The following is a 46,005-nucleotide window of genomic DNA, read 5'->3' on the forward strand; positions in this document are numbered from 1 at the left end:
CGAGCCGACGCCGATATAGCCGCGCGACAATTCCTCGGTGACGAGGCACATGGCCTCCTTGGGCAGGCCGAGGCCGCCGTATTCCTCAGGGAATGGTCAGGCCGAACACGCCCATATCCGCCAGCCCCTGGATGATCTCCATGGGGATATAGGCGTTCTTCAGATGCCATTCGTGGGCATGGGTGCCACTTCCGCCTCGACGGAAGCGGCGCATTTCGGAGCGCATGGCCTCCATGGTCTCATCCAGCCCGGCATCGCCCACCGTGGTGCTGTGCCCCTGGCGGATGATGGCGGCGAGCGCGGCCCGCGCGGCGCTGGTGTTGCCGCCCTTCAGCAGGGCCGCGACGGCGGGGTCGGCCCGCAGCTCGGCGCTGGTCTCGGGGGCGACGTACATATCCTCCAGGCGCACCAGTTCGCCCTGGCTCATGGGAATGCCGCCGAGGATCTGCGCCAGATATTCGCCGATGCCGATCTGCACCAGCAGCTTCTCGGTCTCGCCGAAGCGGCCCATCTCGCCGAGGCGGTCGGCGTAATGCACCAGTTCGCGCACGCCGAACACGTAGGTCGCAAGCCAGGCGAGGCCGTGGGTGGCGCGCTGTTCGGCATCCAGCAGCTTGGACGAGAGGCGCCCCCCTTCGACGACGCGCGCGCGAACGGCGGAGGTCGCTTCCGCCAGCAGCTTCTCCAGCAAGGCGCTTGCGGTGCGCCCCAGCGCCACCGCGTCGATACTCTCTTCCTCGACGGCGCGAAGCGCGGCGCTGCTGGACATGACGACAAACCCCCAGGTTGTGCGATGCGGAATTTTTCCAATCCTGACGCCGCGCGCGCACGGGCGCAACGCCTGAATCGCTTCAGGCGGCAAACTGCGTGCATTGCGAAGACGCGGGTGCACCACGATCCTCAGGGCGTCATGGAACCCAGGAGAGGATGACCTCCGAAAGCGTCGGCTTGACCGCGCGCATGGCAGAGGAAGACGAGGAAAAGGACCGGTCGCCTGCAGCGTCATTTCCGGCCTTCTCACTGGCGTCGGGGTCGCGCTCGAACCGGGCGCCGAAGAGGCAGCCGGCCGGGAGCCGGGCCAGTGCGCCGCCCCGCCAATCGACGGCGGTGCCGCCATAGTCCCAGTCGAAACCGGACAGACGAAACGGCCTGCCGTTTAGCGTCTCGATTTCAGCCATCGGCATGCCGATGCCGATCGGCTTTCCACCTGGCCCGGGAACGCGCCAGGTCGAGCCCTCGCCGATCCTGATCACCGACGGCCGGCGGTGGGTCTTCGTGTCGTGCCAGATGATTTCGATGCGCCGCTTGGGATCGTTCGGAAACACCAGCGTGCCGGGCTCGGACGTGCCCTCGCCGACGTAGATATCCCCCGCGCCGCACATTGGCGGCGCCGAACGCGGCCTTAAGCTCGGCCTCTCCCGCGCCCTTGGCGAACGGGCCGGTGCAGTCGAGAAGCACGGGAGGAGGGGCGGCAGGCCCCTGGGCACGGCTCCCCTGCGGGAGGCCGGCCAATGCAAGGCCGAGCGCCGCCCCAAGGAGGACGGCGCCGGCGCGGGTCACGCCTGTCCGGCGGTGCCGAGGCGCTGGGCCTCAGCGGCCATGCGCTGCTGGTAGAGGGCGGCGAAGTCCACCGGATCGATCATCAGCGGCGGGAAGCCGCCGCCGCGCACCGCTTCGGCCACCACCTGGCGGGCGAACGGGAACAGCAGGCGCGGGCACTCGATGAGCACCACCGGCTGCATGCTCTGCTCGGGAATGTTGCGGACCTTGAAGATGCCGCCATAAACCAGGTCGAACGCGAACAGGGTCGAGCCCGCCACCGTGGCGCCGCCCTCGATCTTCAGTTCGACCTCGAACTCCTCGTTCGCGAGCGGACGGGCGTTGACGTTGATCTGGATGTTCACGTCGGGCTGGGTGCCGCTATTCTGAAGCGAGCGCGGTGCATTGGGATTTTCGAAGGACAGATCTTTGATATATTGCGCGAGCACGTTGAGCGCGGGCGCCTTATTGTCTGTCGGGCTGCCATTCTGCGTCGCCATACTCGTCTCCTGCGGATCGTTCGGGTTGTCGCCCCCTAGCGAGGTCGCGGGTCGCTAGCATGCCTAAGGGCCTGGGGCAATACGAAGCCCCCTGGAGAGGACCGTCGATGAGTGTTGAAAAGACAGCCTTCGCGCCGGCAACGCTGGTACCGGAGGAACGCCCCCTGAGCGAAGCCGCCAAGCGCGCCCTTGCGGAAGCCGCCGAGCGGCGCGCCGCCATCGATGCCCTCGCGCAGGCCATGCCGAAGGAGCTGAACGGACGCGGCGGCAAGGAGCCGGTGCGTTACGGCGATTGGGAAGTCGGCGGCATCGCCAGCGATTTCTAAAGGGCGTTGGTTGCTTGTCCCGGACAAGCGACGGCGCAGCCGGAGCGCAGATCCGGGATCCAGCGCAAGAGACCGCCGAAGGCGCTTCACCCTATCTCCGACGCCGCGCGGCGAAGATGTTTTTTACGCTGGCTGCGAATTGACGGCTCCGCCGACTTCTGCGCTGGCCCCCGGATCTGCGCTCAAGCTTCGCTTTCGCTTGTCCGGGGAAAGACATCACTTCCAGATCAGCAGCCCCACCAGGCCGGCGATGCCGACGCCGATGCGCCACCAGCCGAACGGCGCGTAGCCGTGGCGGGAGACGAAATCCAGCAGCGAGCGGATCACCAGCACCGCCGAGCAGAACGCCGCCACGAAGCCGATGGCGATCAGCAGCCCGTCATCCAATGAGAGCGCGTTGCGGTTCTTGAAGAGATCGTAGGCGAACGCCCCGGTCATGGTGGGAAGCGCCAGGAAGAATGAGAATTCCGCAGCAGCCCGCTTGTCCACGCCCATCAGCATGGCGCCGACGATGGTGGAGCCCGAGCGCGACATGCCGGGGATCATGGCGATGCACTGGCAGAGGCCGATCTTGAAGGCCAAAGGCAGCGGCAGGCCCATGGCGTTGTTGTAGCGCGGCTCCGGCGCCACATGGTCGATGAACAGCAGGACGATGCCGCCGAAGATCAGGGTGAAGCAGATCAGCATGGGCGATTCGAACAGCACCGCCTTGATGAAGCCGTGCGCCGCCGCGCCGATGATCGCAGCCGGAAGGAAGGCGACGAGGATGCCGATAACGAAGCGCCGGGCGCCGGCATTGGAGGGCAGCAGCAGCGCCACCTTGAGGAACCGCTGGAAATAGACCGTCAGCAGCGCCAGCACGGCGCCGAGCTGAACCAGCACCTCAAAGGTCTTGCCGGTGCTCTCGAAGCCGAGGAAATGGCCGACCAGCAGAAGATGCGCCGTGGAGGAGACCGGTATGAACTCGGTAAGCCCCTCGAGGATGCCGAGGAACAAGGCGTCGAGCATGTTGCCGAGGGTCATGGGTCCGTCCAAATGAAGGAATCAGCCACGGCGGCGGCGCGGCGCGCGCACTCTGCGGCCTCCTCTGACAAGGTGCAATCGAGCGCTTTGAACCGGGTTGAATTGTCCCAAGGTGAGGTGTTGGCTTTGGTTCACCATGTGGCCGCATTGCCACAGACCCATGCGGCTTTGCGTCTTGCGGCACCGCAAGAAGACATCTAGACCGGGAGCAGCCGGAGCGGCCAAATCCCCAATATGCATCTGCACCATCATCCCTTCTGTCCCCATTCGCGTTTCGTGCGCCTCGTGCTTGCCGAGTACGGCATCGAGCCCGAGCTGGTGGAGGAGCGCGTGTGGGACCGCCGCGCAGACTTCCTTGCGCTGAACCCGGCGGGCGAAACCCCGGTCATGGTCGAGCAGCAGGCCCCCTCGGTGCCCGGCGCCTCGATCATCGCGGAATATCTCGACGAGACGCGCGGCCTTGCCCTCGGGGATCGCCGCCTGCTGCCGGAGGGGCCGCTGGACCGCGTGGAAGTGCGCCGCCTGGTTGCCTGGTTCAACGAGAAGATGTTCCTCGACGTCACCGATCATCTGGTGCGCGAGCGGATCTACAAACGCTACATGAAGGCGGACCAGGGCGGCGGACCGCCCGATGCCACCATGCTGCGCGCGGCGCGCGCCAATATCCGCTATCATCTGAAATATATCGGATGGCTCGCCAAGGGACGGAACTGGCTGGCCGGCAACCGCATGAGCCATGCGGACCTCGCCGCCGCCGCCCATCTCTCCGTGGCCGATTATTTGGGCGACGTGCCGTGGGACGAGGACGAGGATGCGAAGGAATGGTACGCGCGGCTGAAGTCGCGCCCGACCTTTCGCGGCCTGCTGTCCGACAGCATCCCGGGGATGCCAGCCTCCAAGACCTATACGGACCTGGACTTCTGAGCGAAGCGCCAGCCGCTGGTCTCGTGACTCCCTGCATGTCCCCCTCTCCCCTTTCCATACCTTCCCTTTCGGTGCCTTCCCTCCCCCTTCCGGTACCCCCCTCCCCCCTTGAGGGGGAGGGTCGGGGTGGGGGGTATGGCACCGCCAGGACCACCACCTCCGGCCCAAGCCGAGAGATACCCCCCACCCTGCCCTCCCCCTCAAGGGGGGAGGGTTCCTCCGAGGGGATGGGCGGGTACGCGCCGCAATGCTCCAACGCGGATAGCGCGGCCCAAACGCCGCCCACCGCCGCTACTATCTCCCCCACTTCCGTGCCCTCCTCCCCCCTTGAGGGGGAGGGTCGGGGTGGGGGGTATGGCGCCGCCGCCAGGACGACCACTTCCGAACCAAGTGGGGAGATACCCCCCACCCTGCCCTCCCCCCTAAGGGGGGAGGATCGCCCGATCGACCTCCCCACCCTCAAGGACAAGCTGCGCGACCTCGCCCTCGCCGAGGGGTTCGAGGCGTTCGGGGTTGCCGATCCAGAGGCCATCCCGCAGGCGGGAGAGCGGCTTGCCCAATGGGTGGAGGATGAACGCCACGGCGACATGGGCTGGATGGCCGAGACGCTGGAGCGCCGCGCCCATCCGCGCGCGCTGTGGCCGCAGATCCGCGCAGTCGTCATGCTCGGCCTCAATTATGGGCCTGACGAAGACCCCCGCACCGCCCTCGCCGAGCGCACCAACGGCGTCATATCGGTCTATGCGCGGGGTGAGGATTATCACGAGCTGATCAAGGGGAAGCTCAAGCGCCTTGCCCGTGCCCTGCTCCATGCGGCCGGCGAGGGCGATGTGAAAGTGTTCGTCGACACCGCCCCGCTGATGGAGAAGCCGCTCGCCATGGCGGCCGGGCTCGGCTGGCAGGGCAAGCACACCAATCTGGTGTCGCGGGCGCGCGGCTCCTGGCTGTTCCTCGGCGCGATCGCCACCACGCTGGACCTGCCCCACGACGCCCCATCCTCGGACCATTGCGGCGCGTGCCGGGCGTGCCTCGACGCCTGCCCGACGGCGGCGTTTCCCGCGCCCTACCAGATCGATGCGCGGCGCTGCGTCTCCTATCTCACCATTGAGCACCGGGGGCCGATCCCGCGCGATCTGCGCCCGTTGATGGGCAATCGCATCTACGGCTGCGACGATTGCCTCGCCGCCTGCCCCTGGAACAAGTTCGCCATCGCCGGGCGCGAGATGAAGCTGGCCGCCCGCGCGGAGAACAAGGCGCCGGAACTGGCCGAACTGGCGGGCCTCGACGATGCGGCGTTCCGCGCCCGCTTCGCCAAAAGCCCGATCAAACGCACCGGACGCACCCGCATGATGCGCAATGTGCTGGTGGCCATGGGCAATTCCGGCGATGCCGGCTTCGCGCCACAGGTTGAAGGGCTGCTTTCCGACCCCGAGCCTCTGGTGCGCGGCGCGGCGGTCTGGGCGCTTTCCCGCCTGCTAACGCCCCCAGCCTTCGCCGGACTTGCTGCGCAATATGGATGCAGCGAAGCGGACCTTGAGGTTGCCGAGGAATGGCGCAACGCCCTGGCGGACATCGCCGCATGACCACACTTCTCGCCGTTGGTTTGGGCTATTGCGGCCGCCATGTGCTGGCCACCCGGCCGGGACTGTTCACCCGCGCCTGCGGCACCAGCCGCACCAGCGAGGGCGCTGAAGGGCTCGCGCAGCTCTCCCAGCCGCATTGTGCCGTCACCGGCATCCCGTTCGAGGGCACCGGGGTTTCGCTCGCCCTTGACGCCGCTATCGCCCAGGCGGACGTGCTGCTGCTCTCCGCCCCGCCCGGCGCCATGGGCGATCCGCTGCTCGCGGCGGCGCGGGAGATGCTGCTGGCCAGCCCGCGCCTGTCGCAGGTGGTCTATCTCACCACGCTCGGGGTCTATGGCGACCATGACGGCGCGTGGGTCGACGAGGCCACCCCGCCGCGCCCTGGCTCGCAGCGTTTGGAGCGCCGGCTGGCGGCGGAAGCCGATTGGCAGGCGTTCGGCCGCACGAAGGGCGTGCCCGTCGCCATCCTGCGGCTCGCCGGCATCTATGGTCCGGGACGCAACGCGCTGGTTCAGGTGCGGGCCGGGCAGGCGCGCCGCATCGACAAGCCCGGCCAGGTGTTCAACCGCATCCATGTGGATGACATATCCGCCAGCATAGACGCCGTGGTGGCGCGGGGCTTCGATGGCGTCGTCAACGTCACCGACGATCTGCCGGCCCCGCCGGGCGATCCCGTGGTCTACGCCGCCGGCCTGCTGGGGCTGGAGCCGCCGCCGGCCGTGCCGTTCGACATCGCGGCGCGCGAGATGAGCCCCATGGCGCTCACCTTCTGGGCGGGCAACAAGCGGGTGCGCAATCGGGTGATGAAGGACGCGCTCGGTGTCACCCTGCGCTACCCGACCTATCGCGAAGGCCTGCGCGCGCTGCACGAAGGCGGATAGGGTGGCCTTGAAGATCCGGCTGCAAGACGCGCTCTGACGGGACAAGATGCGCGAGCCGTCGCTCCAGCACATCTAGCCCAAGGATCAAAGGCGCGGCTGAAGCCTCAGGAAAAGTTCGGCCCGTCCGGCCCGGTGGTCGGGGTCGAGAGCGTCACGGCGGCGACGTCAAGTTCGCGGCAGACCGGTTCGGACCACACGCGACGGACGCAATCTTCTGAAGCGGAAGGCGCGAGATCGGCCTGGGGGAGATGTGTAGAATTCACGGTTTCAATCCTTGATTGGTCCCGAGGACCAGCAGCAAGCCATTCCAAGATAAGCGTTTATAACGGCGAAACGTCAAACTCAAGTCAAGCTTCGCCGGCCGGGGGAGACTTATCCAGCCACGCCTTGAACGCCTCCAGCTCCGGCTTTCCGAGCGGCACCACCTGGGCGGCAAGTGACAGGCGCACCGCCGGGTCCGGCTCGTGCTCCACCTGCCGCGCAAGGGCCGCCGCGCCGGCGAGCCCGAACTGGCCGAGCACCCCGGCGAAGGCGTGAGCGGTGGCGATCAGGGCCTCGGCATCCGCGCGTGTCACCAATTCCTCCCACTCCACGAAGCGGCGTTCGGAATTCTCGATGAACCGCACCGCCAGCCTGCGGAAGCCGTCCTCCCCCACCGCCTTGCGCAAGGCCCCGACGCCGGAAAGATCGAGCGTCGTATCCTCGGCCAGCGGCGGCGCGATTTCCACCGGAACCGTTACGGGGACAGGAGCAGGCCGCACCGGCGGCAAGGCCGGCTCGGGCGGCGCCGGCATCGACATGGCGGGAAGCGCACCGGCTTTTTTCGCCGAAGAGGCGCCCTCGATCAGCAGCAGGGTCCAGTCGTCCTCAGGGTTGGGCCCGAGGCGCGCGGCAGCGCGCTCGCCGGTCCCCGCCACCACCTTGGACAAGGGCTGGCGGGCGCGGGCGTGCATTTCATCGACCAGCCAGTCCGGGCACGGCCCGCCGCTCGCCAGTTCCGCCGGATCGATACCGTCGGTGGTGAGAACCAGCCGCTCGCCCCAGGCGAGGCGAAGCTGCACGCTCTCGTAACGGGCATCCTTGGTGAAGCCGAGCAGCGGCCCGTCCACCTGCACGTTGCGGGTTCCCCCACGGGTGACGATCAGGGGATGGGGATGCCCGGCGGAGGCGATCTCGATCGCGCCGTCCTGCCAGAGATCCACCACCAGAGCGGTCGCCAGCGCCGCGTCAAAGCCCGGCTCGGAATAGATCAGGTTCGACCAGCGGGTGAGATATTGCGAGGGACCGAGCTGTTCGCCCACATCCAGCGCGCGGATCATGGCCGCCTGCGCCACCGCGCCGGCCTTGGCGTTGATGCCGTGGCCCATCACATCAGCCAGCACGATCCGATCGGCCCCCGAACGGGGCAAGTGGATCACGAGATCTCCACCGCCGATATCGGCTGTGCCATTGCGCAAGGCCAGATTGAACGGCCCCAGGTGGTCCGGCAGCGAGGGCCGCACCAGGCTTTCCAAAGCCGAACCGAAATAGCGCAGCAGCCGCGCGCGCTGGCGGGTGGCCCGCAGCAGAGCGAGGTTTACCGTCTCCAGCAGCGCCGCCGGCCGCACCGGCTTGGTCAGGAACGTGTCGACCCCGAGTTCCAGCGCCCGCACCCGCACCGTGGGGTCGCCGGTGATCATGACGATGGGGATGGGCGAGCGGTCGCTGTCGTCCTCCAGCGCCTGCACCAAAGCGGTACCGGGGTCTGATCCCAAATGGAAATCGGTGACGATGAGATCCACCGTGGTGGTGCCGGCCTGCTCCAGCGCGTCTTTGAGATTGCTCGCCGCCAGCACGCGGTAATGGGGTTCGAGAATGCCGAGATAGGTCTCCAGCAAGACCTCCTCGTCCTCCACCACCAAAATCAGCGGGCGGCGGCGCGAGAAACGGCGGCGGGCCGTCATGCGGTTGGGCGGCCCCTGGACATAAGTCACCCGGTCGAAGGCGCTGCGCACTAGGGCGAGCCCGCGCCCCGAGGTGCCATCCTCCGCGCCGGCCAGGGAGGCGCGCGCCCAGCGTGCCTCGAACTCCCTAAACGGGCCGCCATCGTCCTCAATGGTCACGGTGAGGACGATGCCGTCCAGAACCGCCTCCAGCGCCAGTTCGCGCGGCGGGGGATTGGCGTGGCGCACCAGATTGAAGGCAAGTTCCGCGACCGCGAGCACGATCTCGTCGGCCACATCGCTGGCGAGGCGCAGTTCGGACAATTTCCGGCGCAGCGCCTTTCGCAGCCAGGACACTTCGTCCAACGTCGCCGGCCGGCGCGCCTCGAACAGCTTCACCGCGTCCCCCTTCTGCCATCCCCGTCTTATGTTGGCAGAAAACTGGCGACTGGGGCTAGAGCTTCAGTGCCGCGCGGTCACGCCAGCGCGTCGAGTTCCTCGTCCGAGAGCGCACCGGGCACGACGGTGACGGGGATCGGGAAACGACCCGAGGCAGGGCCTGCGAGAAGCCCGACCAGCGGACCGGGGCCTTCGCTGCCGACACCTGCCGCCAGAACCAGAACGGCGATGTCGCGGTCTTCCACGATCAGCGCGTGCAGCGCCTCAGCCTTGGTGCCCTCGCGGATCACGCCTTCCGCCACGACGCCGGCGATCTGCCGGGCGCGGGCGGAGAAATGCTCGATGCGCTCCTGCATGGCTTCGATCGCCTCGGCCCGCATCAGGTCGGCAACGCCGAGCCATTGCTGGTGCACATCCTCCAATTCCAGGATGCCGAGCATCACCACGCCCGATCCGGTGCGCGCGGCGCGCCGGCTGGCGTAATAGAGCGCGCGGTCGCATTCCGGCGTCTCATCGAGGATCACCAGAAATTTGCGCTGATGGCCGGGCTCGTAAATCTGCCGCTTCTGGCTCATGCGCGGACCCTCATCGATACGTCCGGCTCAGGCTGGGCTTAAAACGGCTTGACCACAACCAATATGACGATGCCGACCATGAGGATGGCGGGCACCTCATTGACCATGCGGAAGAAACGTTCGGTGTGCGGGCGCTGATCGGCGGCGAATTGCTTCATCCAGCGCGCCTGGAAACCGTGGAAGCCCGAGAGGCAGATCACCAGGAGCAGCTTGGCGTGCATCCAGCCCGCCACCATCCAGCCGCCGGCATAGAGCAGGTAGAGCCCTGCCGCCCAGGTCACGATCATCGCCGGATTGGCGATCAACCGCAGCAGGCGCTTTTCCATGATCTTGAACGTCTCGGACTGCTGCGAGCCCACCGGCGCGCCGCAATGATAGACGAACAGGCGCGGCAGATAGAGCAGCGTCGCCATCCAGGAGATGACGGCGATGACGTGCAGCGCCTTGATCCAGAGATAAAGCATGGGGCCGTCCTTGGGATAATTCTAATCGCGCTTGTGCCACGGCCAGAGAACCAGGGCAAAGGCGCTCGAGAACAGCCCAGGGAAGGCGGCGCAGCTACAGCGCCGCGCGCACCCGCTCCACCATGCGCTCAACGTGTTCGATCGGGGTTTCTGGCCGGATGCCGTGACCCAGATTGAAGATATGGCGCACGCCGTCGAAATCGCTGCGGATGCGGGTGATCTCCTCGTCGAGCTGCGCCCCGCCGGCGATCAGACGTAACGGATCGAGATTGCCCTGAAGCGCGGTCTTCTCGCCCAGCTTGCGCAGGGTGGCGCGCTCTGCGGTCCAATCGAGGCCGATGGCATTCACGCCCAGCGCCGCGATGCGCGCCAAAGCTTCGGCCGATGCACCCTTGGGAAAAGCGATGATGCGCGCCTCGGGATGACGCGCCCAGATCCCGGCGGCGATCCGCCCCAAGGGCTCAAGGCACCAGCGCTCGAACGACACCGGGTCGAGGACGCCCGCCCAGGTGTCGAAAATCTGCACCGCGTCCGCCCCAGCCTCGATCTGCCCCACGAGATGGGCGATGGAGACCTCGACCAGCAGATCGATCAACTTCTGGAACAGCTCGGGCTGGCGCAGCGCCAGCAGCCGCGCCGGACCCTGGTCGTCAGTGCCGCGCCCGGCGACCATATAGGTCGCCACAGTCCAAGGCGCACCGCAGAAGCCGATTAGCGCCGTATCCGGCCGCAAGGCGGCGCGGGTCCGCGAGATCGCCTCATAGACCGGACCGACGCGCGCCGCGTCGAGCGTTTCGGGCAGCGCGGCGACCCCGGCGGCGTCCGTCACCGGGTCGAGGCGCGGGCCTTCCCCGGTCTCGAACCGCAGGCCAACGCCCAGCGCGTGCGGCACCACCAAGATATCGGAAAAGATGATGGCCGCATCGAAGCCGAACCTGCGGATCGGCTGAAGCGTCACTTCGGCGGCAAGTTCCGGCGTGTAGCAGAGCGTGAGGAAGTCGCCGGCCTGTGCCCGAAGCTCGCGATACTCGGGGAGATAGCGGCCCGCCTGACGCATCATCCAGAGTGGCGGCGGATTGAGAGCGGCGCCGTCGAGTACGGCAAGGAACGACGATTGGCGGGTAGAGCTACGGGTCATCCCCATCCCATAAAATAAGAAAGAAAGATTCTTTAAAGAGGAGTCTTTAGAGTCTTAGCAGTTGATTAACCATTCGCACGGCCAACGACAACCGGTCCACAGGCTGACCCTCTAACGGTACGTGAATCGGGTCGGTCTGTGCGCCGGCAAACAAAGGTTAATCAAAGGTTAACGATATCGCCCGGAGCATGATTCACATTCACCCACAGGCAGGCCCTTAAACCTGTCCCCACGGGTTGAAATGTGGATGGATATGCCCGCTATCCCCTCCGGTGCCTTGCATGGCCCCTCACGGCATGCGTTTCTGCACACGCCGTCCACAGGGCGGTGGATAAGACGCAAGCATGGACAAAAAGGACGAACGCGTGACCGAGACTAAGGTTGCAACGCCCGCCTATTTTCACATGCACCTGGTCTCCGATGCGACCGGGGAGACGCTGATCAATGTAGGCCGTGCGGCCTGCGCGCAATATTCCAACGTCCTGCCGATCGAGCATGTCTATCCCCTCGTGCGCTCCATGAAGCAGCTCGACCGGGTTCTGATCGACATCGAGAGCAACCCCGGCATCGTCCTCTACACCCTGGTGGACAAGGACATCCGCGAGCGCCTGAAGGGCCGCTGCCGCGAACTCGGCGTGCCCTTCCTCTCGGTTCTGGCGCCGGTGGTGCAATTGTTCCAGGCCTATCTCGGCGGCGAGCCGCAGCCGCGTATCGGCGGCCAGCACGCGCTGGATGCCACCTATTTCAAGCGCATCGATGCGCTGAACTTCACCGTCATGCACGACGACGGGCACATGACCGACGATCTCGAACAGGCGGACGTGGTGCTGATCGGGGTCTCGCGCACCTCGAAGACGCCCACTTCTATCTATCTCGCCAATCGCGGGGTGAAGACGGCGAATATCCCGCTGGTGCCCAATGTGCCGCTGCCGCCCAATATAGAGAAGCTGAAGAAGCCGCTCGTGGTGGGGCTGATCGCCAGCCCCGAGCGCATCGTCGAAATCCGCCAGAACCGGCTGCTCGGCCTCAATGCCGTGAGCACCAGTGAATCCTATGTGGACCGTGAATCCGTGTCCGAGGAACTGGCCTATTCCCGCCGCCTGTGCGCGCGCAACAACTGGCCGCAGATCGACGTGACGCGCCGATCCATCGAGGAAACCGCCGCCGCCATCATCGGCCATCTCTCGGAGCGCCGTCGCCGGAGCATCGCCGAGACATGAGCTTGTGGCGCGCCGCACATCCTTTGGTTCTGGCCTCCAAAAGCCGCGCCCGCCGGGCGGTGCTGGAAGCCGCCGGAATTCCGCTGGAGATCGTTTCCGCCGACGTGGATGAGCGCAAGGTGGAGGCGCAGGCCCCCGCCGCCGAGGCCGCGCCCGACGATATCGCCCGGATCCTCGCCAGGGCGAAGGCGTTGGCGGGGGCCGCCACTGTCGATGCCGCGCGCTATGTGTTGGGGGCCGACCAGACCCTGGCCCTGGGCGGTGTCTGCTTCCACAAGGCGGCGGACCTGGACAGCGCGCGGCTGCAACTCGCCCGGCTTGCCGGCCGCACCCATGTGCTGCACTCGGCCATCGCCGTGGTGCAGGACGAAGAGGTGCTGTTCGAGACCGTGGAAAGCGCCTGCCTCACCATGCGGGCGCTGAGTGCGGACGAGATCGAGGATTATCTCGATGCCGCCGGGCCGGCTGCGTTCGGCTCGGTGGGGTGCTACCAGCTGGAATCGCTCGGCGTCCATCTCTTCGAGAAGATCGAGGGCGACCATTTCACCATTCTGGGACTGCCGCTGCTGCCTTTGCTCGGCTTCCTGCGCGGCGAGGGGCTTGTTTCGTGACCATCCGCCTTTGCGTCGTCGGCCATCCCATCGCCTATTCCCGCTCGCCCATGCTGCACGGCTATTGGATCGAGAAGTATAAGCTCGACGGCACTTATGGCCGTGAGGACGTGCCCCCCGAGGTGGCGGCGGATTTCTTCGCGCGTTTCGGTACGCAGTTTGCCGGCGGCAATGTCACCGCGCCCAACAAGGAGATCGCCTTCCGGGCGGTGGCCGAGGCGGATGTCACCGCGCGGCGCCTTGAGGCGGTGAACACCCTGTGGTTTGAGGACGGCCGCATGATGGGTGGCAACACCGACGTCTACGGCTTCATGGCGAACCTCGATGCCGGCGCGCCCGGCTGGCATGCGGATCGCCCGGCCTTGGTGCTGGGTGCCGGCGGTGCCTCGCGCGCCATCGTTTACGGGCTGCTGGAACGTGGCGTCGAGACCCTCTGGCTCGCCAACCGCACGCTGGAACGGGCGCAGGCGCTGGCCGATCTGTTCGGGCCGCGCGTACGTCCCATCGGCCTCGGCGACACCGCCGGGGCGATGCGTGAGGCCGGCTTGATCGTGAATGTCACGTCGCTCGGCATGAAGGGGCACCCGCCGCTCGATATCGACCTCTCCCCTGCCCGTACCGACGCCGTGGTGACGGATGCGGTCTATGTGCCGTTGGAGACCCCGTTCCTGAAGGCGGCCAAGGCGCGCGGGCTGGTCACCGTGGACGGGCTCGGCATGTTCCTGCACCAGGCGGTGCCTGGATTCGAACGGTGGTTCGGGGTTCGGCCGGTGGTCGACGATGGACTGCGCACGCTGATCCTCGAAGATCTGCGCGCCAAGGGCCAGTTGGAAGCTTAAGGCCATGTGGATCCTCGGCCTCACCGGCTCCATCGGCATGGGCAAGTCGGCCACCGCCGCCATGTTCGCCGCCGAGGGCGTGCCGGTGCACGATGCTGACGCGGCGGTGCATGACCTTTATCGCAAGGAAGCGGTCGCGCCGGTGGAAGCGGCCTTTCCCGGTGTGACCCGCGATGGCGCCATTGACCGGCCGACGCTGTCGCAGCGCGTATTGGGTGATGCCGAGGCGATGAAGCGGCTGGAAGCCATCGTCCATCCCTTGGTTCGGGCGCGGGAAAAGGCGTTTCTTGCCCAGGCGCGGGCGGCGGGCGCGCGCCTCGCGGTGCTGGATATCCCGCTGCTGCTGGAATTTTCCGGCGACCGGCGGGTGGATGCGGTGGCGGTGGTGAGCGCACCGGAAACTGTGCAGGCCGCGCGGGTTCTCGCCCGGCCGGGCATGACGCAAGAGCGATTCGCGCTCATTCTCGCCAAGCAGATGCCCGATTCGCAAAAGCGGCGCCGGGCGCATTTCATCATCGACACGGGCCGCGGCTTCGCGGCGGCACAGCATCAGGTGCGCGGCATCGTGCGCGCCCTGAGCGGGCCGGGCCGGCGGCGGGACTAGTCAGGAGCCACCATGCGCGAGATCGTTCTCGACACTGAAACCACAGGCCTCGACCCCAACAATGGCGACCGGCTGGTGGAAATCGGTTGTGTAGAGATGGTCAACCGCATCCTCACGGGCAACGTATTCCACGTCTATCTCAACCCGCAGCGCGACATGCCGGTGGAGGCGTTCAACGTCCATGGGCTTTCGGCGGAATTCCTCTCCGACAAGCCGCTGTTCGCCGCCGAGGCGGACAGGTTCTTGGACTTCATCGCCAACGACACGTTGGTGATCCACAACGCCGCCTTTGACATCGGCTTCCTGAACGCCGAGCTGGAAAAGGTCGGGCGTCCCCTTATCGCCCGCGACCGTGTGGTGGACACGCTGGCCCTGGCGCGGCGCAAGCATCCCGGCGCGCCGGCCAGTCTCGACGTGCTGATGCGGCGCTACGGCATCGACAGTTCGCGGCGGGTCAAGCATGGCGCGCTGCTAGACAGCGAACTGCTTGCCGAGGTCTACAGCGAACTGCTCGGCGGCCGTCAGGCTATGCTGGTCGGCATGGTGGAGGAGACCTCCGCCGCGCCCCGCCTGGTATCTGTGGAGGTTGCGGCGGCACGCCAGAGGCCCCAGCCGCTCGCCTCGCGGCTCACTCCGCAGGATACCGACGCTCATGTCGCCTTCGTTGCGGGCCTGGGCGACAAGGCCTTGTGGAACACGTATTCGCCGCCGCCCACCGGCGCGGTTTAGCCTTAAGGCGGGCGCAGTTATTCCCCTGCGCCATCTGCCACCTCGCGACGCAGGGGCCGTTTGGCTTATGATGGGCCGGCGGAGCAAAAGCGGCATGTTGGTGCGCGGTTATAACGTCGTCATGGACGCCTTATGGAGCTTCGTCGCGGACGATGGCTGGGCGATCGCCAGCCATATCGCCCTGTCGATCCTCATGTCCCTGTTCCCGTTCCTGATCTTCGTGACGTCCCTGGCGGCGTTCCTGGACCTGCGGCCGCTCGCCAACGAGACCATCCAGCTCATCCTCGACACCTGGCCGGACGCGGTGGCCGAGCCGATCGCCCGCGAAATCTACAATGTGGTCAACCATGTCCGCACCGACCTCCTGACCTTCGGCGTGGCGCTGGCGATCTACTTCTCCTCCAACGGCGTCGAGAGCCTGCGCATCGGCCTCAATCGCGCCTACCAGACCAAGGAGGGCCGGGCCTGGTACCGGCTGCGGTTCGAATCCATCCTTTATGTGCTGATCGGCGCCGCCGGCATGCTGGCGCTGTCATTTCTGGTGGTGCTCGGCCCGCTGATCTGGCGCATCGTCGAGCACAATCTCCCCGCCGTGCGGCACCTGAGCCCGGCGGTGACGCTGGCACGCTATCTCGCGACCTCGGTGGTTCTCGTCATCGGCCTCGTGGTGGCCCACAAATGGCTGCCGGCCGGGCATCGCACGCTGCGCGAGATCGCGCCGGGCATCGGCGTGACGCTGGCGTTGTGGCTGATCGCGGCGGCATCTTTCGGCTTCTATCTCAACGAATTTCCCGCCAATTACGTCACGACCTATGCCGGCCTCGCCTCGGTGATGATCGCGCTGGTCTTCCTCTATCTCACCGCCACGATTTTCCTGTTCGGCGGGGAATTTAACGCTGCCATGGCGCGGGCGCGTACTGCCCGGCTGGAACGACGCGCCCGCGCGTTGGCAGTGGAGACGCGGCCGTGATCGGCGAGCCGGCGCTGCGCAGCGATGGCCGCCAGTCGCCCACCGCGCTGGCGCTCCAACGCGGCGTGCTGCGCCATCTCGCGGCTTTGGGGCTCTTGGGCATCCCCGAATTCTGCCTCGCTTCGGGTCGCCGCGCCGACATCGCCGCGCTGGACGTGAAGGGGGAGATCACCATCATCGAGATCAAATCCTCGATCGCCGATTTCCGCACCGATCAGAAATGGCCGGAATACCGCCTCTATTGCGACCGCCTGTGCTTCGCCGTGAAACCGGATTTCCCCTTGGAAATCCTGCCGGATGACGTCGGCATCCTGGTGGGCGATGCGTTCGGCGCGGAACTGATCCGCCCGCCACCCCTCCACGCCCTCCCCGCCGCGACCCGAAAAGCCCTCCTCATCCGCCTCGCCCGCGCCGGCGCCGGGCGCCTCGCGCTGCTCTACGATCCGGAGCTGCGGGGGCTTGGGGAACTGTAGCTGACCCGCACGGCGCGCAGGCCTCGCGCCAATCGAGAGCTCTACCGCGCGCGCCGCATTTCGTCCCGGCGCATGGGCATGCGATCGATCCGCGCGAATACGGCGGTCATCGTCACGGGGGAGGACCATCGCTCGGCGATGTGCCCATCCTTTCCAACCAGGACCACTTGGAAAGCGCCGCTCCGCAGACCAAGTGTCGCGCGCAGCGGGTCGTCGGCGGCGACGGAGGTCAGGACCACCATGTCGCGTTCCGCGAGACCGGCCTTGTGCGCCTCGATCTCGGCCATCTGCTGCCGGAATTCCGGTTGGTCCGTTGATTGCGCTACCACCACCAGCGGGCGCGCCTTTCCGCGATAGCCTTGCAGGCCGGTTGAGGCGGCATGTGCGGCGGTGGCGCTTAAGAGGGTCATGGCGAGGGTCAAAATTGGCATCATGGGAACAGGAAGCACATCAAGGGCGCTCCGGTTCCTTAGCGTCACCGAGGCGCGCGCTTGGAGAGGATACGCTGAAGCGTCCTGCGGTAAACAGCCGACGGGGTTGAAGACGCTCTACCGTGGCGCTGTCAGAACCGCATCCAGCAGCGCGTGCCGTGGCGAAGCGAACGGGTTCACCACGCTCACACCGCCCCAGGTGAAGCCGTCCTGGAGATCCTCCGACAGCAGAAGCCGGCACCCCGCGTGGGAGGACGCGACGAGGATGACGGCATCCCAGATGCTGAAATGGTGGTCCGTGGCGAGATCGGAAGCGGCCATCATGATGTCCGGGGAGGTCTCCATCACCGAGAATGTGTCGCGCCACCCGAGGAGCGCGGTTCTGGCATCGGATCGGGACCGGCCACCCTTTAGGACCAGGACATGGAACAGTTCGCCGAGCGCCTGGACCGGGAGAACGGTGCGCTCCTGAGGCAGGCGTCGGACCAGATCGATCGCCATCGCGCGTTTCTCCGCGCCGTTCACGCCTTCCGCATAGACCAGGATGTTGGTGTCGAGAGCGATCCTCACGGTTCGTCCTCGTAAAGCTCCTCACGGCTCCAACGGCCGGCATCGGAGACCGGCTGTCGTTCCAGGCGATCAAGCAGGGTCGTCTTGGCTGATAGCTCCGCTGCGTCACGCTGGTCGGCGGGAATGATTCGGGCCACGGGGCGACCATGGCTCGTCACCATGTAGCTGCGCCCTTCGCGCACGGCGCGCATGATCAGGGAAAAGTTGCGGTTGGCATCCGCCGCGGAGATCGCTTCGTCCATGCCTTTTCGCCCATTAGTAGTGATATTGCCTACTATAGCGGCGAAGCCATTTCCCGACAAGGCATCCGCGCCTAGCGCGGCGCCCGCTTGGCGAGGATGCGCTGGAGCGTCCTGCGGTGCATGGAGAGCCGGCGGGCGGTCTCGGAGACGTTGCGGCCGCACAGTTCGTAGACCCGCTGGATATGCTCCCACCGCACCCGGTCGGCAGACATTGGGTTTTCTGGCGGCGAGGGCTTGTGGTCGCCGTTGGCCATCAGGGCCGCCACCACGTCGTCGGCATCCGCGGGCTTGGCGAGATAGTCCACCGCGCCCAGCTTTACGGCGGTGACGGCGGTGGCGATGTTGCCATAGCCGGTGAGCACCACGGCGCGGGCGCCGGGACGGCTGCGCTTCAGCGCCGAGATCACGTCGAGGCCGGTGCCGTCGCCGAGCCGCATGTCCACCACCGCATAGGCCGGCGCCGCGCTCTCCACCTGGGCGAGGCCGTCGGCCACCGTCTCGGCGGTGGAAACCGCGAAGCCCCGGCTCTCCAGGGCGCGGGCGAGGCGCTGGAGGAAGGAGCGGTCGTCGTCCACAAGCAGGACGGAGCGTTCGCCTTCAATCTCGGACAGTGGGATCTCGGCCATAGTTTTGTTCTTCCTTAAGACGCGGCTGGAGCGGCCGTTCCGGCTGTGTGGGACCGCTTGTAGGCAGGCCCGTCTCCATAAACGAGGGAGGGCAATTTCGCTGCTGTTGAACCTCGGCGGCTTTTACCCCCGTTTGGGGGCAGAATAGGATACATGGTGGCGTTTTGTCGCACTTTTATGCATCGATAGCCAGCGCGCTGCGCATCCAGGAGATCTTTACCTCGGCCCCGGAGGCGGGGACCGGGCGGTTTTCCACCCACAGGGTGGCGCCGGTGCGCTCCAGCAGGGTTTTAGCGATGAAGAAGCCGAGCCCAAGCCCGCTTTCCTCTTCCGCCGGGCTCTGCCGGTCGCGGGCGCGGCTGGTCACATAGGGCTGGCCGATGCGGTCGCTGACCTCGGGCGAGAAGCCGGGGCCATCGTCGCGCACCACGATCTCCATGCGCGAGGTGGTCCAGCGCGCTTCCAGCTCCACCCGCGTCTTGGCGAAGTCCACGGCATTTTCCACCAGATTGCCCAGGCCGTAGATCAGGCCGGGATTGCGCGCCAGCACCGGCTCGTCCGTGCGGTTCTCTGGCAGGCTGACGGTGATGGTAATGCCGAAATTGCGGTGCGGCTCCACCAGTTCTTCCAGCAGGTGGGAGAGCGGCATGCGATCGAACGGCGCGTCGCCCGAGCCCAGCGATGTCAGGGTCTGGAGAATGTCACGGCACCGCTTCACCTGGTCGCGCAGCAGCAGAATGTCCTCCGCGTAGGGGTCATCCGGCTTCATGGAGCGTTCCATCTCCTTCACCACCAGCGCGATGGTGGCGAGTGGTGTGCCGAGTTCGTGCGCCGCCGCCGCCGCCAGCCCGTCGAGTTGGGAGAGATGCTGCTCACGCGCCAGGACCAGTTCGGTGGCGGCGAGCGCGTCGGCCAGCTCGCGCGCCTCTTCCGCCACCCGCCAGGAATGCAGCCCGATGAAGCCGATGGACACCGTGATCGAGACCCAGATGCCTGCCAGGAACAGGTCCGGCAGCATCGGCTGGTCGGGGCCGGACCAGGGCAGCGGCTGGTGGAACAGGCCCACCGCTCCCGCGCAGGTGATGGCGAACACGCCCAGGACGACAGTAGTGGACCACGACAAAGCGGCCGCCGAGATCATCACCGGGGCGAGATAGAGCAGCGCGAACGGGTTGTTCAGCCCGCCGGTGAGGTAGAGCAGGGCGGTCAGCTGCAGCACGTCATAGGCGAGCAGCGGACCGGCGGCGAAATCGCCGAGGCGTTGGGCGATGGGGAAGCGCACCCGCAAAAGCAGGTTCGCCAAGACCGAAAGCGCCACCGCCCCGAGGCAGGCGACGATTGGCAGGGGAAAGCCGAGCAGCACATAGACCACGAACAGCGAGACGCTCTGCCCCGCCACCGCCAGCCAGCGCAGTCGGATCAGCGTGTCGAGCCGCAGCCCCATGGAGCGGCCATTGGGAAACGTGAAGGCAGAGGAGGTGGCAATCATGAAAGGGGGGCCGCAAACCGGGGTGGGTGGAACCATAGAAGCGCCAAAAGCGTCTTTATTCAAGAAGTTACACGATCCTATGTCGCCCGGGCGAGAGCAAAACCGCGCGGTTTCGTTGTTCATTCGTTCAGTGTTTGGAGAGATCCTCGAAAGCATAGTTGTGTATGACCGTGCGGTTTATCTTATGGATCTTTCCTCGTGATTGACCGTTTGGCAGGTGCAGGACAATCTTTGGTCCTGGAATGAGGATGAGGTACGCAAGATGGCGATCGGAGAATTCGGCGGTGCTGTGAAGCAACCGGCCGTTGGAGGAACCACCCTCTCGGCGCCGCTGTATTGGATGTATGAGATGACCCATGCGGCGCTCAATCCATCCCGTGCCATGGCCGGCGCAAGCCGCATGTTCCTCAAGAATCCCATGAACCCGGCGGCCCACACCACCATGGGGAAATCCATGGCCGCGGGCTTTGAATTGTTCGAGCGCGCCACGCGCCGCTATGCCAAGCCAGACTGGAATCTGCCCTACACCCTGGTGGGTGGCACGCGGGTCCCGGTCCATATCAATCCGGTGTGGGAACGCCCGTTCTGCCGACTGCTGCATTTCGAGCGCGCGTTCGAGTATCCGCCGCGCAGGCCGCAGCCCAAGCTGATCGTGGTCGCGCCCATGTCGGGCCATTACGCCACCCTCCTGCGCGGCACGGTGGAAGCCTTGCTGCCGACCCACGACGTCTATGTGACCGATTGGGCCGACGCCAAGATGGTGCCGATGGCGGAGGGCCGGTTCACCCTTGATCTCTACGTCGATTATCTCATCTCCATCTTCCGCCGCATGGGCGGGGACTGCCATGTCCTGGCGGTCTGCCAGCCGGCGGTGCCGGTCGCCATGGCGGTGGCGCGGATGGAGGCGACCGACGATCCCTGCGCGCCGAAATCCATGATCCTCATGGGCGGTCCGATCGACACGCGCGAATCCCCCACCGCCGTGAACCAGCTCGCAGTGGAGCGGGGCATCGACTTCTTCCGCCGCAATGTCATCACCAGCGTGCCCTGGCCCCATCCCGGCGCGCAGCGCGAGGTGTATCCCGGCTTTCTCCAGCTCAATGGCTTCATGACCATGAATCTGGATCGCCATCTGATCGCCCATTACGATCTGTTCCGGCACCTGATCCAGGGCGACGGCGACAGCGCCGAGAAGCATCGCGAGTTCTATGACGAATATCTCGCCGTCATGGATCTGGACGCCGCCTTCTATCTTGAGACTGTGGACAACGTGTTCATCCGCCACGCCCTGCCGAAGGGCGAGATGACCCATCGCGGCGAGCCGGTGCGGATGGAGGCGATCCGTAACGTCGCGCTGATGACGGTTGAAGGAGAGAAGGACGATATTTCCGGCGTCGGCCAGACCTATGCCGCCCATCGCCTGTGTCCGAACATCCCGGACGACAAGCGGGCCCATTGGCTCCAGCCGGGGGTCGGCCATTACGGCGTGTTCAACGGCTCGCGCTTCCGTTCTGAGATTGCGCCGCGCATTTCCGACTTTATCCTGAGCCAGGAATTCGCCCGTCGTGAGGAAGTGCAGGGCGATGGCGCCACGGTCACCACGCTGCGGCCCCGGCTGGTAACACCGTAATTTCGATCAAATATCGCCATTGGAGCGCGGCCCCCGCCCTCTTTTCAGGGGCCGCTTTCACACCCTAGGATGGATGGGAAGGCGATTCGCCGCGTCGGACGTGCGCGCGGCGTGTGCGCCAGAGCCCCGTTTTTCCTGTTGGATTGCCATGCTGTTTCGCAGGCAGGACAGGCCGCCCGCCATGCGGGCGCCGGAATGGATCGAGCTTGCGCTTGATGACGAGGTGGTGCGCGTGTCCGTGCGCCGCCATCCGTCCGCGCGCCGGCTGACGCTACGCGTGCGCGCGGCGACGCGTGATGTCGCCGTGACCGCTCCTCCCGGCATTTCTTTCGCTACAGCAGATGCTTTCGTGCAACGCCATGCCGGCTGGGTGCGCGCGCGCCTCGTGCGGCTGCCGGAGGCGGTGCCGTTCGTGGACGGCGCGGTCATCCCACTGCGCGGGGTGCCTCACCGCATCGTCCATCGCCTCGGCGCGCGCGGCACCTGCTGGACCGAGCAGGACGCGGACGGCGAGGCGCTGCTGTGCGTCGCCGGCGATCTCCCGCATCTGGCGCGGCGGGTGCAGGATTTCCTGAAGCGCGGCGCCCGCGCCGATCTGGTGGAGGCGGTGCAGCGGCATGCTGCGGCGCTGAAGGTGGAGGTCGGCCCCGTCACCCTGCGCGACACCTCAAGCCGCTGGGGCTCGTGCTCGGCGGATGGGGCGCTGTCGTTCTCCTGGCGGCTCATTCTCGCGCCGGCCCATGTGCTGGACTATCTCGCCGCCCATGAGGTGGCGCACCGGCTGGAGATGAACCACGGCCCGCGCTACTGGCGCAATGTGGAGCGCATCTTCCCCGGCCGCCGGGCGGCCGAGGCCTGGCTCAAGACCCACGGCGCCGGCCTGCATCGGTTCGGCGCCGCCTGAGGGGCGCGCCTCCCGAACAAGATGTCGGGGGTTTTTCCCCTTGCCGAGTGGGAGGGTCACGCGCGCAAGGGCGGCACTCTCAAATCTCAAACGCAGCCATCTGCGTGCGCGTTACCCGGCGCGGCTGCGCTCGCGGACGATCAGGCCGCTGCCGATGGCCGAGCCCATGATGCACAGCGCCACGATGTAGTGGGCGTGGGCGAACGGGTCGACCTGTAGCGCCAGGGTCACGGCGAGCGGGGTGAGGCCGCCGAACACAGCGTATGAGACGTTGTAGGAGAAGGAGACGCCGGAAAACGCCACCGAGGGCGGGAACGCCCGCACCATGATGAACGGGACCACCGAGATCATGCCCACCGTAAAGCCCGCCAGGGCATAGAGCGGCATCAGGAGGTCCGGCCGCACGGCGACGAAATGGTAAAGCGCCAGTGAGGAGGCGGCGAGTGCCGCCGACCCCAGGCCCAGGACCCGCCCGGCGCCGAACCGGTCGCACAGCAGGCCGGTGATGATGCAGCCGGCCGACAAGGTGAGGGTGGCGAGGCTGTTGGCGGTGAGCGCGGTCGCGGCGTCGATATGGTAGCGGGTCTGGAGCAGGGTGGGGGTCATGAGGATGACCACCACGATCGCCGCAGAGAGCAGCCAGGTGAGCGCCATGGAGAGCAGCACCTGCGGTCCGAAGTTGCGGATCACCACCTTCACCGGCAGTTCGGACGCCAGCGCCTTGCGCGCCTTCATCTCCTTGAAGACCGGCGTCTCCTCGAGCCAGGAGCGCAGATAGACCGCGCAGAAGCCGAACACGCCGCCCAGCAGGAACGGGATGCGCCAGGCATAATCATGGATGTCCGCCGCGCTGAAGCCGCGATTGATGGCGGTGGCCACCAGGGAGCCGAGCAGAATGCCCGATGTCAGCCCGCAGGTGAGGATGCCGCAGGCGAGGCCGATGCGCTTCGCCGGCACATGCTCCGACACGAACACCCAGGCGCCCGGCACCTCGCCGCCGATCGCCGCGCCTTGCAGCACCCGCATCAGCAGCAGCAGGAGCGGCGCGGCATAGCCGATGGAATGGAAGGTCGGCAGGCAGGAGATGCCGAAGGTGGAGAGCGCCATCAGGAAGATGGACAGGGTGAACATGCGCTTGCGGCCGAGCGTGTCGCCGAAATGCGCCAGCAGGATGCCGCCCAGGGGACGCGCCAGATAACCGGCGGCGAAAATGCCGAACGCCTGGAGCTGCACCAGCCAGTCGGGAATGCCGGGCGGGAAAAACAGGTTGCCCAGCACCACCACGAAATAGACGAAGATGATGAAATCATAGAATTCCAGCGCCCCGCCGAGAGCTGAAAGGGCCAGGGTGCGCAGGTCCGAGCGCGTGAGGCGCGGCGCGGCGGTCTTGGAAAGGTCGGTCATGGCGGTGCTTTGCCTCCGAAGCGACGCAAATTCAAGACTTTCTCGCGCATGGCCGGCCTGTCTTGACGGCGCGGGGCGGTTCGACCGAGGCTGTCGCCATGAATGAGTTCTTCTCCAACGCGCTGTTTAAGCCGCGCACGACGCTTGTCGCCTCTCTCATCCGGCTGCTGGTTTGCTTCCTCCTGGTGGCTACCGTGAGCGGACTTGGGGCTGCGGCCACCTATCCCCAGATCCCCACTTGGTATGCCGGGCTCGCCAAGCCGGAATGGACCCCGCCCAACAGCGCCTTCCCGATTGTGTGGACCGTGCTCTACGCCTTGATGGGCATGGCGCTCTGGCGCCTGTGGGACCGGGCGCCGGAAACCCCCATGCGTGGCAGGGCAATCCGGCTGTTCCTGCTGCAACTGGCGCTCAATGCGCTCTGGTCGCCGGTGTTCTTTGGTCTGCACGCGCTGGTGGGCGGGCTTGTGATCATCGTGGCGCTGGTATTGGCGTTGGTGGCGACGCTGCGGGCGGCGTCCCTGGCGGATGATGTGGCGGGCTGGCTGCTGGTGCCCTATGTGCCGTGGGTGCTTTATGCTGCCGCCCTCAACGGCGCGCTGGTCTATCTGAATTGACGCAAGCCCCGACCGGGGCGAAGGTTGCCGCCATGCTGAATTGGACCATCTATCTCCTCATTCCGATCGCGCTCGCCATGGTCGCGGGCGTTCTGGTGCTTGGGCTTGTGAACCTGGCCGCCGGCGGATCGCCGCGCCGCTCGCAGAAGCTGATGCAGATGCGGGTGCTGTTCCAGTTCCTCGCCATCGTGCTGGTGATGATCACCATCTACGCCATGCGCCACTAGGCACGCCGCAATATGGTCAAGCTCAACAAGATCTACACCCGCACCGGAGACGACGGCACCACCGGCCTCGGCTCGGGCGAGCGCGTCCTCAAACACGATCTGCGGGTTGAGGCCTATGGCACCGTGGACGAGGCCAATTCCGCCATCGGCATCGCCCGGCTCCACCTCGCCGGGCTTCCCGAGGTGGATGGCGTCCTCAGCCGGGTGCAGAACGATCTGTTCGATCTCGGCGCCGACCTCTGCACGCCGGAGCGTCCCGGCGCGGCGCCGCTCGCCTACGAGCCCCTGCGCATCGTCGCCTCTCAGGTGGACAAGCTGGAGGCGGATATCGACCGGCTGAATGCCGATCTTGCGCCCCTGCGCTCCTTCGTGCTGCCGGGCGGTGAACCGGCGGCGGCCTATCTGCACCAGGCGCGCACGGTGTCGCGCCGGGCGGAGCGGCTGATGGTGGCGCTGTCGCAGGTGCCGCAGGAAAGCGTCGGCAAGACCGCGATCCAATACGTCAACCGCCTGTCCGACCTGCTGTTCGTGGCGAGCCGCTATGTGAACGCGCGCGGCGTCGGCGATGTCCTCTGGGTGCCTGGCGCCAGCCGGTGAGGGCCAGCCGCTGGATTATTGCGTCGCCCAGATGATGCGGGCGATCCATAGGACATCCGAGAGCGGGAACTGAATGTCTTCGTGCGCCGGGTTCACCGAGCGCAGTTCGACCGTCTTGGCGGTCTTGCGCACCAGTTCCTTGGCGAGCACCTCGCCCTCGCGGGTCTTCACGATCACCCGGTCGCCGCGCCGCACCGATGCGGCGGGGGAGACGATGACCACGTCGCCTTCGCGATAGACCGGCTGCATGCTGTCGCCGAAGATTTCCAGCGCATAGGCGTGCTCGTCCTCGACCGCGGGGAAGACGATCTCGTCCCACCCGCCGCCGACGGGAAAGCCGGCATCGTCGAAATATCCGCCCTTCCCCGCCTGGGCGAGGCCGATATGAGGGATCGCGCGCAGGCGCGGCGGTGGCGGCGGCTCCTCGGCGAAGGCGATCTCGCGCGTCCGGGCGGTGCCGGCGGCGCCATCGAGCAGGGCCGTGAAGTCATCCACGGTGGCGCCGGTTGCGGCCAGTACCTTGGCGAGGCTTTCGGTGGAGGGCCAGCGCGGCCGGCCATCGGGGGTGATGCGCTTGGAGCGGTTGAAGGCGGTGGAATCCAGGCCCGATCGCTTGGCAAGGCCGGAAGCGGAAAGACCGTATTGCGCGGCGAGGCGATCCAGGGCGCCCCAGACTTGTCCATGGGTCAGCATGAGTGTCCTGCGATCCGTTTCCAGCGGTGTTCAACTTTCACGCGAAGATGCGATTCTGCCTCGCGCCGCCGCATGATGATTCCTGAGGGCGAACAGTACCTTTAGGAAAATAAGTATTCAATCCGGCAAATAAAGGAACTATTTCCCCCGCCTCGTCATACCGCCAATTCTGTCTTGGCCTCGGCGTCCGGGCAGGGCTAGAAAAGGATATGACGACGCGTCCCGCCCTCATCTACAAGATCGCCCCTGCCGCTCTGTGGGAACAGGCAAGGCAGGCGGGCCGGTTCGACGGTGCGCCGGTCGACCTTGCCGACGGCTTCATTCATTTCTCCACGGCCGCGCAGGTGGGCGAGACCGCCCGGCGGCATTTCGCCGGCCAGGGCGATCTCCTGCTGATCGCCATCGACACCTGGGAATTGGGCGACGCGCTCGCCTGGGAGCCCTCGCGCGGAGGCGATCTGTTTCCCCACCTCTACGGCCCGCTGGATCTGCGCGCGGTGCGGTGGGAGATGCCGCTGCCGTTCGGCCCGGATGGCGCCCATCTCCTTCCGACCCTCGACTGAGCCTCAGTCGAGCGCGAGGCCGAAGGGTTCGCCCTCGAATGCGTCGCGCCCGCGCCCGATCGCGGCGATGGCTTTGACCATGCGCCCCTCCCGCCCCAACGCGGCGTCGGCCAGGGCGATGATGCGGGCGTTGGGCGTCGCGGTGGGAGAGGCCGCCCGCAGCCGCGATGCCAGCTCCGTCTCGTCCCGCCCTGGCAGCAGCGCGCAGAGCGTGACATAGGCGGCGGCCGTGGAGCGGGAGATGCCGGCATAGCAGTGGATCACCAGCGGCGCCTCGCGCGGCCAGCTTCCGACGAACTCCAGCAGCTCATGCATATGGGCTTCCGCGGGCGCCACCAGCCCCTCGACCTCGTCGACGATGTCGTTCAGGCCGAGAAACAGATGGTTTGTCGGGTCGACATTGCTCGGGCGCGTCAGCACCGTGTTGCCATTGATCAGGGTGATCACATGGCGCGCGCCGGTCGCCTCCACGGTTTCGTGCAGGCGGGCAAGGGAGCAGACATGGATCATCGCGCAAGCTCCTCGAAACGGGCGAGAAACCGGCTCTTGGCGGTCTCGGCGGTCCAGGGGGTGAGGTAGTCTCTTTCCACGGCGGGATCGAGGCGGGTCGGTTGGCCGAAGAAGCGCCGCGCCTCGGGGCTGGAAAACCCCGCGAGCCGGGTCGCCTCAAGATAGGCGGAGGAGCGATCCGCCGCCTTGACGATCTTCACCAGGGCTTCGGGCCAGACGGCGGGCAGGCCGAAGCGCAGGCTGATGGCGGCGAGCAGCCGCGCCTCCACCGCCTTGTAGTCGCCGCCGAGCACCGCCTTGAACGGCGAGATCATGTCGCCGATGACATATTCCGGTGCGTCGTGCAGCAGCAAAGCGAGGCGCCAGCGATGGTCGATATCCGGCGTGGCACGGCGCGAGATGCGCTCCACCAGCAAGGCGTGCTGGGCGACGGAGAAGATGTTGTCCCCGCTGGTCTGCCCGTTCCACCGCGCCACCCGCGATAGGCCGTGAGCGATGTCCTCGATCTCGATGTCCAGCGGCGAGGGGTCGAGCAGGTCCAGCCGCCGGCCTGACAGCATGCGCTGCCACGCCCGCGGAGGCTCGGCTTGAGGCGGGCTGGAGGGGCGAAGCGGGGTCTGTGGCGGGGTCATCACGAATCGCGTGTGGCTGTCAGCCAGCGAAGGTAAGGTGGCCGCGCTGGGGCACAAGAGCGGGCGGGCGCATGACGCAAACCAAAAACACGGCGCCGGAAATTCGGCCGACCATCGCGGCGAGTGCGGCGGTGTTTCGCGACGGGCGGGTGCTCCTGGCCAAGCGCGGCTTTGCCCCCGGCCTTGGCTTGTGGAGCCTTCCCGGCGGACGGGTCGAGCCGGGCGAAAGCGTCGCAGAAACGGCCGCGCGGGAGGTGATGGAGGAGGTGGGCGTCATCATCGAGGTTCTCGGCGTCGCGGCAGTGCTGGACTTCATCTCGCACGGGGATGACGGCGCACTGGCGAGCCATTTCGTGGTGATCGCCCATGCCGCCCTCTGGCGCGCCAACGAGCCTATGCCCGGCCCGGAAGCCACCGAAGTCGGCTGGTTCCTGCCGGAAGAGGTCGCGGGCCTCGCCGCGACACGCGGGCTCGCCGATGTGGTGCGCAAGGCCGCCCATTTGCTTGAGCCGCTTTCGGTGGCGTGAGCCCGTGACGTCGGCGCCTTGGCGCACTAGATAAGCCTCATGGCCTTCTCTCCCGAAGAAATCGAACGCTACGCCCGCCACATCGTTTTGCGCGACGTGGGGGGGCCGGGGCAGAAAAAGCTCAAGGCGGCCAGCGTTTTGGTGGTCGGCGCGGGCGGGCTCGGGGCGCCGGTGCTGCTTTATCTCGCGGCGGCCGGGGTGGGCCGGCTGGTGCTGGTGGATGACGACGAGGTCTCGCTCTCCAATCTCCAGCGCCAGGTGATTCACGGCACGCCGGATCTTGGCCGCCCCAAGGTGGAGAGCGCGCGGGACTTCGTTGCCGCGCTGAACCCCCATGTGGAGATGGAGCTTCACCGCACCCGGCTCGATGCCGCCAATGCGCTGGCGCTGGTGTCATCCGTGGATGTGGTGGTGGATGGGTCGGACAATTTCACCACGCGCTATCTCGTGTCCGATGCCTGTGCCCTGGCGAAGCGGCCCCTGGTGACGGCGGCGCTCGGCGCCTTCGATGCCACCGTCACGACGCTGCGGCCGCACGAGAGCGGGCCGGACGGCCTGCCCAACCCGACCTATCGCTGCCTGTTTCCCGAGGCACCGCCGCCCGGTACGGTGGCGCCTTGCGCGGAAGCCGGGGTGCTGGGCGCCCTTGCCGGTATCGCCGGCTCCATCGCCGCGCTGGAGGTGATCCGCGCCATCGTCGGGTTCGGGGAGGGCCTGGTGGGCAAGCTGCTGATGATCGACGCGCTCTCCATGCGGTTCGAGACGCTGAGCTATGCCTATGACCCCGAGAACCCGCTGACCGGAGATGCGCCGCGCATCACCGACCTGTCAGAACACGCAGCGTAGGGCTCCATAAAGATTCAGGCGTTCGAGGACCAAAAAGGCCGGGAACCTTCACCGTAAACGCGGGTTTATATCTCGAACAGCGCGACACGCGCTCTGCTTCGGACGCAAGGAAACCTGCCATGGGCTCGATCTCCCGGATACCGACTGCTTCTCCCCTGCGCATCGTGATCGGCAATGATGAGCGTGAAGTTCGCTCGCTGCGGGAAGCCAAGCTGTTCCTGCGCGAACACAAGGCGGGTGCCCTTGCTGATTTCATTCTCGCCGAAGTGGACCCGAAGGCGCCCGGCGCCCTGGTTGCCTTCCGCGACCGTCTGGAAATGGTTCGCGCCTGCCTCTGAGCCGGATTTGGAGCGTGCCAGCCGTCAGGCCGCACGCACCTCTTCCAGGAAGCTGCGCACCTGCGCGGCGTCCACATCCTTGGCGATGAAGGCGCGGCCGATGCCGTGAACCAAGATGAAGGTCAAAGCCCCCCGGCTGACCTTCTTGTCCTGAGCGATCAGGGCCATCAGCCCATCCGTGTCGGGCAACGCGCCGGGCACGTCGGCGATCCGGGTCGGCAGGCCCATCGCCGCAAGGTGCCGCGTCATGCGCACTACGTCCTGTCCCGCGCACAGGCCCATCCGCGCGGAATATGCAAACGCCAGACACATGCCGATGGAGACCGCCTCGCCGTGCAGCAGGCGATCGGAAAAGCCCGCGCCTGCTTCGAGCGCGTGGCCGAAGGTATGGCCGAGATTGAGGAGAGCCCGGTCGCCGGTTTCCTTTTCATCGCGGGCGACGATGGCCGCCTTGGCCATGCAGCTTGCCGCCACGGCTTCGCCGCGCGCTTCGCCGCCGGCGATCACTTCGCTGCCCTTGGCTTCCAGCCAGTCGAACAGCGCAGCATCCCCCAGCAGCCCGTACTTCGCGACTTCTGCATAGCCGGAGCGGACCTCGCGGTCCGGCAGCGTGTCGAGCGCCGCCGTATCCGCCACCACCAGAACCGGCTGGTGAAATGCGCCGACGAGATTTTTCCCTTGGGGTGAATTGATTCCGGTCTTTCCGCCCACCGAGGAATCCACCTGCGACAGCAAGGTGGTGGGTGCCTGGACGATATCGACCCCCCGCCGCACCACGGCAGCGGCGAAGCCCGCGAGATCGCCCACCACGCCGCCCCCCAGGGCCAGCACGAGATCACGCCGCTCGACGCGGGCGGCGATCAGCCCTTCCGCAACCTGTTCAAGGCCGGCATAGGATTTGGTCTTCTCGCCCGGTGTTACCACGATGTTGGCGGAGGTGATGCCCGCCGCCCGCAGCGAGGTTTCCACCGTGTCGAGATGGTGCGCGGCGACATTGGTGTCGGTGACGATTGCCACCCGCGCGCCCGGCCGCAGCGCCGCGATGCGCGCGCCGATGCCGGTGAGCAGGCCGGCACCGATGGCGATGTCATAGGGGCGGCCGGCGAGATCGACGCGCAGAAGGCGCGCGTCGGGCGCGGACGAAACGGGCGATGCCGCCGGCATGGTCAGAAATCCTGTGTGCGGGCGTCGAGATGGCGCGTCGCGGACGCGATCACCTCTTCCACCACGGTGTCGTGCAGCACGTCGCGGGAATCCACCGTCACGTCGGCGAGAGCATAGATGTGCTCGCGCGCCGCCAGCAGGGCCGCTAGCCGCTCGCCGGCGTCGCCGTGCGCCAGCAACGGGCGGTCATTGCGCTTCTTCACCCGCCGAAGCAGGGTCGCAAGATCCGCCCGCAGCCAGATGGAAATGCCGCCCGCCCGGACGGCGGCGCGGGTGTGCTCGTTCATGAAGGCGCCGCCGCCGGTGGCGACGATATTGGGCGCGCCTTGGATCAGGCGGGCCATCACCCGCTTTTCGCCCAGGCGGAATTCCGCCTCGCCACGGCTGGCGAAGATTTCCGGAATGGTCATCCCGGCGGCTGTCTCGATTTCGTCGTCGGCATCGAAGAATGGCAGGGCGAGGCGCTTGGCCAGCCTCCGCCCCACCGAGGATTTGCCCGCGCCGGGCATTCCGACAAGCACCAGAGCGCGCGTTCCCAGGCGCGTCCGCAGCGCCTCGGCTGCCGGGTCCCGTGCCTCGGTCGTGCCCTCGCCAACCACCTGTTCTTCCTTTCGCGGCCATCGGCCCGCAAATATGACGCATCGCCAGTAGCATCGCCCTCGCGAAGCGGCAATCCAGTTGAAAGCGTCGCCGCGTCATGCGACGTGTTTCCTAGGTCTGCGGACCTTTGATTCGGGCGAAATAAACGTGGCCAGCCTTATCCGTGTTCTCGTGGTAATCGCCATCGTCGCCGGTGGCGCCTACGGTGGCGCGTGGTATCTCGCTAACAAAATCCAGCCCATCTCCCGCGACGTGACCTTCACCGTTCCGAACGACAAGCTGAGCAAATGAGCGCGACAGGGCCGATCGCTCTGTTTCTCGACATGCAGGCGGTGGAACGGGGCGCGAGCCGCAACACGCTGGACGCCTATCGCCGCGACCTCGAAGACTTTTCAAGTTTTCTCGCCGGAGAGAGCCAGGCCGTGGTGACCGCCGGCACGCCGGCGCTGCGCGGATACCTCGCCGATCTCACCGCGCGCGGCTTTAAATCCACCACCGTGGCGCGCCGCCTGTCCGCCATGCGCCAGCTCTACCGCTTTCTCTATGCCGAAGGGCACAGGGGCGATGACCCGGCCGCTGTTCTGGAAGGCCCCAAGCGCGGCCGCCCACTGCCGAAAGTCATGACGGTGGAGGATGTGAATAGGCTCATAGAAACCGCCCATGCCCGTGCGTTGAGTGCCGAGAAGCCAGCGGAGCGCCTGCGGCGCCTGCGCACCGTGTGTTTGGTGGAAATGCTCTACGCCACCGGCTTGCGCATTTCCGAGCTGTCCGCGCTCCCCGCCAGCGCCGCGCGCACGCGCTCGGATGCCATCATCGTCACCGGCAAGGGCGGCAAGGAACGGCTCGTTCCGCTGGGCACCGCCGCCAAGGCCGCCATGGCAGCGTGGCTGGAGGCGCGCCGCGAAGCCGGGCTTGAGACCGCCAAATGGCTTTTCCCCTCTTCCGCCGAGGCGGGGCATGTGACGCGGCAGCATCTGGCGCGGGACTTGAAGGATCTGGCCCATGCCGCCGGCCTCGACCCGGCGTGCCTGTCGCCCCATGTGCTGCGCCACGCCTTCGCCAGCCACCTGCTGGCCCACGGAGCGGACCTGCGGATCGTCCAGACCCTGCTCGGCCATGCCGATATCTCCACCACGCAGATCTACACCCATGTGCTGGACGAGCGCCTCGCCGGTATGGTGCGCGATCTCCACCCGCTTTCGCGCGGGTAGGGGCAAGCGCGCGTCGAAGGCCTCGGGTCGAAACCGCCAGAAATCGCCGCGCGCCTCTTTCATCGCTGGCCCCACGCGCCTATATTCATAGAGCCGGCGCAAGCCGGATATGGCGATAAACGGTTGTCGTAATAAGCCTTTCGGACCCGGGGGCAGTACCCGGCGCCTCCACCAAAGCCCGCAGCCGTATGCGGCGGGCTCCGGCGGGGGCGAAATAGGATCGACGAGGGTGTAAAGGGCTTTCTTTTGCTCGGCATGGTTCCGCCGATATCGGGCCATCCTATAGTTGCGAATGACAACTATGCTCCGGTTGCAGTTGCCGCGTGAGCGGTAAAGGTACCGAAATAAAAGTCCTACCGGGTAGCACTGGCTAGGCGGGGTTCGGAGGCACCTGGCAACAGAAGCCTCCACTTCCTTTTGGGCCTGCCGGAACCGAAGGGAAGGGGGCTCACCTCCCTCTCCGTTCGATGGCGGGCTGTTTGCCTCCCGTGCGGCCGGAGCCGCCGGTGACCGGCATTATGGCTTCGCGGGCACACATGGCTTCGACCGACCAAATTCGATACGACCTCCTTGCGCAGGAAGCCCTGCGTGGCGTTGTGCGCCGCGTGATGGCCGATGTGATGCGCGATGGCCTGCCCGGCGACCATCATTTCTTCATTTCCTTCGACACGCGCGCGCCCGGCGTGCGCCTTTCGAATCGCATGCGCGAGAAGTATCCGGAGGAGATGACCATCATCCTCCAGCACCAGTTCTGGGATCTGAACGTCAGCGACACCGGCTTTGAAGTCGGCCTGTCGTTCGGCGGCATCCCCGAGCGGCTGCTTGTGCCGTTCTCGTCGCTGAAGGGTTTTTTCGATCCGTCCGTGAAATTCGGGCTGCAATTCGAGCTGGCCGAAGCCAGCGAGGAGCCGGCAGAGGCGCCGGTCGCAAAGCTGACGGCCGTCACCGATACGCCGAACGTGAGTACGATCTCTCCCGTGCGCCCGTTGGTGCGGGGCGCCGCCTCGGAGCCGTTCGTGGCCGCCGCCGCAACGGCGGAAGAGGGCAAGAGCGAGGGCGGCAAGAGCGAAGCCGCGGGCGAGGGCGAGGAGGCGCGGCCTTCCAGCGGCGCCGAAGTCGTGCGGCTCGACGTCTTCCGCAAGAAATAGCGCGGCATTCGTTCAGCGCTCTCTCTCAGGACGTTTCCATGTCAGGTGAATTTGATGTCGCCGTGGTCGGGGCCGGCGCGGCAGGCCTTGCCGCCGGCCTTGCCCTTCGGGATGCCGGCGCGCGCACCATCGTGCTGGAAGCCTCGGGGCGCACCGGCGGGCGCGCGTTCACCGACACCGACACGTTCGGGCAGCCCTGGGATCTCGGCTGCCATTGGCTGCACTCGGCAGATGTGAACCCGTTCGTGCCCATCGCCGACCGCCTGGGCATCGCCTATCGCGCGGTCGAGGCGCCGCTCTCGCGCAACATGTGGCTTGAGGATCGCTGGGCCGACAAGGCCGAGGCCGAAGCGGCCTATGAAACGGTGTGGGATGCCTTCGACGTGGTGAAGGCGGCGGGTGAGGCTGGCCGGGATCTCGCCGCCAGCGCGACCATGCCGGATACTGGCCGTTGGACGCAGCTGACGCGGCACTGGTTCGCCCTGATGACCGCGAGTTCCCCGGAGCAGGTTTCCAGCGTGGATTTCGCCGCCTATTCCGACACCGAGCATAATTGGCCGGTGCTCGATGGATATGGCGCGCTGGTGCGGACCTACGGCGCGGCCGCTCCGGTGATGCTGGATTGCCCGGTGTCCCGCATCGACTGGTCGGGGCCCCTGGTGCGGCTCGTGACCGCAAAGGGGGAGGTGTCGGCGCGCGCCGTCATCGTCACCGTCCCCACGGCGGTGATCGCTCAGGGTCGGCTCACCTTCACGCCCGACCTGCCGGCCGATCTCGGGGAGGCCTTCAGCGGCCTCACCCTGGGGGTGGCGGAGAAGGTCGCCATCGGTTTCGACAAGGATGTGTTCGGGTTTGCCGAGCGCACCGGCGTCAGCGTCCTCGCGCCGCCCGGCACCGACATGCCGGTGAATTTCCAGATCCTGCCCGGCACGGAGGGGGGCGCCGCCGCGCTCGCCATCGGCCATATGGCGGGCGATGCCGCCGCCGGCCTGGTCGCTGAAGGCGATGATGCGATGGCCGATGCGGTCCGCCGCGCCCTTATCCGGGCGTTCGGCGGCGACATCGTGCGCCACATCACCGATGTTCGCACCACCACCTGGGCCCGCGACCCGTTCATCGGCGGGGGGTATTCCTGCGCCCTGCCGGGCAAGGCGCATTTGCGGCCGCGTCTGCTGGAGCCGCTGGGAGAGCGCATCTTCTTCGCCGGCGAGGCGGTGTCGCTGCACGATTTCTCCACCTGCCACGGCGCCCACCTGTCGGGGTTGGCTGCGGCGCGGCGCAGTCTCGCGCTGCTGGATATGGCCGCCTGATGCCGCCGCTCGCCCATATCGTCGCGATCGCGGAAAACGGCGTCATCGGCCGCGCCCAGGCGCTGCCGTTTCGCCTGCCCTCCGATCTCAAGCGGTTCAAGGCTTTGACCTGGGGCAAGCCGATCCTCATGGGGCGGCAGACCTTTCTCTCCATCGGCCGGCCCCTGCCGGGGCGGATCTCCGTGGTGGTGAGCACGGACCCCGCCTTCACCCCGCCCGAGGGCGTGCGGGTGGCGCGCACCCTGTCGGCGGCGCTGGAGACGTGCGAAACCGCCATGGTGGAAATGGGCGCGGACGAGGTGATGGTGATCGGCGGCCGGCGGGTGTTCGCCGACACGCTTCCCTTCACGCGCACCGTCCATCTCACGCGCGTGCATCTGGAGCCCGAGGGCGATGTAACCCTACCGCCCTACGACCCCGCGCTGTGGCGCGAGACCGCCCGAGAAGGCCCGCTCCAGGGGCCGGGGGACGAAGCCCCGTTCACCTACATCACGCTGGAACGCGCGGCAGCCACCGCCTTAAACGCCTGAGGCTTTCTTCTCCGCCAGGAGGTCGCGGATTTCCTGCAGCAAGTCCTCGCTGCGGGTCGACTTGGCTTCGGGCTTCGCCGATTCCTTTATTTTCACGGTGTTGATGGCACGCACCACGAAGAACAGGATCCAGGCCACGATCAGGAAATTGATCGCCAGGGTCAGGAAGCGGCCATAGGCGATCACCGCACCCTGTTTGCGTGCATCCTCCAGGTTTTCCGCCGTCACCGTCGCGGACAGGGGAATGTAATGGTTGGAGAAATCCAGGCCGCCCGTGACCGCGCCGATCATCGGCATGAAGATGTCGGCCACCAGCGAGGTGACGATGCCGCCGAACGCGGCGCCGATGATCACACCCACTGCGAGGTCCACCACGTTGCCCTTCACGGCGAATTCGCGGAACTGCTTCAGCATGGCTTTCCTCTCCAGAGCATAGGGGGCATTGGCGGCACGAACGCCGCGCGGCATAGGGTGCCTTAACCGCAGGCACCATGCACCTGCCGGTGAATGCCCTTGGCCGGGAGATTTTCACCTCGCGTGCCCCACCGTGACGCTTTCATGACTTTGAGCAGGCCGATGCCTATGTTAGGGAGTGCCGCGTCCGGTAACGGGCACCATCAGAGACTTGGCGTGTCAGGCCCTCGGTGGAACGAAAATCAGCCCCCTAAGGGCAGCATGGCGATACCACCCAGAATGGCCGACCGGCAGAGCAGTTTCGAGTATGAAGATCTCCTCGCTTGCGGGCGTGGCGAGCTTTTCGGCCCCGGCAACGCGCAATTGCCGCTGCCTCCCATGCTCATGTTCGACCGCATTTCGGAGATTTCCGAGACCGGCGGCGAATACGGCAAGGGGATGGTTCGCGCCGAACTGACCGTGAATCCGGAGCTGTGGTTCTTCGATTGCCACTTCAAGGGTGATCCGGTGATGCCGGGCTGCCTGGGGCTCGATGCCATGTGGCAGATGGTGGGCTTCTACCTTGGGTGGCTCGGCTCCCCCGGACGCGGACGGGCACTCGGTCTCGGCGAACTCAAGTTCTCCGGCCAGGTGCTGCCGAACGTGCAGAAAGTGGTCTATGGCGTGGACTTCAAGCGCGTCATGCGCTCGAAACTGGTGCTCGGCATCGCCGACGGCTGGTTGTCCGCCGATGGAGAGATTATCTATCGCGCCAAGGACCTGAAGGTCGGCCTGTTCCAGACGGATGCCGCGCCCGCAACGGGCGGCTGAAGCGGAGCGGACAAGGGGCTGCCATCATTGGCGGCCAGGGTGGGTTTTTTACCGGAGGAAGGTGACATGCGGCGCGTCGTCGTCACCGGGATGGGTATCGTCTCGTCCATTGGCAATTCCACGCAGGAGGTGCTTGCCAGCCTGCACGAGGCCAAGAGCGGCATTACGTTTTCGGACGAATATGCCAAGCTCGGCTTCCGCTCGCAGGTGTTTGGCGCACCCAGCCTGCATGCCGAGGATGTGGTGGACCGCCGGGCCATGCGCTTCCACGGCGGCGGCACAGCCTGGAACCATGTCGCCATGGACCAGGCGATTCGCGATGCCGGCCTTGAGCCGGATGAGATTTCCAACGAGCGCACCGGCCTGGTGATGGGCTCGGGCGGCTCGTCCACCAAGACCATCGTCGAGGCGGCGGATATCACCCGCACCAAAGGGCCGAAGCGCGTCGGGCCGTTCGCGGTGCCCAAGGCCATGGCCTCCACGGCCTCGGCCACGCTTTCCACCTGGTTCAAGATCAAGGGCCTGAGCTATTCCATCTCGGCCGCCTGCGCGACCACCAACATCTGCATCGGCAACGCCTATGAGCAGATCCTGTACGGCAAGCAGGATCGCGTGTTCGCTGGCGGCTGCGAGGATCTGGACTGGACGCTCTCGGTGCTGTTCGACGGCATGGGCGCCATGTCCTCCAATTATAATGACCGACCGGCGGTCGCATCCCGCGCCTATGACAAGGACCGCGATGGCTTCGTCATCTCCGGCGGCGCTGGTGTGCTGGTGCTTGAGGAGCTTGAAGTCGCCAAGGCGCGCGGCGCCCGCATCTATGCGGAAATCGCCGGTTATGGCGTCTCCTCCGACGGTGCCGACATGGTTGCGCCCTCGGGAGAAGGCGCGGCGCGGGCCATGAGGCTGGCGATCGCGGACATCAAAGCGCCGATCGACTACATCAACCCCCACGCCACCTCGACGCCGATCGGCGATCTCAAGGAGATCGAGGCGATTCGCGCGGTGTTCGGCTCCGCCTGCCCGCCGATTTCGGGCACCAAGTCGCTGACCGGCCATTCCCAGGGTGCGACCGGTGTGCACGAGGCGATCTATTCCATTTTGATGATGCAGAACGGCTTCATCACCAAGAGCGCCCATATCGACGAGATCGATCCCGCGTTCGCGGACATGCCGATCGTGCGCGAGCGCATCGACAATGCCTCGCTCGGGCATGTGCTTTCAAACGGCTTCGGCTTCGGCGGGGCCAATGCCTGCCTGGTGCTGAAGCATCTGGACGCCTGACGCCAGGACGCCGCACGCGTACGATCCGTCACCAATCGTGACTTCTGCGCGGTGGCATGGTGCGGGAAGGTCTGCTATCGCCGCGTGAGGCTGGTACGAAGGATAGTCGGCATGCGGGATGTCATGAAGGGCAAGCGCGGCCTGGTGATGGGCGTCGCAAACGACCATTCCATCGCCTGGGGCATCGCCAAGACCCTCGCCGCCCAGGGCGCCGAGCTTGCGTTTACCTATCAGGGCGACGGCATGGCTAAGCGTGTCCGCCCCTTGGCGGAGAGCCTCAACGCCCCGTTGGTTCTGCCGTGCGATGTGGAAGACCTCGCCAGCGTGGATGAGGTCTTTCGCCGGCTCAAGGACGCCTGGGGCACCATCGATTTCCTGGTGCACGCGGTCGCCTTCTCGGACAAGACCGAGCTGAAGGGCCGTTACGCCGACACGACTCGCGAGAATTTTTCGCGCACCATGGTCATCTCCTGCTTCTCCTTCACGGAGGTGGCCAAGCGCGCCGCCGCCATGATGTCGTCCGGCGGTTCGATAATCACGCTGACCTATGGCGGCTCCACCCGCGTCATGCCGAATTATAACGTCATGGGTGTCGCCAAGGCGGCGCTCGAGGCGAGCGTGCGCTATCTCGCGGCCGATTTCGGCCCGGCGGGCATTCGCGTGAACACCATTTCCGCTGGCCCGGTCCGCACCCTAGCGGGTGCAGGCATCGCCGACGCGCGGCTGATGTTCAACTACCAGAAGCGCCATGCGCCGCTGCGGCGCACTGTGAGCATCGAGGAAGTGGGCGGCTCGGCGCTGTACCTGCTCTCCGACCTGTCGCTCGGTGTCACCGGTGAGGTGCATTTCGTGGATTCCGGCTACAACATCATCGCCATGCCGCATCCCGACGTGCTGAAGACCCAGGAAGACGCCGAGGCCAAGCTCGCCCACGACGACGTGCCCTCCGCCGCCGAGTGATCCGCACGCCGCGCTGCCCCTGGAGTAACCCCTCGTCACACTCGATCCGGGCGGTACCCTGGTCTAGAGTTCAGCCGACCTTAGTCGAACGCGTGGGGTGGAGCGGTCATGGACGCCTGGACGGTTGCCATCATCGCCTTCGCCAGCATGGTCATCTGCGGGATGGCGACCTTGCTGGGCGCAAGATACCTGCCGCCCAAATACATTTCCGAACCGAGCCGCGAGTCGGTCAAGCCGATCGTTCGCATGATCGCGACGGTCACGGCCCTGATCCTCGGGCTGATGGTCAGCTCGATCCGCGCCAATTACGGCGAAGCGGGCGACGATGTGCAGAAGTACGGCGTCGCGATCCTCGCCGCCGATCTCGAACTGCGGCATTTCGGGGAGCAAGCGTGCGATGCGCGGGCGCTTTTGCAGAAATACGCGCGCGGTGTGGTGCGGGACACCTGGGGCGGCGGGCCCGAACTTGCGGGCGAGCGGGTGGAAGGGGAGACAGCCGCGCTGCTGTTCAAGCTGGACGATGTGGTGCGCGGGCTCGATTCAACCGACCCCAAACAGGTCCGCAACCAGAACAGCGTGATCGCGAGCATCCATCAGCTCATCGAGCATCGCTGGAAAGTGTCTGGCGACGCCAACAGCCGGATTCCCTCGCTGTTTCTGACCATCGTGATCTGCTGTCTGGCCTTGATCTTCGGATTCTTCGGCCTGTTCGCACCGCTCAATCCTGTCACGGTGGCGGCGATGGTGCTGGCGCCGCTGTGCATCGCGGCGACACTGTTCCTGGGTGTCGAACTGGGCGAGCCGTTTGCCGGCCGCATGCAGATTTCGCCCGAGCCTATACTCGATGTGCTCCGCTACATGGAGCACGATCCCTGCCGGACATAGGCCGGCGGGGTCACACGAAGCCGACGCCGCCCATGAGGATGAAGGCACTCGCGCCGCCGGCGAGCAGCCAGAGCGGGTTGATCCGGCTCAGCATCAGCGCGGCCGTCGAGGCGAGGGCGATGAGGATGGCCACCCAGCCGCCTTCCAGGGCCTCAAGCAGCACATAGACCGCCGCCAGGATCATGCCCGCAGCCACCGGCCTCAGCCCGGCTTCCATGGCGCGAATCCAGCGCGCACCCTCATAACGCGACCAGACATGGGCGATGCCGTAGATCAGGAATGCAGTAGGGCCGAACATGGCAAGGCTCGCCACCACCGCGCCGGCGAAGCCCGCCACCTGCCAGCCGATCAGCGTCGCCAATAGCGCGCCGGGACCCGGCGCCATGCGGGAAATGGCGAAGGCGTCCAGGAACTGGGCCTGGGTCATCCAATGGTGCACATCCACCACCTGGCGCTGGATGTCCGCAATCACGCTTTGCCCGCCGCCGATGGTCACGAGCGACAGGGGCGCGAACACCAGTACGAGGTTCCAAAGGACGGTGAGCATTGCCGGCGGCCCGGATCAGGACGTGACATAGGCAACGGCGACGCTCACCAGCCCGGCGCCGATCACGGTCCACACCAGGGACAGATGGAACACGCCGATGCCGAGGAAGACCGCCAGGACCACCACGAGCGGGAACACCTTGCGCGGCACCCGGCGGGCCGCCGTGAGGCCCATGGACAGCGAGAGCCCCACCGCCGCTGCGGCTGCGCCGTTGAGCGCCAGATGCGTGATGGGATATTTCGCGACCGCGGAAATCGCGACCGCAAGCAGCACCACGACGATCGCCGCCGGCACGATGATGCCGAGGAAACTGGCAATGGCGCCGGTGCGCCCGCTCAACCGGTAGCCGATCCAGATCGCCATGTTGGAAACGTTGATGCCGGGCATGGCTTGCGAGACGGCGAGGCCGTTGAGGAAATCCTCCTCGCTCATCAATTTCCGGTCCTGCACGAACTCCCGCAGGAACCAGCCGCTGAGCCCGCCGCCGAAACTGGTCAGCCCGATGCGGCTGAAGATCAGGAACAATTGCAGGGGGCTGGGTGCTGGCTGGTCCTGCATGATCCATCCTTCGAGGCCGCGCACGCGGCCCGCAGAGGCCCGTCTAGATCATGATTATCCGCCCCACTGCAACTGTGTGTGTGTGCAGCGCGCAAAATTAAATGAGGCTCTCCCATGGGCAGGTACTTCTCGCCAGCCGGGGCTTGGCCAGAGATGACCTTTTAAGACATGCAAACAATGTTTTACCGAGCGGCACGGGGAGATACGGCCTTGCCTTCCGCACCCACCCAAGTACGGTGTCGCCCGCCGGGGGCACGGGGGAAAACAAGATGAATTCATGGACGGTCGCGGGAATCTCCTTCGTCGCCATGTTCGGCGGCTGTCTGATTGCCGTCTTTGTCGCGCGGCGTCTCGGCGACCATCACGTTTCCAAGGAAACGCAGGACACCGTGAAGCTCGGCGTGGGCATGGTGGCCGCAATGGCCTCGCTCATCCTTGGCCTCATGACGGCCTCGGTGAAGGGGAACTTCGATTCCACCGACAAGGACGTGCACACCTACGCCCTGAACATCCTCTCGCTGGCGAACGATTTCGGCCATTACGGGCCGGAGGCATGTCCCGCCCAGACCTTGCTGGGTCAGTATGTACATTCCGTGCTCACCGAGACCTGGGGCATCGGTCATTACGGGGAGAATAAGGAACCTCAGCCCAATTCCGAGCAGCTTCTTATAAAGCTCGACAACGCCATTCGCGCCTGGGCCCCAGCGACGGATCTTCAGAAAGAGACGCGCAGCGCCACCTTGTCCGATTTTCGCTCGATCCTCACCACGCGATGGACGGTGAGCCAAGAATCTGTCGCCGCCGTGCCGACGGCCTTCATCGTGGTTCTGATTTTCTGGCTTGCGCTGATCTTCATGAGCTTCGGACTGTTCGCGCCGCCCAATGCTGTGGTGCTGCTCTCCTTCTTCCTGTGCGCGGCGTCGATTTCCGGCGCGTTGTTCCTCATCATGGAGATGAGCGGGCCGTTCGACGGCCTGATCGCCGTGCAGTCACAGCCGATGGAGCAGGTGCTGGGGTTCATCCGCGAGAACAAGTGCAAATAAGGGCAGCAGGACCTCAGGCCCCCAGCGGGTTCTGGGTGTTCTCCGCGCGGGTCGGCACCTTGATCCAGGCTTCTCCATCGAGCACCACCTCGCCATCCACCGAACAGGTGCAGGCGAGGCGTGCGCGCCGCCGCTCCGGCAGCAGCTCCGCCACTTCCACCCGCACCACCACCACATCGCCGATCTTCACCGGGGCGCGGAAGTTGAGCGTTTGGGAAATGTAGATGGCGCCCGGCCCCGGCAGGCGGGTGCCGAGAACAGCGGAGATCAGGCTCGCGGTATAAAGCCCGTGGGCGATGCGGTGGCCGAACGGCGTCTTCGCGGCGAAATGCTCCGACAGATGGATCGGATTGCGGTCGCCGGTGACTTCGGCGAAGCCCACCACGTCCGACGAGGAAATCGTCTTTCGCAATTCCTCGGCGAGGCCGACGGACAGATCCTCGAAATACAGAACGCGAAGTTCGGGCAGCATCGAGGCACTCCTGTGTGGCGATGCCCGCATAAGCCTTGATCAGGTAGATTGTTCAAGATGGTCGAAGGGGTAAGTTTAGAGCAGCGATCCTGCCCCACTTGGGCTGGTTTACAGGCTTTCCCACCGCTTGTAGGTTGCGCCTGCAAATTTGCCGCCAGTGAGCGGCCTCCGCGGGGGACGGCCAAGTGCGGCCGCAGCGGTATCAGGAGACGTCTATGAAGGGTCTGGTTCAGAAGGTCACGGCCGACGAGATCGCCACCATATTGATCGACAAGGGTTTCCGCGCTGAAAAGGTGGAATGGGTCGGCGGTCGCGAGGCGTTGCGCAGCGCCGCGAGCGGCATCTCGTTCAACGTCGTGATGGGCAATGGCGCGAACGGCGTCTACCACGACTTCACCTATTTCGTGAGCTTCCGGCTTGAAGGCCTCGACCTCCTGGAGGTCTGCACCGGGTGGAATCAGGCCCGTCGCTTCGCTCGCCTGCACACCCGCGACGGTCTCCTGAACATGGAGATGGACGTCATGCTCGGCACCGGTGTCGACAAGGGCTATATCGCGGTGACGACAGAGTTGTGGAACCAGTTGCTCAACGAGCTTCTCGCTTCGCTGCGCGAGATGGCAGCGAAGCTGCCCGGCGCTAACGAAACCGCAGCGGCCGTGAACTGAAAAAGCCGCGCTGAAATCTCGGCGCGGCTTTTTCACGATGGGATGAATTGACCCTCCCCGCTGCGGGGAGGGTCTTGTTTTATGGACAGCCCAGCGGGCTGAGGATCAGCGGATCGGAGCCGGCGGCGGGCCCATGCGGCCGACCGTGAAGATCTGCACGCGGCGGTTGATGGCGCCGGTGGGGTTCTTCGTGTCGATCAGAACTTCTTCGCCGAGGCCGACAGCTTCGAGCCGCGCCGGATTGACGTTGAAGGTGGTCGACAACGCCTTCACCACCGCGTCAGCGCGCGCCTGGCTGAGCTTCAGGTTGTAGTCACGCGGGCCGGTCACGTCGGTGTTGCCGGTCACGATGAACTTGTAGCCCTGCAGGATCGGGTTATGCATCGCGTCTGCGATGGAGCCGATGGTCCCGTAGGACGAGGGGTCGATGATCGCCGAGTTCAGGCGGAACTGAATCTGCACGTTGATCTGCGGCAGCTTATCGAGGTTCAGCGCCAGCGTGGGGCGGGTGAGCGCCTCGCCTGGATACTGAGCGATATGCTGCTGCACCTGGTCGCGCATCTGCTGCGCGGTGATGGTCGGTGCATTGTCCGTGAGGCCCTGGAGGCCTTGGAGGATCTGTGAGTTGTTGAGCGCAGTCTGCGCGAAAGCGGGGGTGCCGGCGAGCGCGAGCGAAGCCGCCAGCGCGAAGCGGATCAGAGGCGACGTCATGTCGGTCGTCCTTCCTTTAGCGTTTCGGGATGTGGCGGAAATCAACGAAAACCAGCGTCAGTGATGGCCTGATTACAGGGCGCGCTCACCGCGTTGGAAGCCTTCAGCAGGCAGGAGAGGAGGTTGCCGTCCTCGGGGATCATGCCCTGGCAGAGGCGGTAGGCATCTGCATTGCAGGTCTTGTAGATCGTGGTCTGCGCGGCGACGCGCTTGGCGATCGACGCGATGGCCGTCGCGTAGTCCTTCTGGCACTGGGCGCTCACCTTCGAGATGTTCGCGTTCATGCAATCCAGAAGCTCGCCGCCGCCGAGATTGGTGTTCGCGCACAGCTTGGTGATGTCCTTGCCGCAGCTCTTGGCGATCAGCGAGCCGGCTTGGCCGTAGCTGATGGTCTGCGCGTCAGCCGCCGCGGCCGTGCAGGCCAGTGCGGCAGCAGCCAGCAGAATTCGAATGCCCCTCATAATGTCCTCCCTCTCCCATGGAGAAGAGAGCCTTAGCAGACGGCGTTTCCAGGTCAAAGCTTTGCCGGACCGGAAAACCGGTCCCGGCTGAAAGTTTCAGGGGGCGGTCTGTCGCTTCCGTTGCAGCTGTCAGAGGGTTTCCCCGAACAGTGTGAGCAGGCGCGTCCAGTGCCGCTCCGCGCCCGCCGCGTCGAACACCCGATGGTCGGGAACCGCCCATCCATGGGCCATGCCGGCGTAATTTTCCAGAATATGGTCCACCTCTGCCGCCCGGAGCGCCTGGGCGAGACGGGCCGACTGTTCGGGCGGGAAGGAGTTGTCCACGCTCGCGCCGCCCACATAGACCCGCCCCTTGATGTCGGCTGCGCGCAGGTGCGGGCTGTCGGGCGCGTCCGAGGCGAGGTTGCCGCCATGGAAGCTCGCCGCCGCCGCGATGCGCTCGGGATAGGCCGCAGCGGCGGTGATCGCGCGGGCCCCGCCGAAGCAATACCCCACCGTTCCGATCCGCCCGCTCGCTCCGGCCTCGGTGAGGGTTTCGATGAATGCTGCACCGTCGCGCTCGGTGAACGCCTGGGGCGTCCCGGCCATCAATCCGCGCAGCCGCTTGCCGGTCTCCTCGTTCGCGAACGCGGTCTTGGCGTCGAACGGCCCATGGTCGGGCACGCGATAGTAAAGGTCCGGCACCAGCACGTAATAGCCGTTCTCCGCCAGCCGGGTGGCCATGTCCTCCAGCGCCGGGCGCAGTCCGAAGGCGTCCATGTAGAGAATGACGCCGGGATGGCTGGCGAGCGGCTGGGCCGGTGTGGCGAGCCCCGCATTGCAGGTGCCGTCCTGGGTGGTGAGGGAGATCTGCTGGTATGGCATGGGGGGAGTTCCGTTGATCTGGCGTCTGCCGCTTCTGAGAGCGTTGTGCCAGCAGGTCCCCACAGTCCGCAAGGCGCATGCCGAGCCTTGGAAGCCGCAAAGGGGATGGCAGTTCCAGAACCTCCGGCCACATGCGAATCACGCGTGAGACGGCACCCTTGCATCCCGCGTCATTCGGCGTATAGTTCGCGCCATCCCTAATGGGGATACCTCAGAGCCATCGTAGTTGAAGGTGATGAGAGTGGGGCCCTCCCGGGACCCGCTCCTTTTCCGCTTATGCGGCACTTGCCCGGAAACGGCGTATGCCCATTTGTGGACCCGGCCTCTGCCGCTCACGCACCGCACATCGGCGCGGATGAGGAGCAAGACGAAGGTAGATTGAGATTAACGGGTGTCCCGGCCATGGCCCGGCACCTCCAGACCGTCCCGGAGGGACATGACCGACCCGATCGACGCCAAGGCCGCGAACACCATTAAGGCCCCCGAGGTTTCTGTCCAGAGCGCCGCACAGGTGCCGGACAGCGACCCCCGCGAACCCCGTCTCATTACCGAGACCGGGGTGTCGGCACGCATTGCCGCGATCGCGGAGCCGGTGCTGGCGGACCTGGGATACCGGCTGGTGCGCGCCAAGGTGTCGAGCCGCGATGGCGGTACCGTGCAGATCATGGCCGAGCGCCCCGACGGCTCCATGACCATCGATGATTGCGAGACCGTCTCCCGCGCCTTGTCCCCGGTGCTTGATGTGGAGGATCCAGTCGCGGGCGCCTATCGCCTTGAACTTTCCTCCCCTGGCATCGACCGG

General features: G+C 66.2%; 60 protein-coding genes and 1 other RNA gene. 33 read left to right on the forward strand and 28 right to left on the reverse strand.

Annotated elements, in window-relative coordinates; translation table 11 throughout:
* The 4 genes from ADADO0_RS00005 to secB form a co-directional block, all read right to left on the reverse strand.
* Nucleotides 1–51 (reverse strand): hypothetical protein (locus ADADO0_RS00005; RefSeq protein WP_511303054.1); only part of this gene is annotated, 51 nt, incomplete at its 3' end.
* Nucleotides 52–85: 34 nt separating this feature from the next.
* Nucleotides 86–769 carry an acyl-CoA dehydrogenase family protein gene (locus tag ADADO0_RS00010; protein ID WP_511302986.1) on the reverse strand — a complete coding sequence of 228 codons (684 nt, stop codon included), beginning with the start codon at nt 767–769 and terminating at the stop codon, nt 86–88.
* A gap of 139 nt (nt 770–908) precedes the next feature.
* Nucleotides 909–1,382, reverse strand: a complete 474-nt coding sequence (locus tag ADADO0_RS00015) for a hypothetical protein (RefSeq protein WP_511302987.1) — start codon at nt 1,380–1,382, stop codon at nt 909–911.
* Nucleotides 1,383–1,556: 174 nt separating this feature from the next.
* Nucleotides 1,557–2,039 (reverse strand): protein-export chaperone SecB, encoded by a 483-nt coding sequence (secB, locus tag ADADO0_RS00020; protein WP_511302988.1) that lies wholly within the window; start codon nt 2,037–2,039, stop codon nt 1,557–1,559.
* A gap of 107 nt (nt 2,040–2,146) precedes the next feature.
* Here secB and ADADO0_RS00025 point away from each other — a divergent pair, with 107 nt between their 5' ends.
* The gene (locus ADADO0_RS00025) at nt 2,147–2,365 is read left to right on the forward strand and encodes a DUF1674 domain-containing protein (protein WP_511302989.1); all 219 of its coding nucleotides are present in this window, start codon (nt 2,147–2,149) and stop codon (nt 2,363–2,365) included.
* A gap of 216 nt (nt 2,366–2,581) precedes the next feature.
* On the opposite strand, the gene ADADO0_RS00030 is transcribed toward ADADO0_RS00025, so the two are convergent.
* Nucleotides 2,582–3,388 (reverse strand): undecaprenyl-diphosphate phosphatase, encoded by an 807-nt coding sequence (locus tag ADADO0_RS00030; RefSeq protein ID WP_511302990.1) that lies wholly within the window; start codon nt 3,386–3,388, stop codon nt 2,582–2,584.
* Nucleotides 3,389–3,622: 234 nt separating this feature from the next.
* Between ADADO0_RS00030 and ADADO0_RS00035 the strand changes: the two genes are divergently transcribed.
* From ADADO0_RS00035 to ADADO0_RS00045, 3 genes are all read left to right on the forward strand, one after another.
* Nucleotides 3,623–4,312, forward strand: coding sequence for a glutathione S-transferase family protein (locus tag ADADO0_RS00035; RefSeq protein ID WP_511302991.1), 690 nt, complete (start codon nt 3,623–3,625; stop codon nt 4,310–4,312).
* Nucleotides 4,313–4,539: 227 nt separating this feature from the next.
* A complete protein-coding gene (gene queG / locus ADADO0_RS00040) occupies nt 4,540–5,895 on the forward strand; it encodes a tRNA epoxyqueuosine(34) reductase QueG (RefSeq protein WP_511302992.1) in 1,356 nt (451 codons plus the stop codon).
* Nucleotides 5,892–6,776, forward strand: a complete 885-nt coding sequence (locus ADADO0_RS00045) for an NAD-dependent epimerase/dehydratase family protein (protein ID WP_511302993.1) — start codon at nt 5,892–5,894, stop codon at nt 6,774–6,776. Before queG ends, ADADO0_RS00045 begins: the two co-directional genes overlap by 4 nt.
* Nucleotides 6,777–6,880: 104 nt before the next feature.
* On the opposite strand, the gene ADADO0_RS00050 is transcribed toward ADADO0_RS00045, so the two are convergent.
* The 5 genes from ADADO0_RS00050 to hemE all read right to left on the reverse strand — a co-directional run bounded on the left by ADADO0_RS00050 (nt 6,881) and on the right by hemE (nt 11,274).
* The gene (locus ADADO0_RS00050) at nt 6,881–7,039 is read right to left on the reverse strand and encodes a hypothetical protein (RefSeq protein ID WP_511302994.1); all 159 of its coding nucleotides are present in this window, start codon (nt 7,037–7,039) and stop codon (nt 6,881–6,883) included.
* Nucleotides 7,040–7,123: 84 nt separating this feature from the next.
* Nucleotides 7,124–9,097: a SpoIIE family protein phosphatase gene (locus ADADO0_RS00055; protein WP_511302995.1), complete on the reverse strand. Its 1,974-nt coding sequence runs from the start codon at nt 9,095–9,097 to the stop codon at nt 7,124–7,126.
* Between the two features lie 77 nt (nt 9,098–9,174).
* Nucleotides 9,175–9,672, reverse strand: coding sequence for a universal stress protein (locus tag ADADO0_RS00060; RefSeq protein WP_511302996.1), 498 nt, complete (start codon nt 9,670–9,672; stop codon nt 9,175–9,177).
* A 38-nt stretch (nt 9,673–9,710) separates the two neighbouring features.
* Nucleotides 9,711–10,136 (reverse strand): protoporphyrinogen oxidase HemJ, encoded by a 426-nt coding sequence (gene hemJ, locus ADADO0_RS00065; protein ID WP_511302997.1) that lies wholly within the window; start codon nt 10,134–10,136, stop codon nt 9,711–9,713.
* A gap of 94 nt (nt 10,137–10,230) precedes the next feature.
* Nucleotides 10,231–11,274, reverse strand: coding sequence for a uroporphyrinogen decarboxylase (gene hemE, locus ADADO0_RS00070; RefSeq protein ID WP_511302998.1), 1,044 nt, complete (start codon nt 11,272–11,274; stop codon nt 10,231–10,233).
* A gap of 344 nt (nt 11,275–11,618) precedes the next feature.
* On the opposite strand from hemE, the gene ADADO0_RS00075 reads away from it, so the two are divergent.
* The 7 genes from ADADO0_RS00075 (at nt 11,619) to ADADO0_RS00105 (ending at nt 16,720) form a co-directional block, all read left to right on the forward strand.
* A complete protein-coding gene (locus ADADO0_RS00075; protein WP_511302999.1) occupies nt 11,619–12,494 on the forward strand; it encodes a pyruvate, water dikinase regulatory protein in 876 nt (291 codons plus the stop codon).
* Nucleotides 12,491–13,105 carry a Maf family protein gene (locus ADADO0_RS00080; protein ID WP_511303000.1) on the forward strand — a complete coding sequence of 205 codons (615 nt, stop codon included), beginning with the start codon at nt 12,491–12,493 and terminating at the stop codon, nt 13,103–13,105. The genes ADADO0_RS00075 and ADADO0_RS00080 overlap by 4 nt, the downstream gene beginning before the upstream one ends.
* Complete coding sequence (locus ADADO0_RS00085) at nt 13,102–13,944, forward strand: shikimate dehydrogenase (RefSeq protein ID WP_511303001.1); 843 nt, start codon at nt 13,102–13,104, stop codon at nt 13,942–13,944. The genes ADADO0_RS00080 and ADADO0_RS00085 overlap by 4 nt, the downstream gene beginning before the upstream one ends.
* Before the next feature lie 4 nt (nt 13,945–13,948).
* Nucleotides 13,949–14,548: a dephospho-CoA kinase gene (gene coaE, locus ADADO0_RS00090; RefSeq protein WP_511303002.1), complete on the forward strand. Its 600-nt coding sequence runs from the start codon at nt 13,949–13,951 to the stop codon at nt 14,546–14,548.
* 12 nt (nt 14,549–14,560) lie between these two features.
* Nucleotides 14,561–15,277 carry a DNA polymerase III subunit epsilon gene (gene dnaQ / locus ADADO0_RS00095; protein ID WP_511303003.1) on the forward strand — a complete coding sequence of 239 codons (717 nt, stop codon included), beginning with the start codon at nt 14,561–14,563 and terminating at the stop codon, nt 15,275–15,277.
* A gap of 94 nt (nt 15,278–15,371) precedes the next feature.
* Complete coding sequence (locus tag ADADO0_RS00100; protein WP_511303004.1) at nt 15,372–16,247, forward strand: YihY/virulence factor BrkB family protein; 876 nt, start codon at nt 15,372–15,374, stop codon at nt 16,245–16,247.
* Nucleotides 16,247–16,720, forward strand: coding sequence for an MmcB family DNA repair protein (locus ADADO0_RS00105; RefSeq protein ID WP_511303055.1), 474 nt, complete (start codon nt 16,247–16,249; stop codon nt 16,718–16,720). Before ADADO0_RS00100 ends, ADADO0_RS00105 begins: the two co-directional genes overlap by 1 nt.
* Before the next feature lie 41 nt (nt 16,721–16,761).
* On the opposite strand, the gene ADADO0_RS00110 is transcribed toward ADADO0_RS00105, so the two are convergent.
* The 5 genes from ADADO0_RS00110 to ADADO0_RS00130 all read right to left on the reverse strand — a co-directional run bounded on the left by ADADO0_RS00110 (nt 16,762) and on the right by ADADO0_RS00130 (nt 20,078).
* Complete coding sequence (locus ADADO0_RS00110; RefSeq protein WP_511303005.1) at nt 16,762–17,130, reverse strand: DUF4174 domain-containing protein; 369 nt, start codon at nt 17,128–17,130, stop codon at nt 16,762–16,764.
* Between the two features lie 138 nt (nt 17,131–17,268).
* Nucleotides 17,269–17,721 carry a PIN domain-containing protein gene (locus ADADO0_RS00115; protein WP_511303006.1) on the reverse strand — a complete coding sequence of 151 codons (453 nt, stop codon included), beginning with the start codon at nt 17,719–17,721 and terminating at the stop codon, nt 17,269–17,271.
* Entirely contained in the window at nt 17,718–17,963 is a 246-nt protein-coding gene (locus tag ADADO0_RS00120; protein ID WP_511303007.1) for a type II toxin-antitoxin system Phd/YefM family antitoxin, read from the reverse strand. Before ADADO0_RS00120 ends, ADADO0_RS00115 begins: the two co-directional genes overlap by 4 nt.
* A 71-nt stretch (nt 17,964–18,034) precedes the next feature.
* Nucleotides 18,035–18,589 (reverse strand): ActR/PrrA/RegA family redox response regulator transcription factor, encoded by a 555-nt coding sequence (locus ADADO0_RS00125; protein WP_511303008.1) that lies wholly within the window; start codon nt 18,587–18,589, stop codon nt 18,035–18,037.
* Between the two features lie 175 nt (nt 18,590–18,764).
* A complete protein-coding gene (locus ADADO0_RS00130; RefSeq protein ID WP_511303010.1) occupies nt 18,765–20,078 on the reverse strand; it encodes an ActS/PrrB/RegB family redox-sensitive histidine kinase in 1,314 nt (437 codons plus the stop codon).
* A gap of 262 nt (nt 20,079–20,340) precedes the next feature.
* Between ADADO0_RS00130 and ADADO0_RS00135 the strand changes: the two genes are divergently transcribed.
* Nucleotides 20,341–21,708 carry a polyhydroxyalkanoate depolymerase gene (locus ADADO0_RS00135; RefSeq protein WP_511303012.1) on the forward strand — a complete coding sequence of 456 codons (1,368 nt, stop codon included), beginning with the start codon at nt 20,341–20,343 and terminating at the stop codon, nt 21,706–21,708.
* A 148-nt stretch (nt 21,709–21,856) separates the two neighbouring features.
* Entirely contained in the window at nt 21,857–22,612 is a 756-nt protein-coding gene (locus ADADO0_RS00140; RefSeq protein WP_511303014.1) for a M48 family metallopeptidase, read from the forward strand.
* A gap of 111 nt (nt 22,613–22,723) precedes the next feature.
* Here ADADO0_RS00140 and ADADO0_RS00145 read toward each other — a convergent pair whose 3' ends face one another.
* Complete coding sequence (locus ADADO0_RS00145; RefSeq protein ID WP_511303016.1) at nt 22,724–24,016, reverse strand: MFS transporter; 1,293 nt, start codon at nt 24,014–24,016, stop codon at nt 22,724–22,726.
* 98 nt (nt 24,017–24,114) lie between these two features.
* On the opposite strand from ADADO0_RS00145, the gene ADADO0_RS00150 reads away from it, so the two are divergent.
* Genes ADADO0_RS00150 through ADADO0_RS00160 form a run of 3 tightly spaced genes read left to right on the forward strand, consistent with a single transcriptional unit; the run spans nt 24,115 to nt 25,457 of the window.
* Nucleotides 24,115–24,633 (forward strand): TspO/MBR family protein, encoded by a 519-nt coding sequence (locus ADADO0_RS00150; protein WP_511303018.1) that lies wholly within the window; start codon nt 24,115–24,117, stop codon nt 24,631–24,633.
* A gap of 32 nt (nt 24,634–24,665) precedes the next feature.
* Nucleotides 24,666–24,860: a twin transmembrane helix small protein gene (locus tag ADADO0_RS00155; protein ID WP_511303020.1), complete on the forward strand. Its 195-nt coding sequence runs from the start codon at nt 24,666–24,668 to the stop codon at nt 24,858–24,860.
* A gap of 12 nt (nt 24,861–24,872) precedes the next feature.
* Nucleotides 24,873–25,457: a cob(I)yrinic acid a,c-diamide adenosyltransferase gene (locus ADADO0_RS00160; protein WP_511303021.1), complete on the forward strand. Its 585-nt coding sequence runs from the start codon at nt 24,873–24,875 to the stop codon at nt 25,455–25,457.
* A 15-nt stretch (nt 25,458–25,472) separates the two neighbouring features.
* Here the strand turns inward: ADADO0_RS00160 and ADADO0_RS00165 are convergent, their stop codons facing one another.
* A complete protein-coding gene (locus ADADO0_RS00165; protein WP_511303023.1) occupies nt 25,473–26,150 on the reverse strand; it encodes a LexA family transcriptional regulator in 678 nt (225 codons plus the stop codon).
* A gap of 209 nt (nt 26,151–26,359) precedes the next feature.
* On the opposite strand from ADADO0_RS00165, the gene ADADO0_RS00170 reads away from it, so the two are divergent.
* Entirely contained in the window at nt 26,360–26,713 is a 354-nt protein-coding gene (locus ADADO0_RS00170; protein WP_511303024.1) for a DUF952 domain-containing protein, read from the forward strand.
* 3 nt (nt 26,714–26,716) lie between these two features.
* Here the strand turns inward: ADADO0_RS00170 and ADADO0_RS00175 are convergent, their stop codons facing one another.
* On the reverse strand, nt 26,717–27,223 hold the full coding sequence (locus ADADO0_RS00175; RefSeq protein ID WP_511303025.1) for a tyrosine phosphatase family protein: 507 nt from the start codon (nt 27,221–27,223) through the stop codon (nt 26,717–26,719).
* Nucleotides 27,220–27,855 carry an HD domain-containing protein gene (locus ADADO0_RS00180; protein ID WP_511303026.1) on the reverse strand — a complete coding sequence of 212 codons (636 nt, stop codon included), beginning with the start codon at nt 27,853–27,855 and terminating at the stop codon, nt 27,220–27,222. The genes ADADO0_RS00175 and ADADO0_RS00180 overlap by 4 nt, the downstream gene beginning before the upstream one ends.
* 71 nt (nt 27,856–27,926) lie before the next feature.
* Between ADADO0_RS00180 and ADADO0_RS00185 the strand changes: the two genes are divergently transcribed.
* The 3 genes from ADADO0_RS00185 (at nt 27,927) to ADADO0_RS00195 (ending at nt 29,566) form a co-directional block, all read left to right on the forward strand.
* On the forward strand, nt 27,927–28,382 hold the full coding sequence (locus ADADO0_RS00185) for an NUDIX hydrolase (RefSeq protein ID WP_511303027.1): 456 nt from the start codon (nt 27,927–27,929) through the stop codon (nt 28,380–28,382).
* 39 nt (nt 28,383–28,421) lie between these two features.
* Nucleotides 28,422–29,228, forward strand: a complete 807-nt coding sequence (locus tag ADADO0_RS00190) for a HesA/MoeB/ThiF family protein (RefSeq protein WP_511303028.1) — start codon at nt 28,422–28,424, stop codon at nt 29,226–29,228.
* 119 nt (nt 29,229–29,347) lie between these two features.
* A complete protein-coding gene (locus tag ADADO0_RS00195) occupies nt 29,348–29,566 on the forward strand; it encodes a hypothetical protein (protein ID WP_511303029.1) in 219 nt (72 codons plus the stop codon).
* 24 nt (nt 29,567–29,590) lie between these two features.
* On the opposite strand, the gene aroB is transcribed toward ADADO0_RS00195, so the two are convergent.
* Both aroB and ADADO0_RS00205 read right to left on the reverse strand, forming a co-directional pair.
* Nucleotides 29,591–30,730 carry a 3-dehydroquinate synthase gene (gene aroB, locus ADADO0_RS00200; RefSeq protein WP_511303030.1) on the reverse strand — a complete coding sequence of 380 codons (1,140 nt, stop codon included), beginning with the start codon at nt 30,728–30,730 and terminating at the stop codon, nt 29,591–29,593.
* A 2-nt stretch (nt 30,731–30,732) separates the two neighbouring features.
* A complete protein-coding gene (locus ADADO0_RS00205) occupies nt 30,733–31,329 on the reverse strand; it encodes a shikimate kinase (RefSeq protein WP_511303031.1) in 597 nt (198 codons plus the stop codon).
* Between the two features lie 148 nt (nt 31,330–31,477).
* Here ADADO0_RS00205 and ADADO0_RS00210 point away from each other — a divergent pair, with 148 nt between their 5' ends.
* The 6 genes from ADADO0_RS00210 (at nt 31,478) to ADADO0_RS00235 (ending at nt 35,529) form a co-directional block, all read left to right on the forward strand.
* On the forward strand, nt 31,478–31,621 hold the full coding sequence (locus tag ADADO0_RS00210; RefSeq protein ID WP_511303032.1) for a histidine kinase: 144 nt from the start codon (nt 31,478–31,480) through the stop codon (nt 31,619–31,621).
* Nucleotides 31,618–32,541 carry a site-specific tyrosine recombinase XerD gene (locus ADADO0_RS00215; protein ID WP_511303033.1) on the forward strand — a complete coding sequence of 308 codons (924 nt, stop codon included), beginning with the start codon at nt 31,618–31,620 and terminating at the stop codon, nt 32,539–32,541. The genes ADADO0_RS00210 and ADADO0_RS00215 overlap by 4 nt, the downstream gene beginning before the upstream one ends.
* A gap of 53 nt (nt 32,542–32,594) precedes the next feature.
* Nucleotides 32,595–32,953, forward strand: a transfer-messenger RNA (tmRNA) gene (ssrA, locus tag ADADO0_RS00220).
* Between the two features lie 124 nt (nt 32,954–33,077).
* Complete coding sequence (locus ADADO0_RS00225) at nt 33,078–33,689, forward strand: SspB family protein (protein ID WP_511303034.1); 612 nt, start codon at nt 33,078–33,080, stop codon at nt 33,687–33,689.
* A 38-nt stretch (nt 33,690–33,727) separates the two neighbouring features.
* Nucleotides 33,728–34,999, forward strand: a complete 1,272-nt coding sequence (locus tag ADADO0_RS00230) for a flavin monoamine oxidase family protein (protein WP_511303036.1) — start codon at nt 33,728–33,730, stop codon at nt 34,997–34,999.
* The gene (locus tag ADADO0_RS00235; protein ID WP_511303038.1) at nt 34,999–35,529 is read left to right on the forward strand and encodes a dihydrofolate reductase; all 531 of its coding nucleotides are present in this window, start codon (nt 34,999–35,001) and stop codon (nt 35,527–35,529) included. Before ADADO0_RS00230 ends, ADADO0_RS00235 begins: the two co-directional genes overlap by 1 nt.
* On the opposite strand, the gene mscL is transcribed toward ADADO0_RS00235, so the two are convergent.
* Nucleotides 35,518–35,943 (reverse strand): large conductance mechanosensitive channel protein MscL, encoded by a 426-nt coding sequence (gene mscL, locus ADADO0_RS00240; protein ID WP_511303040.1) that lies wholly within the window; start codon nt 35,941–35,943, stop codon nt 35,518–35,520. The two genes, ADADO0_RS00235 and mscL, sit on opposite strands and share 12 nt — an antisense overlap.
* A 279-nt stretch (nt 35,944–36,222) precedes the next feature.
* On the opposite strand from mscL, the gene fabA reads away from it, so the two are divergent.
* The 4 genes from fabA to ADADO0_RS00260 all read left to right on the forward strand — a co-directional run bounded on the left by fabA (nt 36,223) and on the right by ADADO0_RS00260 (nt 39,882).
* Nucleotides 36,223–36,753 (forward strand): 3-hydroxyacyl-[acyl-carrier-protein] dehydratase FabA, encoded by a 531-nt coding sequence (fabA, locus tag ADADO0_RS00245; protein ID WP_511303041.1) that lies wholly within the window; start codon nt 36,223–36,225, stop codon nt 36,751–36,753.
* Nucleotides 36,754–36,819: 66 nt separating this feature from the next.
* Nucleotides 36,820–38,037 (forward strand): beta-ketoacyl-ACP synthase I, encoded by a 1,218-nt coding sequence (fabB, locus tag ADADO0_RS00250; protein WP_511303042.1) that lies wholly within the window; start codon nt 36,820–36,822, stop codon nt 38,035–38,037.
* A gap of 111 nt (nt 38,038–38,148) precedes the next feature.
* Entirely contained in the window at nt 38,149–38,997 is an 849-nt protein-coding gene (fabI, locus tag ADADO0_RS00255) for an enoyl-ACP reductase FabI (RefSeq protein ID WP_511303043.1), read from the forward strand.
* Nucleotides 38,998–39,105: 108 nt separating this feature from the next.
* A complete protein-coding gene (locus ADADO0_RS00260) occupies nt 39,106–39,882 on the forward strand; it encodes a bestrophin-like domain (RefSeq protein ID WP_511303044.1) in 777 nt (258 codons plus the stop codon).
* A 10-nt stretch (nt 39,883–39,892) separates the two neighbouring features.
* Here ADADO0_RS00260 and ADADO0_RS00265 read toward each other — a convergent pair whose 3' ends face one another.
* Entirely contained in the window at nt 39,893–40,429 is a 537-nt protein-coding gene (locus ADADO0_RS00265; RefSeq protein WP_511303045.1) for a chromate transporter, read from the reverse strand.
* 15 nt (nt 40,430–40,444) lie between these two features.
* A complete protein-coding gene (locus ADADO0_RS00270; RefSeq protein WP_511303046.1) occupies nt 40,445–40,987 on the reverse strand; it encodes a chromate transporter in 543 nt (180 codons plus the stop codon).
* Between the two features lie 269 nt (nt 40,988–41,256).
* Between ADADO0_RS00270 and ADADO0_RS00275 the strand changes: the two genes are divergently transcribed.
* The gene (locus ADADO0_RS00275) at nt 41,257–42,030 is read left to right on the forward strand and encodes a bestrophin-like domain (protein ID WP_511303047.1); all 774 of its coding nucleotides are present in this window, start codon (nt 41,257–41,259) and stop codon (nt 42,028–42,030) included.
* A 13-nt stretch (nt 42,031–42,043) separates the two neighbouring features.
* Here the strand turns inward: ADADO0_RS00275 and croR are convergent, their stop codons facing one another.
* Complete coding sequence (croR, locus tag ADADO0_RS00280) at nt 42,044–42,502, reverse strand: 3-hydroxybutyryl-CoA dehydratase (RefSeq protein ID WP_511303048.1); 459 nt, start codon at nt 42,500–42,502, stop codon at nt 42,044–42,046.
* A 215-nt stretch (nt 42,503–42,717) separates the two neighbouring features.
* On the opposite strand from croR, the gene ADADO0_RS00285 reads away from it, so the two are divergent.
* Complete coding sequence (locus ADADO0_RS00285; RefSeq protein ID WP_511303049.1) at nt 42,718–43,167, forward strand: YbjN domain-containing protein; 450 nt, start codon at nt 42,718–42,720, stop codon at nt 43,165–43,167.
* Between the two features lie 105 nt (nt 43,168–43,272).
* Here the strand turns inward: ADADO0_RS00285 and ADADO0_RS00290 are convergent, their stop codons facing one another.
* From ADADO0_RS00290 to ADADO0_RS00300, 3 genes are all read right to left on the reverse strand, one after another.
* Entirely contained in the window at nt 43,273–43,878 is a 606-nt protein-coding gene (locus tag ADADO0_RS00290) for an OmpA family protein (RefSeq protein WP_511303050.1), read from the reverse strand.
* A 41-nt stretch (nt 43,879–43,919) separates the two neighbouring features.
* The gene (locus tag ADADO0_RS00295; RefSeq protein WP_511303051.1) at nt 43,920–44,339 is read right to left on the reverse strand and encodes a hypothetical protein; all 420 of its coding nucleotides are present in this window, start codon (nt 44,337–44,339) and stop codon (nt 43,920–43,922) included.
* A 129-nt stretch (nt 44,340–44,468) separates the two neighbouring features.
* Complete coding sequence (locus tag ADADO0_RS00300; protein WP_511303052.1) at nt 44,469–45,203, reverse strand: dienelactone hydrolase family protein; 735 nt, start codon at nt 45,201–45,203, stop codon at nt 44,469–44,471.
* A gap of 436 nt (nt 45,204–45,639) precedes the next feature.
* Between ADADO0_RS00300 and rimP the strand changes: the two genes are divergently transcribed.
* Nucleotides 45,640–46,005: ribosome maturation factor RimP (gene rimP / locus ADADO0_RS00305; RefSeq protein ID WP_511303053.1), on the forward strand; the 366-nt coding region annotated here is incomplete at its 3' end.

Origin of the sequence: Aquabacter sp. (assembly GCF_965279295.1) — a bacterium.
In the GTDB taxonomy this organism is placed as follows: domain Bacteria; phylum Pseudomonadota; class Alphaproteobacteria; order Rhizobiales; family Xanthobacteraceae; genus Aquabacter.

What these genes read in the sequence shown, in the direction of transcription:
- ADADO0_RS00130 (WP_511303010.1), bottom strand. Translation starts at nt 20,078, where the DNA reads ATGATTGCCACCTCCTCTGCCTTCACGTTTCCCAATGGCCGCTCCATG.
- ADADO0_RS00110 (WP_511303005.1), bottom strand. Translation starts at nt 17,130, where the DNA reads ATGACCCTCTTAAGCGCCACCGCCGCACATGCCGCCTCAACCGGCCTG.
- ADADO0_RS00010 (WP_511302986.1), bottom strand. Translation starts at nt 769, where the DNA reads ATGTCCAGCAGCGCCGCGCTTCGCGCCGTCGAGGAAGAGAGTATCGAC.
- ADADO0_RS00225 (WP_511303034.1), top strand. Translation starts at nt 33,078, where the DNA reads ATGGCTTCGACCGACCAAATTCGATACGACCTCCTTGCGCAGGAAGCC.
- dnaQ (WP_511303003.1), top strand. Translation starts at nt 14,561, where the DNA reads ATGCGCGAGATCGTTCTCGACACTGAAACCACAGGCCTCGACCCCAAC.
- ADADO0_RS00170 (WP_511303024.1), top strand. Translation starts at nt 26,360, where the DNA reads ATGACGACGCGTCCCGCCCTCATCTACAAGATCGCCCCTGCCGCTCTG.
- ADADO0_RS00295 (WP_511303051.1), bottom strand. Translation starts at nt 44,339, where the DNA reads ATGAGGGGCATTCGAATTCTGCTGGCTGCTGCCGCACTGGCCTGCACG.
- hemE (WP_511302998.1), bottom strand. Translation starts at nt 11,274, where the DNA reads ATGACCCGTAGCTCTACCCGCCAATCGTCGTTCCTTGCCGTACTCGAC.
- ADADO0_RS00080 (WP_511303000.1), top strand. Translation starts at nt 12,491, where the DNA reads ATGAGCTTGTGGCGCGCCGCACATCCTTTGGTTCTGGCCTCCAAAAGC.
- ADADO0_RS00285 (WP_511303049.1), top strand. Translation starts at nt 42,718, where the DNA reads ATGAAGGGTCTGGTTCAGAAGGTCACGGCCGACGAGATCGCCACCATA.
- aroB (WP_511303030.1), bottom strand. Translation starts at nt 30,730, where the DNA reads ATGCCGGCGGCATCGCCCGTTTCGTCCGCGCCCGACGCGCGCCTTCTG.
- secB (WP_511302988.1), bottom strand. Translation starts at nt 2,039, where the DNA reads ATGGCGACGCAGAATGGCAGCCCGACAGACAATAAGGCGCCCGCGCTC.
- ADADO0_RS00120 (WP_511303007.1), bottom strand. Translation starts at nt 17,963, where the DNA reads ATGGACGAAGCGATCTCCGCGGCGGATGCCAACCGCAACTTTTCCCTG.
- coaE (WP_511303002.1), top strand. Translation starts at nt 13,949, where the DNA reads ATGTGGATCCTCGGCCTCACCGGCTCCATCGGCATGGGCAAGTCGGCC.
- ADADO0_RS00215 (WP_511303033.1), top strand. Translation starts at nt 31,618, where the DNA reads ATGAGCGCGACAGGGCCGATCGCTCTGTTTCTCGACATGCAGGCGGTG.
- fabI (WP_511303043.1), top strand. Translation starts at nt 38,149, where the DNA reads ATGCGGGATGTCATGAAGGGCAAGCGCGGCCTGGTGATGGGCGTCGCA.
- ADADO0_RS00075 (WP_511302999.1), top strand. Translation starts at nt 11,619, where the DNA reads ATGGACAAAAAGGACGAACGCGTGACCGAGACTAAGGTTGCAACGCCC.
- hemJ (WP_511302997.1), bottom strand. Translation starts at nt 10,136, where the DNA reads ATGCTTTATCTCTGGATCAAGGCGCTGCACGTCATCGCCGTCATCTCC.
- ADADO0_RS00185 (WP_511303027.1), top strand. Translation starts at nt 27,927, where the DNA reads ATGACGCAAACCAAAAACACGGCGCCGGAAATTCGGCCGACCATCGCG.
- ADADO0_RS00290 (WP_511303050.1), bottom strand. Translation starts at nt 43,878, where the DNA reads ATGACGTCGCCTCTGATCCGCTTCGCGCTGGCGGCTTCGCTCGCGCTC.
- ADADO0_RS00275 (WP_511303047.1), top strand. Translation starts at nt 41,257, where the DNA reads ATGAATTCATGGACGGTCGCGGGAATCTCCTTCGTCGCCATGTTCGGC.
- mscL (WP_511303040.1), bottom strand. Translation starts at nt 35,943, where the DNA reads ATGCTGAAGCAGTTCCGCGAATTCGCCGTGAAGGGCAACGTGGTGGAC.
- ADADO0_RS00235 (WP_511303038.1), top strand. Translation starts at nt 34,999, where the DNA reads ATGCCGCCGCTCGCCCATATCGTCGCGATCGCGGAAAACGGCGTCATC.
- ADADO0_RS00300 (WP_511303052.1), bottom strand. Translation starts at nt 45,203, where the DNA reads ATGCCATACCAGCAGATCTCCCTCACCACCCAGGACGGCACCTGCAAT.
- ADADO0_RS00195 (WP_511303029.1), top strand. Translation starts at nt 29,348, where the DNA reads ATGGGCTCGATCTCCCGGATACCGACTGCTTCTCCCCTGCGCATCGTG.
- ADADO0_RS00155 (WP_511303020.1), top strand. Translation starts at nt 24,666, where the DNA reads ATGCTGAATTGGACCATCTATCTCCTCATTCCGATCGCGCTCGCCATG.
- ADADO0_RS00160 (WP_511303021.1), top strand. Translation starts at nt 24,873, where the DNA reads ATGGTCAAGCTCAACAAGATCTACACCCGCACCGGAGACGACGGCACC.
- ADADO0_RS00045 (WP_511302993.1), top strand. Translation starts at nt 5,892, where the DNA reads ATGACCACACTTCTCGCCGTTGGTTTGGGCTATTGCGGCCGCCATGTG.
- ADADO0_RS00030 (WP_511302990.1), bottom strand. Translation starts at nt 3,388, where the DNA reads ATGACCCTCGGCAACATGCTCGACGCCTTGTTCCTCGGCATCCTCGAG.
- croR (WP_511303048.1), bottom strand. Translation starts at nt 42,502, where the DNA reads ATGCTGCCCGAACTTCGCGTTCTGTATTTCGAGGATCTGTCCGTCGGC.
- ADADO0_RS00145 (WP_511303016.1), bottom strand. Translation starts at nt 24,016, where the DNA reads ATGACCGACCTTTCCAAGACCGCCGCGCCGCGCCTCACGCGCTCGGAC.
- queG (WP_511302992.1), top strand. Translation starts at nt 4,540, where the DNA reads ATGGGCGGGTACGCGCCGCAATGCTCCAACGCGGATAGCGCGGCCCAA.
- ADADO0_RS00190 (WP_511303028.1), top strand. Translation starts at nt 28,422, where the DNA reads ATGGCCTTCTCTCCCGAAGAAATCGAACGCTACGCCCGCCACATCGTT.
- ADADO0_RS00135 (WP_511303012.1), top strand. Translation starts at nt 20,341, where the DNA reads ATGGCGATCGGAGAATTCGGCGGTGCTGTGAAGCAACCGGCCGTTGGA.
- ADADO0_RS00100 (WP_511303004.1), top strand. Translation starts at nt 15,372, where the DNA reads ATGTTGGTGCGCGGTTATAACGTCGTCATGGACGCCTTATGGAGCTTC.
- ADADO0_RS00180 (WP_511303026.1), bottom strand. Translation starts at nt 27,855, where the DNA reads ATGACCCCGCCACAGACCCCGCTTCGCCCCTCCAGCCCGCCTCAAGCC.
- ADADO0_RS00125 (WP_511303008.1), bottom strand. Translation starts at nt 18,589, where the DNA reads ATGGCCGAGATCCCACTGTCCGAGATTGAAGGCGAACGCTCCGTCCTG.
- fabB (WP_511303042.1), top strand. Translation starts at nt 36,820, where the DNA reads ATGCGGCGCGTCGTCGTCACCGGGATGGGTATCGTCTCGTCCATTGGC.
- ADADO0_RS00025 (WP_511302989.1), top strand. Translation starts at nt 2,147, where the DNA reads ATGAGTGTTGAAAAGACAGCCTTCGCGCCGGCAACGCTGGTACCGGAG.
- ADADO0_RS00260 (WP_511303044.1), top strand. Translation starts at nt 39,106, where the DNA reads ATGGACGCCTGGACGGTTGCCATCATCGCCTTCGCCAGCATGGTCATC.
- ADADO0_RS00035 (WP_511302991.1), top strand. Translation starts at nt 3,623, where the DNA reads ATGCATCTGCACCATCATCCCTTCTGTCCCCATTCGCGTTTCGTGCGC.
- ADADO0_RS00230 (WP_511303036.1), top strand. Translation starts at nt 33,728, where the DNA reads ATGTCAGGTGAATTTGATGTCGCCGTGGTCGGGGCCGGCGCGGCAGGC.
- ADADO0_RS00175 (WP_511303025.1), bottom strand. Translation starts at nt 27,223, where the DNA reads ATGATCCATGTCTGCTCCCTTGCCCGCCTGCACGAAACCGTGGAGGCG.
- ADADO0_RS00265 (WP_511303045.1), bottom strand. Translation starts at nt 40,429, where the DNA reads ATGCTCACCGTCCTTTGGAACCTCGTACTGGTGTTCGCGCCCCTGTCG.
- ADADO0_RS00060 (WP_511302996.1), bottom strand. Translation starts at nt 9,672, where the DNA reads ATGAGCCAGAAGCGGCAGATTTACGAGCCCGGCCATCAGCGCAAATTT.
- ADADO0_RS00270 (WP_511303046.1), bottom strand. Translation starts at nt 40,987, where the DNA reads ATGCAGGACCAGCCAGCACCCAGCCCCCTGCAATTGTTCCTGATCTTC.
- ADADO0_RS00150 (WP_511303018.1), top strand. Translation starts at nt 24,115, where the DNA reads ATGAATGAGTTCTTCTCCAACGCGCTGTTTAAGCCGCGCACGACGCTT.
- ADADO0_RS00015 (WP_511302987.1), bottom strand. Translation starts at nt 1,382, where the DNA reads ATGTGCGGCGCGGGGGATATCTACGTCGGCGAGGGCACGTCCGAGCCC.
- ADADO0_RS00165 (WP_511303023.1), bottom strand. Translation starts at nt 26,150, where the DNA reads ATGCTGACCCATGGACAAGTCTGGGGCGCCCTGGATCGCCTCGCCGCG.
- ADADO0_RS00140 (WP_511303014.1), top strand. Translation starts at nt 21,857, where the DNA reads ATGCTGTTTCGCAGGCAGGACAGGCCGCCCGCCATGCGGGCGCCGGAA.
- fabA (WP_511303041.1), top strand. Translation starts at nt 36,223, where the DNA reads ATGGCCGACCGGCAGAGCAGTTTCGAGTATGAAGATCTCCTCGCTTGC.